This window comes from Marinobacterium profundum (genome assembly GCF_001528745.1).
GTDB lineage: Bacteria > Pseudomonadota > Gammaproteobacteria > Pseudomonadales > Balneatricaceae > Marinobacterium_A > Marinobacterium_A profundum.
The window spans coordinates 1-42,821 of record NZ_BCNS01000101.1 but is presented as its reverse complement, the minus strand read 5'-3'; the positions used below and the strand labels follow the sequence as shown (position 1 = coordinate 42,821).

Annotated in this window: 36 protein-coding genes; 23 read left to right on the top strand and 13 right to left on the bottom strand. The window is 57.6% G+C overall.

Translation table 11 applies throughout. From position 1 onward, the window contains the following. Positions 1–125: 125 nt before the first annotated feature. Positions 126–2,045 carry an ATP-binding cassette domain-containing protein gene (locus MPRO_RS09600; RefSeq protein ID WP_067291020.1) on the bottom strand — a complete coding sequence of 640 codons (1,920 nt, stop codon included), beginning with the start codon at positions 2,043–2,045 and terminating at the stop codon, positions 126–128. 119 nt (positions 2,046–2,164) lie between these two features. On the opposite strand from MPRO_RS09600, the gene MPRO_RS09595 reads away from it, so the two are divergent. Then, positions 2,165–2,689 carry a TIGR02444 family protein gene (locus MPRO_RS09595; protein WP_067291017.1) on the top strand — a complete coding sequence of 175 codons (525 nt, stop codon included), beginning with the start codon at positions 2,165–2,167 and terminating at the stop codon, positions 2,687–2,689. Positions 2,690–2,758: 69 nt separating this feature from the next. Then, on the top strand, positions 2,759–3,484 hold the full coding sequence (locus tag MPRO_RS09590; RefSeq protein ID WP_067291013.1) for an FKBP-type peptidyl-prolyl cis-trans isomerase: 726 nt from the start codon (positions 2,759–2,761) through the stop codon (positions 3,482–3,484). 109 nt (positions 3,485–3,593) lie between these two features. On the opposite strand, the gene MPRO_RS09585 is transcribed toward MPRO_RS09590, so the two are convergent. Continuing rightward, positions 3,594–4,571, bottom strand: coding sequence for a WD40 repeat domain-containing protein (locus MPRO_RS09585; RefSeq protein WP_067291010.1), 978 nt, complete (start codon positions 4,569–4,571; stop codon positions 3,594–3,596). Between the two features lie 3 nt (positions 4,572–4,574). Further along, entirely contained in the window at positions 4,575–5,060 is a 486-nt protein-coding gene (locus tag MPRO_RS09580) for an Rsd/AlgQ family anti-sigma factor (protein ID WP_067291005.1), read from the bottom strand. Positions 5,061–5,242: 182 nt separating this feature from the next. On the opposite strand from MPRO_RS09580, the gene MPRO_RS09575 reads away from it, so the two are divergent. Next, on the top strand, positions 5,243–5,644 hold the full coding sequence (locus MPRO_RS09575) for a flagellar basal body-associated FliL family protein (RefSeq protein WP_067291002.1): 402 nt from the start codon (positions 5,243–5,245) through the stop codon (positions 5,642–5,644). Between the two features lie 77 nt (positions 5,645–5,721). Here MPRO_RS09575 and gshA read toward each other — a convergent pair whose 3' ends face one another. After that, positions 5,722–7,287, bottom strand: coding sequence for a glutamate--cysteine ligase (gene gshA / locus MPRO_RS09570; RefSeq protein ID WP_067290998.1), 1,566 nt, complete (start codon positions 7,285–7,287; stop codon positions 5,722–5,724). 105 nt (positions 7,288–7,392) lie between these two features. Beyond that, positions 7,393–9,699: a Tex family protein gene (locus tag MPRO_RS09565; RefSeq protein ID WP_067290995.1), complete on the bottom strand. Its 2,307-nt coding sequence runs from the start codon at positions 9,697–9,699 to the stop codon at positions 7,393–7,395. Between the two features lie 189 nt (positions 9,700–9,888). On the opposite strand from MPRO_RS09565, the gene MPRO_RS09560 reads away from it, so the two are divergent. The 8 genes from MPRO_RS09560 (at position 9,889) to MPRO_RS09520 (ending at position 19,297) form a co-directional block, all read left to right on the top strand. Beyond that, the gene (locus MPRO_RS09560) at positions 9,889–12,162 is read left to right on the top strand and encodes an ATP-binding protein (protein WP_067290992.1); all 2,274 of its coding nucleotides are present in this window, start codon (positions 9,889–9,891) and stop codon (positions 12,160–12,162) included. Positions 12,163–12,200: 38 nt separating this feature from the next. Then, the gene (locus MPRO_RS09555) at positions 12,201–13,574 is read left to right on the top strand and encodes a sigma-54-dependent transcriptional regulator (protein WP_082708607.1); all 1,374 of its coding nucleotides are present in this window, start codon (positions 12,201–12,203) and stop codon (positions 13,572–13,574) included. 467 nt (positions 13,575–14,041) lie between these two features. Next, a complete protein-coding gene (locus MPRO_RS09550) occupies positions 14,042–15,031 on the top strand; it encodes a TRAP transporter substrate-binding protein (protein ID WP_067290986.1) in 990 nt (329 codons plus the stop codon). A 166-nt stretch (positions 15,032–15,197) separates the two neighbouring features. After that, positions 15,198–15,875 (top strand): TRAP transporter small permease, encoded by a 678-nt coding sequence (locus MPRO_RS09545; RefSeq protein WP_067290983.1) that lies wholly within the window; start codon positions 15,198–15,200, stop codon positions 15,873–15,875. Between the two features lie 16 nt (positions 15,876–15,891). Next, positions 15,892–17,508, top strand: a complete 1,617-nt coding sequence (locus MPRO_RS09540) for a TRAP transporter large permease (RefSeq protein WP_067290980.1) — start codon at positions 15,892–15,894, stop codon at positions 17,506–17,508. Between the two features lie 174 nt (positions 17,509–17,682). Beyond that, on the top strand, positions 17,683–18,183 hold the full coding sequence (locus tag MPRO_RS09535; protein ID WP_067290977.1) for a hypothetical protein: 501 nt from the start codon (positions 17,683–17,685) through the stop codon (positions 18,181–18,183). A gap of 215 nt (positions 18,184–18,398) precedes the next feature. Next, positions 18,399–18,704, top strand: a complete 306-nt coding sequence (locus MPRO_RS09530) for a hypothetical protein (protein WP_067290973.1) — start codon at positions 18,399–18,401, stop codon at positions 18,702–18,704. A gap of 296 nt (positions 18,705–19,000) precedes the next feature. Continuing rightward, complete coding sequence (locus MPRO_RS09520) at positions 19,001–19,297, top strand: hypothetical protein (RefSeq protein WP_067290967.1); 297 nt, start codon at positions 19,001–19,003, stop codon at positions 19,295–19,297. 73 nt (positions 19,298–19,370) lie between these two features. On the opposite strand, the gene ilvA is transcribed toward MPRO_RS09520, so the two are convergent. After that, positions 19,371–20,888: a threonine ammonia-lyase, biosynthetic gene (gene ilvA, locus MPRO_RS09515; protein WP_067290964.1), complete on the bottom strand. Its 1,518-nt coding sequence runs from the start codon at positions 20,886–20,888 to the stop codon at positions 19,371–19,373. Positions 20,889–21,037: 149 nt separating this feature from the next. Between ilvA and rpiA the strand changes: the two genes are divergently transcribed. Next, positions 21,038–21,712, top strand: coding sequence for a ribose-5-phosphate isomerase RpiA (gene rpiA, locus MPRO_RS09510; RefSeq protein ID WP_067290961.1), 675 nt, complete (start codon positions 21,038–21,040; stop codon positions 21,710–21,712). Between the two features lie 111 nt (positions 21,713–21,823). On the opposite strand, the gene MPRO_RS09505 is transcribed toward rpiA, so the two are convergent. The 4 genes from MPRO_RS09505 to MPRO_RS09495 all read right to left on the bottom strand — a co-directional run bounded on the left by MPRO_RS09505 (position 21,824) and on the right by MPRO_RS09495 (position 25,623). After that, positions 21,824–22,216, bottom strand: a complete 393-nt coding sequence (locus MPRO_RS09505) for a heavy metal-responsive transcriptional regulator (RefSeq protein ID WP_067290958.1) — start codon at positions 22,214–22,216, stop codon at positions 21,824–21,826. 27 nt (positions 22,217–22,243) lie between these two features. Continuing rightward, entirely contained in the window at positions 22,244–22,369 is a 126-nt protein-coding gene (locus MPRO_RS26495; RefSeq protein ID WP_257737053.1) for a hypothetical protein, read from the bottom strand. A 102-nt stretch (positions 22,370–22,471) separates the two neighbouring features. Next, entirely contained in the window at positions 22,472–24,931 is a 2,460-nt protein-coding gene (locus MPRO_RS09500) for an ABC transporter permease (protein WP_067290954.1), read from the bottom strand. Then, the gene (locus MPRO_RS09495; protein WP_067290952.1) at positions 24,928–25,623 is read right to left on the bottom strand and encodes an ABC transporter ATP-binding protein; all 696 of its coding nucleotides are present in this window, start codon (positions 25,621–25,623) and stop codon (positions 24,928–24,930) included. Before MPRO_RS09495 ends, MPRO_RS09500 begins: the two co-directional genes overlap by 4 nt. On the opposite strand from MPRO_RS09495, the gene MPRO_RS09490 reads away from it, so the two are divergent. Further along, positions 25,622–26,266 carry an arylesterase gene (locus MPRO_RS09490; RefSeq protein ID WP_067290949.1) on the top strand — a complete coding sequence of 215 codons (645 nt, stop codon included), beginning with the start codon at positions 25,622–25,624 and terminating at the stop codon, positions 26,264–26,266. The two genes, MPRO_RS09495 and MPRO_RS09490, sit on opposite strands and share 2 nt — an antisense overlap. Before the next feature lie 62 nt (positions 26,267–26,328). Here MPRO_RS09490 and MPRO_RS09485 read toward each other — a convergent pair whose 3' ends face one another. Beyond that, the gene (locus MPRO_RS09485) at positions 26,329–26,913 is read right to left on the bottom strand and encodes a superoxide dismutase (protein WP_067290946.1); all 585 of its coding nucleotides are present in this window, start codon (positions 26,911–26,913) and stop codon (positions 26,329–26,331) included. Between the two features lie 217 nt (positions 26,914–27,130). Further along, positions 27,131–27,700 (bottom strand): ADP compounds hydrolase NudE, encoded by a 570-nt coding sequence (gene nudE, locus MPRO_RS09480; protein ID WP_067290944.1) that lies wholly within the window; start codon positions 27,698–27,700, stop codon positions 27,131–27,133. Between the two features lie 50 nt (positions 27,701–27,750). Between nudE and yrfG the strand changes: the two genes are divergently transcribed. The 4 genes from yrfG (at position 27,751) to MPRO_RS09460 (ending at position 31,687) form a co-directional block, all read left to right on the top strand. Beyond that, a complete protein-coding gene (yrfG, locus tag MPRO_RS09475) occupies positions 27,751–28,422 on the top strand; it encodes a GMP/IMP nucleotidase (protein WP_067290942.1) in 672 nt (223 codons plus the stop codon). Beyond that, a complete protein-coding gene (hslR, locus tag MPRO_RS09470; RefSeq protein ID WP_067290940.1) occupies positions 28,415–28,816 on the top strand; it encodes a ribosome-associated heat shock protein Hsp15 in 402 nt (133 codons plus the stop codon). The genes yrfG and hslR overlap by 8 nt, the downstream gene beginning before the upstream one ends. A gap of 270 nt (positions 28,817–29,086) precedes the next feature. Next, complete coding sequence (hslO, locus tag MPRO_RS09465) at positions 29,087–29,959, top strand: Hsp33 family molecular chaperone HslO (protein WP_067290932.1); 873 nt, start codon at positions 29,087–29,089, stop codon at positions 29,957–29,959. Positions 29,960–30,139: 180 nt separating this feature from the next. Beyond that, positions 30,140–31,687, top strand: coding sequence for a phosphoenolpyruvate carboxykinase (locus MPRO_RS09460; RefSeq protein ID WP_067290929.1), 1,548 nt, complete (start codon positions 30,140–30,142; stop codon positions 31,685–31,687). An 86-nt stretch (positions 31,688–31,773) separates the two neighbouring features. Here the strand turns inward: MPRO_RS09460 and MPRO_RS09455 are convergent, their stop codons facing one another. Further along, positions 31,774–33,288 (bottom strand): Ppx/GppA phosphatase family protein, encoded by a 1,515-nt coding sequence (locus MPRO_RS09455; protein WP_067290925.1) that lies wholly within the window; start codon positions 33,286–33,288, stop codon positions 31,774–31,776. Between the two features lie 277 nt (positions 33,289–33,565). Between MPRO_RS09455 and trxA the strand changes: the two genes are divergently transcribed. From trxA to MPRO_RS09425, 6 genes are all read left to right on the top strand, one after another. Continuing rightward, positions 33,566–33,892, top strand: a complete 327-nt coding sequence (gene trxA / locus MPRO_RS09450; RefSeq protein WP_020682427.1) for a thioredoxin TrxA — start codon at positions 33,566–33,568, stop codon at positions 33,890–33,892. 218 nt (positions 33,893–34,110) lie between these two features. Next, positions 34,111–35,370: a transcription termination factor Rho gene (gene rho / locus MPRO_RS09445; RefSeq protein WP_067290922.1), complete on the top strand. Its 1,260-nt coding sequence runs from the start codon at positions 34,111–34,113 to the stop codon at positions 35,368–35,370. Between the two features lie 154 nt (positions 35,371–35,524). Next, positions 35,525–37,006, top strand: coding sequence for a 4-hydroxy-3-polyprenylbenzoate decarboxylase (gene ubiD / locus MPRO_RS09440; protein ID WP_067290919.1), 1,482 nt, complete (start codon positions 35,525–35,527; stop codon positions 37,004–37,006). After that, a complete protein-coding gene (locus MPRO_RS09435) occupies positions 36,999–38,054 on the top strand; it encodes a 2Fe-2S iron-sulfur cluster-binding protein (protein WP_082708609.1) in 1,056 nt (351 codons plus the stop codon). Before ubiD ends, MPRO_RS09435 begins: the two co-directional genes overlap by 8 nt. 368 nt (positions 38,055–38,422) lie before the next feature. Beyond that, positions 38,423–39,280, top strand: a complete 858-nt coding sequence (locus tag MPRO_RS09430) for a phosphate/phosphite/phosphonate ABC transporter substrate-binding protein (protein ID WP_245635060.1) — start codon at positions 38,423–38,425, stop codon at positions 39,278–39,280. 28 nt (positions 39,281–39,308) lie between these two features. After that, positions 39,309–42,734, top strand: coding sequence for a PAS domain S-box protein (locus MPRO_RS09425; protein ID WP_067290915.1), 3,426 nt, complete (start codon positions 39,309–39,311; stop codon positions 42,732–42,734). Positions 42,735–42,821: the final 87 nt, after the last annotated feature.

The following is a 42,821-nucleotide window of genomic DNA, read 5'->3' as shown; positions in this document are numbered from 1 at the left end:
CACCTTAGTTTGGCTGTTTTTTGTGCTGTTTTGTGTTAAATAGAACCACTATTCGCCTTAAAACACCGCAAAAACCCGCTCAAATCAGTCGGCTCTCGCTACGGCTAGCATTCTCGGACAGCCTCCTAGTCGCTCGCCTCCAGGCTCTGCTCCAGTGCTTCTAGGGCTTCCTGCTGCTCCAGCCATTCGGATTCAATCTGCTGTGACTTGCGTGTCAGGTCGGCCTGCTGACCCAGCAGGGTTTTGAGTTTTTCCTTGTTGGCGTCCTGATAGATCTCGCTGTCACCCAGCTGGGCTTCAATGTCGCTCAGTTGCGAACTGCACTTTTCGAGCTGCTGTTCCAGCTTCTCGATGTGCTGGCGCAGGGGTCTCAGCTTGGCCCGGTTCTGTGCCTCCAGGCGCTTTTGCTCCTTGCGATCGGCGGCGCTGTTGCCGCGGCTAAGATCTGTTTTCTCAACCTCGACGGGCGCCTGACGACGGCGATCCCCCAGCCAGCTGTGGTAGTCGTCAAGGTCGCCATCGAACGGCTGAGCCTTACCGTCAGCCACTAGCCAGAATTCATCCACAGTATTGCGCAGCAGGTGCCTGTCATGGGACACCAGAATCAGCGCGCCTTCGAATGTCTGCAGCGCCAGGGTAAGGGCGTGGCGAACCTCCAGATCCAGATGGTTGGTGGGCTCATCCATCAGCAGCAGGTTGGGTCTTTCCCAGGCGATCAGCGCCAGTGCCACACGGGCTTTTTCGCCGCCGGAGAAACGCTTGACCGGCTCCATGGCGTCGTCGCCGAAGAAACCGAAGCTGCCAAGAAAGTCACGTACCTGCTGCTCGCTCGATTTGGGGGAGAGGCGTTTGATATGCAGCAGCGGCGACGCTTCCAGGTCCAGTGCTTCGAGCTGATGCTGGGCAAAGTAGCCGACCTTGAGGTGCTCGCCGCCGCGCTGCTCGCCGCTGAGCAGGGGCAGGTCGCCCACCAGGGTTTTGATCAGGGTCGACTTGCCGGCGCCGTTGGGGCCCAGCAGGCCAATGCGGGCGCCGGGTGCCAGTGACAGGTTAAGCTGCTGCATGATCGGTTTGCCGGCATAACCGCAGTCGGCCTTGTGCAGTGTCAGCAAGGGGTTGGACACCTTGTCTGCCGGGGTAAAGCGGAAGCTGAACGGGCTATCCACATGGGCCGGTGCTATCAGCTCCATGCGCTCGAGTTCTTTCAGGCGGCTCTGGGCCTGTTTGGCCTTGGTGGCCTTGGCACGGAAGCGGCGTACAAAACTCTCGATTTCGGATACGCGTTGTTGCTGCTTCTGGAACTGAGCGTCCTGCTGTGCCAGGCGCTCGGCACGCATGCGTTCAAAGGCGCTGTAGTTACCCTTGTACAGGTCCAGCTGCTCGTTATGCATATGCACTATATGACTGACCACATTGTCGATAAAGTCGCGGTCATGGGATACCAGCAGCAGGGTGCCGGGATACTGGCGCAGCCACTGTTCCAGCCAGAGGGTGGCATCCAGATCCAGGTGGTTTGTAGGCTCATCAAGCAGCAGTATGTCGGAACGGCACATCAGTGCCTGGGCCAGGTTGAGACGGATACGCCAGCCGCCTGACAGATCCCCCACAGGGCGGCTGGCGTCGCCTGGCATAAAGCCCAGGCCATTCAGCAACAGGTGCGCCCGAGCTTCGGCGCTGTAGCCGTCGATACTGTCGAGTCTGGCGTGGAGCTCACCCAGGTGATGGTGTTGCTGGTCGGCTTCAGCCGCCGCTATCTCCCGCTCTACCTGACGCAGCTGCGCATCGCCATCCAGTACATAGTCGAGTACGAGGCGCTCAACCGACGTGACCTCCTGCGCCATGTGTGAGATGGTCAGGTTGCCGGCGATTTGCAGGTCACCGGAATCCGGCTGCAGCTCGCCCAGGATCAGTTTGAACAGGCTTGACTTACCGACGCCATTGGCGCCGATGATGCCGGTTTTCCATCCATGATGGATGGTCAGGTTGGCCTGGTGCAGCAGACGCTGAATGCCGCGCTGGAGGTTAAGCTGGGATATCTGAATCATGGTGGCGAATTTTAACAACCTGTCGAGATTAAGACTAATTCAATGGCGCTGATCACGGGTCCGCAGTTGCGAGGCGGACATATTCGAACTGCGTCTCCCGGTATTAGGGGAGGCGTTCGATGAAGCTGCACAACGACCTTTGGGACTATGCGTTGCAACTCTATGCCAGACCGGGTGTTGAATCGGCGTGTCTGCAGCTGCAACAGGAGTGGTCGCTCAGTGTTAATCGCCTGCTCTTTTGCTGCTGGCTGGCGACCGAAGGCCGGGCCTTGCAGGCGCAACAGCTGCGTACCTGCGAAGCGTCGCAGTGGCAGCACAGTACCACAGAGCCGCTGCGCGTGCTGCGCTACCAGGTGCGGACACAGCGCCAGCATGAGCCCGAACTGGAACGCTGTTATCAGGCGTTGCGTCAGGCAGAGCTGGCCGCGGAGCAGGTGGAGCTGGCCTGGCTGTTTGCGCTCGGTCGCGACTGGCCGGTGATGGCGCCTGTTACCTGCGGGGACCTGCTGCTACAGAACATCGGCCAGTACCTGAGCCTGGAAGCTATGGAGCCTAAACCTGGTCTGTTGGCTGTGTTGCAGGTTCTGGTCCAGGCTGCGGCGGGGCCAGTGCCTGCCCGGCAGGTGCTGCAATTGCAGTGGTAATGGCGTGAACTTTAGAGTTAAATCGGTCACTAAACAACGACATTCAGCATTATCAGTAGGGAATTTGGAATGAAGAAAACGTTTCTGGCAGTAGCCATGGCCTCTCTGGTCGCAGTGACATCGGCCGCTCAGGCTGACGCGCTGGATACCGAAGACAAGAAGCTGAGCTACAGCCTGGGTCTGATCCTTGGCGACAAGCTCAAGCAGGATATTGATACGCTGGACATAGATGCCTTCCGGCATGGCGTTGAAACCATTTACAAGGGCGAGGAGCCGCTGCTGGATCAGGAGCAGGTAGGGCAGGTCATGCAGGCCTTCCAGATGAAGAAAATGGAAGAGCAGCGGCAGGAATTCGCCCAGGTCGCTCAGGACAACCTCGACAAGGGCGCGGCCTATCAGGCCGATAACGGCAAAAACAAGGCAGTCACCACTACTGAGTCCGGTCTGCAATACGAAGAACTGACCGCTGGCAAGGGTGCTAATCCTGCTGCCGCCGATACCGTCAAGGTGCACTACAAGGGTGAGCTGATCGACGGTACCGAATTCGATAGCTCCTACTCCCGTGGCGAGCCGGTTTCCTTTCCGCTCAACGGTGTTATTCCGGGCTGGACCGAAGGTCTGCAGTTGATGAAGCAAGGCGGCAAGGCCCGCCTGGTGATTCCGGCTGAGCTGGCATACGGCCCAGGCGGCATGGGCAATGCAATAGGCCCTAACGAAACACTGGTGTTTGAAGTCGAGCTGCTGGAAATCAATCCACAGGCAGAAGAAGTTCAGGCCGAAGCCGCCGCCAAGTAATTAGCCGATAGCGCATGGATTATCCGCAAACCCGCAGCCTGAGCTGCGGGTTTTTTTTCGATTGCAGGGGAGGTGTTAGTGCCGCGCTGCAAAGGATCGACGCTGGCTTTTAACGCAGCAGGTTGATCAGACCGTTGGAGCCGATGGCGTAGTAGCCGTCGCTGGAAAAGGCGACGGCATAGGTGGCGGTGCTGGTCGGGCCGTAGGCGGCGCGCTTGTGTAGCTCCCAGCGGCGCAGCTCCTGTCCACTGGCGACATCCCAGAGCTGCACGAAGCCTGCGGCGCTACCGGTCAGCAACTGCTCGCCATTGCTGGAAAAGCGCGCACTGAGAAAGCTCATGCGACGCTGAAACAGGCTGCCGAAGTCGGACAGGGTATGCAGCACTTCGCCGCTGGCCGTATCCCAGATGACCGCCCGATCAAGGTTGCCGGCACTAAAGGCCAAACGGCCGTCGGGGGATAACGCTACGGTATCGACCTGATTGCCAAACTCCAGCGTCTGCAACAGCGCGCCGGATTGCAGATCCCAGAGCTTGGCCTTGTAGGCGTCGGAGCCGGTCAGGGCGAGGCGCCCATCCAGGCTCAGGTCTACGGCACGTACCCGAGCATCGTGACGCAGGCTGCGTTTGACGCCGCCATTCTTGATATCGAAATAGACCGCTTCGTGGTTGGCGAGTCCCAACAGGGCATAGTCGGCGCCACGGCTGAGGTCCATGGCCAGAATTTCGGCCGGTGAGCTCCAGTACCACACAGCCTGGCCACTGATCAGGTTCCAAAGCACCAGATCCTGCTGGCCGGCGGTAGCGGCGAAGCTTTCGTCCGGTGACAGCGCGGTGGCGGCAATAATGGAGTATTGGCCTGGCTGGTGATTCCAGCTGAACAGACGGGCGTTGCTGCTGGTATCCCAGAGGCTAGCACCGTGCTGAATGGAACCTATCAGGCCAAAGCGGCCCTGCTCGGACAGGCTGGCGGAGTATGCGCCCTGCAGGGCGTACTCATGCCATGAGACCGGCGTATCGGTGCGGCTGCAGCCTGACAGCAGTATTGCCAGAGTGGCCACCGTACCGGCGGCCAGGGTGGTGCGCATGCCTTATTCCCTGTTTTCGGCCAGCACCAGATCGCGGTGTGAGTTGTGCAGTATTTCGATCATGCGGTCTTCAAGTTCAAAGCGCTCTTCGAGCATCTCGCCGAGGCGGGACAGCTGCTCGGAAAACTCGCGTACCTGGCGCAGCGTCAGATCAGCCAGACGACTGGCGCAGTTGTCGTTGAAGTCCAGCGCGAAATCGGTGCTGCGCTGAATCAGCGGGAACAGTTTCTGGGCCTTTTCGAGGCTGCCGTCTTCAAATTCGCTGCCTTCGCGCAGTAGCTGCTCGTAGACTTCAAAATGACCGGAGGACAGATAATCCATCAGCAGATCACAGAAGGCTTCGGTGTGCCGTTTGAACTCTTCGTTCAGCGCCAGCGTTGGGAGCGCGACGAAACGACTGATGAGCAGTTGTCGTTCCTCCAGCAAGTGATCGATGATCTCGCTGACACCGCCCCAGCGTTCTTTCGCAGTGCGACATTTCTCCAGCATTGCTTGGCTCCTTATCTCAGTCAGACCCAATACTAATCCCAACGCGAAGGCAGGCGCAATAGAACCCGGACAATGGTTGGCGACGGCTTGTAGTTATTGCGGCTATGCCTTAACGCTGCTGCGGCCCCGGGCTATACTGGCCCGTCTGCCAGGGCCATGAAAACGTAAGGGACGGGAACATAATGCTGCGAAGACTGCTGTTTGGACTGATGTTGGGGTTGATGCTGCAGCCGGTATGGGCCGCCGAAGAGGAGTCGGGCGCGTCAGGTTATGTCGGTTATGTCGAGCTCAAGCCGTTTGTGGCCAATTTCGGCGGCACTGGGCCGCTGCGATTCATAAAATGCGAAATCACCCTTCAGGTTGGCAGTGAGGATGGGCATCATGCGGTGAACTATCACCTGCCCAGCATTCGCAATGACATTGTGTTTTTGCTGAGCGTGCAGGACGAGGCGGCATTGTCGAGCGCGGATGCGCAGGCGATACTCGCCAAGGAAGCGCTGGCGCAGGTGCAGGCGATGCTGCAGGAGGAAGAGGGTGAGCCTTTTGTGACCGATCTGTTTTTCACAAGTCTGGTCATTCAGTAGCGCTGCGGCGCATGCATATGCCCTGCTGTCAGCCACAGGTTTTTGTGTGCCTGACAACAGGGCATGTCATTTGGTTTTTACTGCGCCAGGTAGTCGGCCAGGTATTGATCGAAATCGAGGCTGTCTTCGGCTTCGATACGGGCCTGATCATTCAGTGAGCTGCCGGTCAGTTCGCTAAAATAGGCTTGGCGTTTCTCGCTCAGCGGGTTCTGCAGCAGGGCTTCCCGATGCGCCCGGCTTTGGGCCAGGCTGAACTCGCTGTGGCTGATATTCTGTTCCAGCAACTGGGTCAGAATCTGCGCTGAGGGCGTCAGTGCGGGGTTGTCGAGTTTCAGGCGCTGTGCCGCAACGGCATCGCTGAAAGTGTTGCCGTGTTCGTTTTTATCCAGCACGGTGGCGGTTTGGCTAACCATATCCAGAATTTCGTGCCCCCACTGCGCCAGTGAACGCTCGCTATCACTGCATTGCAGCGTCAGGCCTGGCTCTCTGCCGCGTGTGACCACACGCTTGAGGTTTTCGCTGATGCGCTCGCATTCATCATCATCAATCAGCTCGTCGCCGGCCAGCAGACAGGTCACCAGGAAAGCGTCCATAAAGTCGGCTTGTTGCTGATCAATGCCCAGCGGCAGTAGCGGGTTGATGTCGGTGTTGCGGATCTCGACATATTCCACGCCGCGGGTGTGCAGTGCATGCAGCGGTTTCTCGCCGGAGTGGGCGACGCGCTTGGGGCGGATATCGCTGTAATATTCGTTTTCGATCTGCAGAATGCTGGTGTTGAGCTGGCGATATTCGCCGTCAACTTTCACGCCTATGGCATCGTAGCGCTCGTACGGGGTGTGGATGGCCCGGTGCAGCGATGCGGTGTAGGTTTTCAGATGGTTGAAGCAGATTCCAAGGGATGACTGCGCCTTGTTGGAATAGCCCAGATCGCTCATGCGCAAGGAGGTGGCGTAGGGCAGGTAGAGAGTATCCTCGCCCAGTGCCTCTAGCTGATGGCTGCGTCCCTTGAGGAAGGAGCTGCACAGGGCCGGGGAGGCGCCAAACAGATACAGCAGTACCCAGCCGTAGCGGCGGAAGTTGCGTATCAGGCGGAAGTACTGCTCTGAACGGAAGTCCTGCAGGCTGTCCCGATTCTGCTGCTGTTGCTGCAATGCCGGCCACAGGGCTTCTGGCAGAGAAAAGTTGTAGTGAATGCCGGCGATGGTCTGCATCATCTTGCCGTAGCGATGCTTGAGCCCGGTACGGTAGACATGTTTGAGCTGGCCGACATTGGAGCTGCCGAAGTGGGCGATGGGGATGCTTTCTTCATCCGGGATATCGCACGGCATGCTGGTACACCAGATGAGTTCATCACCCAGGGGCCCGTAGCCAAAGCGATGCAGGTCCGCCAGGAAGGACAGTGCGTCTTCCGAGCGCTTGAAAACCGGTGTGATGTACTCCAGCAGGGCTTCGGAATAGTCCGTTGTTATATAGCTGTGGGTGAGCGCTGAACCCAGCGCACGGGGGTGCTCCGCCTGGGACAGTTGGCCCTTTGCGTCAACCCGCAGGCCTTCCTTTTCGATGCCATGCAGGATGCCCTTGAGCAATACTGCCTGACCATTTTGGACCAACTGGTCCAGCTGCTTTTGAAGTGCTGCAGACAAGTTCCTGCCCCTTTAGCGTGAGAAACGGCGGCTATTATAAACCAACCGGTCAATAATTAAGACGGAGAAAGCGTGGGGCTGTTTCCGCCGTGAATTCTGCGTGGCTCAGCCCTTGCTCAGCCCGGCGGCTCTAAGCTTGGCGGCCAGGGATCCTTCGGCTGGGGCCACGGGTTTTTCCGCTGGTCTGGCGGCTGGCCTTGATGCGGACTTAGACGCGGCGCTGGCAGTGTGTGGCGGTTTTTGGGCTTCACCACTCTTGTTCTGCGACTTCATGCTCAGGGCGATGCGCTTGCGCTTGGCATCCACGGAGACCACCCGTACCTGCACAATCTGGCCGGTGCTGACGAGGTCATGGGGGTCTTTCACAAAACGGTCAGCCAGCTCCGATATATGCACCAGCCCGTCCTGGTGTACGCCTATATCCACGAAGGCGCCGAAGTTGGTGATATTGGTGATTACCCCCTCAAGCTGCAGTCCGGTTGTCAGATCGGCCATGCTGGTAATGGCATCGTCGAAGCGCGCGCTGTGAAACTCAGGTCGCGGATCGCGGCCGGGCTTTTCCAGTTCCCGCACTATATCGGTCAGAGTGTAGTCGCCAAACCGATCCGAGCGCAGGGCGCCGAGGTTGAGTTGCGCCAGGCGGCCTGAGTCGCCAATCAGCTGACTCAGGGAACAGCCGAGCTGGGCGGCCATGCGCTCAACCAGCGGATAGGCTTCGGGGTGTACGGCGGAGTTGTCCAGTGCCTGAGCGCCGTTGCGAATGCGCAGAAAACCGGCGCACTGCTCGTAGGCCTTGGGGCCCAGACGCGGCACTTTCAGCAGCTGCTGGCGCCGGCTGAAGGCGCCCTGCTGGTTGCGGTGTTCGACTATGTTGCTGGCGACGCTGCGGCTCAGGCCTGCAATCTGGCTGAGCAGCTCCACCGAGGCGGTATTGAGATCAACACCGACATGGTTGACACAGTCCTCGATCACAGCGTTGAGCATGCGTGCCAGTGCGCTCTGATCGACATCATGCTGATACTGACCCACACCTATGGCCTTGGCTTCGATCTTGACCAGTTCGGCCAGCGGATCCTGCAGGCGTCTGGCGATGGAGACCGCGCCACGGATAGTGACATCGAGATCGGGGAATTCCTTGGCGGCCAGCTCAGACGCCGAATAGACCGAGGCGCCGGCCTCGCTCACCACCACAGGCATCAGCGAGAGCGCGGGTTCTTTTTCCGCCAGTTCGCGGGCCAGCTGTTCGGTTTCGCGCGACGCGGTGCCGTTGCCGATGGCGATCAGCTCGACATTATGGCTGCGACAGAGCTTCGCCAGTGATGCCAGCGCCTGATCCCAGCGTTTGCTGGGAGCATGGGGATAGAGGGTTTCATAGGCCAGCAGCTTGCCGGTGGCATCGACCACGGCGGCCTTGACGCCGCTGCGCAGGCCAGGGTCCAGCCCCAGGGTCGCGCGCTGGCCGGCCGGGGCGGCCAGCAGCAGGTCACGCAGATTGCGGGCAAACACCTGGATGGCTTCGGCCTCGGCTGCGCTGCGCAATTGGCGTACCAGGTCATTCTCGATACCCGGCAGCAGCTTCTGCGTCCAGCATTGCTGCAGGGTTTCATCGAGCCAGAGCTGTGCCTTGCCATTGCCGGCACGCAGCTGCCAGTGTCTGGCGATTCGCTGCGTACCTTCCTTTTCCTGGCCTGCGGGAGGCTGCAGACTGTAACGCAGCACGCCTTCCTGGTGCCCGCGCAGAATAGCCAGCGCCCGGTGTGAAGGAATGCGACCACAGCGCTCTCGGTAGTCGAAATAGTTGCTGAACTTCTGTCCTTCGGTTTCCTTGCCCTTGGCCACAGTGACCAGCAGTTCTCCCTGCTGCCAAAGCCAGCTGCGCACCGAGGCAAGCAGATCGGCATTTTCGGCCAGGCGTTCGATCAGTATATGGCGCGCGCCTTCCAGCGCCTGGGCCGGGGATTCGATACCGGCCGAGGGGTTTACATAGCTCTGCGCCTGCTGCTCAGGCGACCCCTGACCTTTGCCGCCGAGCAGGGCGTCGCTGAGGGGCTCGAGGCCGGCTTCGCGGGCCTTCTGGGCACGGGTTCGGCGTTTTGGGCGAAAGGGCAGATACAGGTCCTCGAGCCGGTTTTTGGTATCGGCGGCAAGAATCTGCTGCTCCAGTTCCGCGCTGAGCTTGCCCTGGCTGCGGATGCTCTCCAGTACGCTGCTGCGCCGCTCTGTCAGTTCGCGCAGATAGCCCAGGCGCTGTTCCAGGGTACGCAGCTGGGTATCATCCAGAGCGCCGGTGACTTCCTTGCGGTAACGGGCAATAAAGGGCACTGAGGCGCCCTCATCAAGCAGCCGTATGGCGGCATTAACCTGTTCGGTGCGGGCATTCAGCTCGCTGGCAATCAGCTTTTCAATCTGCATGGTGAATCTCTTGCCAGGTTGCCCGGCGACTTGGGCGCAGGGTGCTGGAGTTTAACGAGTGGACAGTGCGATACAGCACCCTGGAAGCTGTCGGCAGGCATGAGCCAGTCAATGGAACTCAGGCACACAGTAAGGGCGCGGCGACGCTATTTCAAGTTCATGCCGGCCGGCGCATAATGTGGCCTGACTATGAATGATACTCAACGAGCTTCCCTGACTTCGATATCACCTGTACGGGCCCAGCGTCCGGTGGCGGTAATACTGCTGTTGCTGCTGTTCCTGTTTCTGATGGCACAGGTGTCTGTGCTGGTGCGCCAGCAGGCGATGCAGGACGTTAAACTGCGCAGTGCCGCAGACATGAATCGCTATACCCTGAGCCTGCAACAGAAGCTGGATCGCTACAAGGATCTGCCCCAATTGCTGGCGTCGCATTCGGAGTTGCTGAATGCGCTGCTGCATCAGAGTGACGCCGATGCGCGCATGCGCGCCAACCTCTATCTCGAACAGGTCAACACGACCATAGGCACCACCGATGCCTATCTGATGAATGCGGCGGGGGAAACCATCGCCGCCAGCAACTGGGCGCAGGAGCGTACCTTTATTGGCCAGAACTTTTCCTTCAGGCCTTATTACCAGCAGGGGATGGCGGGTCATGCCGGGCGTTACTTTGCGCTGGGCACTACCTCGAAAAAACGCGGCTATTTCTATTCCTATCCTGTGCGCATTGGGGGCAAAGTCACCGGCGTTATCGCCGTCAAAATTGACCTCAATGATATAGAAGGTGACTGGAACGATCCTCTGCTGGATATCCTGGTGACCGACGAAGACGGCATTATCGTGATCTCCACCCGGCCGGACTGGAAGTTCCGCACCCTCAGGCCGCTAACTCAGCCGGACCTGTATCGCATCGTCGACAGCCTGCGTTACGGTGCCCAGGAGCTGACATCGCTGGATATCCTCTGGCGTGACAAGGGCCCGGATGGCAGTCAGCTGATTACGCTGGTGGAGGGTTCGCGGCAGGATAATCCGAGCCTGGATGGCGTGCGTACGCGACATTATCTGCTGCAGAACAGCCCGGTGCCCAATAGCGGACTCAGTGTGGCGGTGCTGGCGAGCATGAAGCCCGTGGAGCAGAGAGTGTTCCGCGCCCTGTTGCTGACAGCCATTATCTATTGTGCCTTGCTGTTGCTGGTGCTGTTCGTGCTGGCGCGTAACCGTATCACGCAGGAACGGGCACTGTTTCGCCAGCGTGAACTGCATGCGCTGGAAGAAAATGACGCCCGTATTCGCGCCATTATCGACAATACCCAGGCCGGGCTGATTACGCTCGATGGTCAGGGCCGTGTTGAATCCTGCAATCCGACCGCAGAAAAGCTGTTCCACTACCGTGAAGACGACATCCGCGGCGAGTATTTCAGCAAGCTGCTGGCGCATCCCGACAGGGCTGTGTGCTGGCAGCACATTACCACTGAAGCCGATGATGGCACGCGGGAGCTGCATATAGAGGCGGCGGCGTTGCGTGCAGATCAGACGCTGTTTCCTATTGAGCTCACCATCGGGCGCATGGCGGCCAATGGTGAGCGGCACTTTATAGTGACGATTCACGATATTACCGAGCGCAAGCAGCAGGAAACGCAGCTGCAGCGTGCGCAGCTGTTGCTTGAAAGCCGGGTGGAGCAACGGACCCAGGATCTCACCCTGGCCAATGCGCGCTTGCAGCAGGAAATGACCCAGCATCAGCAAACCCAGAACGAGCTGATCCAGACTGCCAAGCTGGCAGTGCTGGGTCAGATGTCAGCCGGTATCAACCATGAACTGAACCAGCCCCTGACCGCCATTCGCAGTTATGCCGACAATGGCCGTGTCTTTCTGGAGCGGGAGCGCCCTGAGCGTGCCCTGGCCAATCTGGAAGAAATATCGCAGCTCACTGAACGCATGGCCAAGATCATTCACCCGCTGAAGGAGTTTGCCCGGGTCAGCAGCGGGGCGCCGGAACCGGTGTGCCTCAAGGCGGTTCGTGATGGTGCCATGTCGATTCTCTATGGTCAGCTGGATCGACAGTCAGTAAGCATTCACTGGCAGGCAGGGCTTGAACATATCTATGTGCTGGGTGATATCCTGCGTCTCGAGCAGGTGCTGGTGAATTTGATCGGCAATGCGATGCAGGCACTGGAAGATCAGCCCGCAGGGCGCATCGACATCGGCCTTGAGTGCAGTGATGATACGGTGCAACTGAGCGTGCGGGACTCAGGTCCCGGTATATCTCCGGAGTATCTGGAGCACCTGTTCGAACCATTCTTTACCACCAAGAAGGCCGGCCAGGGGCTTGGGTTGGGGTTGTCGATATCCCATCGCATTATCGAAAGCCTGGGCGGCTGTCTGCGTGCCAGCAACCATCCCGATGGCGGTGCCTGTTTTACGCTGGAGCTGCGGCTGGTACCTCAACCCACGATCACCGAATAGCCCGCTTGGGCCCTGATATTGAGTGAACCCATTTGCCTATGTCGATGAACAAGAACCTGGCCTGTCGCCCCATTATCCTGGTCGATGACGAGAAGCATATTCGTCTGGCGGCGGGCCAGACGCTGGAATTGGCCGGTTACGATGTAACGACGCTGGAGCGGGGCGAGCGGGTGCTGGAACTGCTCAGTGACGACTGGAACGGGGTACTGATCTCCGATATCAACATGCCCGGCATGGATGGGCTAGAACTGCTGGAGCGGGTACGCGCCATTGATGCCGACCTGCCGATGATCCTTATTACCGGCCACGGTGATATTTCCATGGCGGTCTCCGCCATGCGCGCCGGAGCCTACGACTTTATCGAAAAGCCCTTTGCAGCGGATTTGTTGCTCGATGTGGTGCGCCGGGCCATGGAAAAGCGCGCCCTGACCATTGAAAACCGGCGTCTCAAACTGGAGCTTGAAGCCCAGAGTGCACCTGGGCCGCGCCTGCTCGGCAATGCACCGGCGGTAACCCAGCTGCGGCGCCTGCTGCACAGCATTGCGGATGCGCCGGCGGATATCCTGATTCAGGCGGAAACAGGTGCCGGCAAGGATTTGATGGCACGCTATATCCATGAACACAGCGGACGGCGTGATCATAATTTTGTCGCGATCAACTGCGGCGCCGTGCCGGAAAGTCTGATCGAGTCCGAGCTCTTTGGGCACGAAAAGGGCGCTTTTACCGATGCGCGCACAAGACGTATCGGCAAGTTTGAGCATGCCAATGGCGGCACCCTGTTCCTCGACGAGATTGAGAGCATGCCGCTGGCGCTGCAGATCAAGCTGTTGCGGGTGCTGGAAGAACGCGCCATTGAGCGCCTGGGGTCCAATGAAGTCATAGCGCTGAATCTGCGCGTGATCGCGGCCACCAAGACCGACCTCAAGACGCTGGCGGCCAGAGGCGAGTTTCGTGAAGATTTGTACTACCGGCTCAACGTGGTGCGGCTCGATATACCGCCGCTGCGTGAGCGGCGCGAGGATATAGGCCTGCTGTTCCAGCATTTTGCACTGGTGGCCTCGGCGCAGTACAACCGCGAGATACCGACGCTCTCGGCCGAGCGCCTGCACAGCCTGATGTTGCACGACTGGCCCGGCAATGTGCGCGAATTGCGCAACCTGGCCGAACGTTATGTGCTGCTGGGAGAGTCCGGCAGCTTTGATTTTGATAACCGCCTGATTATCGACAACGATGGCGGCGCTACCCTGTCGTTGCCGGATCAGGTAGAGCGTTTTGAAAAAATGCTGATTCAGGCGGCACTGTCGCGTACCGGTGGTTCTATTCGGGACACCCTCGAGTTTCTGGGCCTGCCGCGCAAAACACTCTATGACAAGATGAAAAAGTACGGCCTGGACAAGAGTGATTTCAAGTAAGTTGGCTGCCTGAGTCAGGCTTGGGCGGAAAACCGCCCAAGCCCGCCATGTCTCCCGTCCGATCCCTTGCTTTCAGTGTCTTAAACACCGGTTTGGCGAGCGACGCAGTGTCGTAATGGCGGCTGCAATGGCCGCAGTGGTATTAGCCAGGCTTCGCCAACGGTGATTTTCGGTTTATTCCCTCCTTTTTCTCGTCTGAGTGGCGCTGGGGCCCAGCCCTATCGAAAATGGGTGGTTATCCGCACATTGTTATTGTTTTTATGGGTGAATTTCCGTCATTTCCCGCTGTTTTTTTATTTCACTGCTACCATAAACAGAGCTTATGAGCGCTGCCGGCCTTGCTTATGCTGGGTTTTTATATTGTTGGCACGTCCTGTGCTTGTCTATATGTGTTGCACGTTCCGGTGGGCGCTTGCCGCGGTTGGCTTGCAGCTCATAAGTACAGACCTCTATGGAGATACAATAATATGAAAAAACTCACTCTGGCCCTTTCTGCTCTTGCGCTGTCCATCTCTGCCACTACGGCGTTCGCCTCCTGCGAGAGCGGTGAGATCGTCGCCAAGCTGAGCCATGTGACCGGCGGAACAACCCACCCCAAGGTGGTTGCAGCCAATAATTTTGCCCAGCGCGTCAACGAAGAAATGAATGGCGTGCTCTGTGTTGAGGTGTTCCCGAACTCCACCCTGTTTGGCGACAGCAAGGAACTTGAAGCTTTGCTACTGGGTGACGTGCAGATTCTGGCGCCTTCCCTGTCCAAGTTTGGTTCCTACAGCTCCAAATATGGCGTCTTTGATCTGCCGTTCATCTTCAAGGACATGGATGCAGCTATTCGTTTCACCAAGTCTGATGCCGGCAAGGGTCTGCTGAACGAAATGCAAGATGTTGGTTTTGTCGGTCTGGGATACTGGATGTCCGGCATGAAATACTTTTCGGCCAACAAGCCCCTGATCGCGCCATCTGATGCAAAGGGCATGAAATTCCGGGTACAGACCTCAGATGTGGCCAAGGCCATGATCGAGGCCATGGGCGCTTCGCCGCAGCCAATGGCGTTTGCAGAAGTCTATGGCGCTTTGCAGACCGGCGTGGTGGATGGTCAGGAAAATACCTGGTCCAACATCTACACTCAGAAATTCTTCGAAGTGCAGGACAGCGTGACCGAAACCAACCATCAGTTGCTGGCTTACCTGTTCATGACATCGACCGAGTTTCTGGACAGTCTCACACCTGAAGCGCGCGAGCAGTTCCTGGCCATTGCTGATGAAGTAACTCAGGCGGCCAACGAAGAAGTGAAGGCGGCGGAAGCTGCCAACCGTGCCAACATCCTGGAGGCCAAAGGCAAGATCAACACCCTGGATGATGCTCAGCGTCAGAAGTGGGTTGATACCATGAAGCCTGTGTGGGATCAGTTCGAAGGCGAAATCGGTGCCGATCTGATCAAAACCGCAGCCGGTTCCTGATGGTTGCGCCCGGCATCAGCGACTGATGCCGGGCATGGGCTCAGGCCGTTCTGGCCTGGGCCCGCTCACCCCGGTTAGCGATAGTCCTGTGCTGTCGTTGCCATCAAGTTATTTCCTTTAATTTGTTCCAGGCTGGCCACGGCCTGATTCCTGAATGGTGTCTCCTATGGACTACTGGCCGCACTTATATCTACTGGTCTTCATCATTATCCTCTGGATTTTGGAGAAGCTGTTTCCCACCGCGATGGCCAAGGCCGAAGAAAACCTGCTGGTGCTGGTGATCAGCTCCATCATGCTGGTGTCTTTTGGGCAGGTGATTGCGCGTTACGGTTTCAACACCGGTTGGTCTGCCGCGCTTGAGTTCAACACCCTGGCGTTTTCCTGGCTGATTCTGCTGGGTATGAGTTATGGCATTAAAACCGGTATTCACCTGGGCGTGGATATCTTGCTCAATGCGGTACCACACAAGTTGTGCAAGGCGCTGTCGCTATTTGGAGCCTTTGCAACCCTGATGTACGGCCTGATCCTGCTCGACTCCACCTGGCTGGCAATGCTCGGTGTTGATGTACGCGGCGGGGCCATTGAGTACTGGGCCAAGATGTACAAGATCGGCATAGGCGTGGAAGAACTGCGGTACCCCGAATTCATGCAGGAAACCTTTGGCTTGCAGCCGCGTGTACACCGCTGGCTGGTGCTGCTCATATTGCCCATCAGCCTGGCGCTGCTGGTTTACCGCTCACTGCAGGCGTTCATTGATATCTGGCAGGACAAGCGCCCCATGCTTATCAGCGGGCATGAAGCTAAGGATCTGGTCGAAGAAAACCTGAACATATTAAAAGACTGAGAGCGGGGAGCCTGCTGTGGATGCAATAATTCTGTTTGTGATGGTGCTGGTCCTGCTATTTCTGGGCCTGCCCGTCGGTATATCCCTGGGGTTGTCTTCAATCCTGTATATCACCTTTATATCCGCCGATTCGCTGTCCTCTGTGGCGATATCGCTGTTCGGTGTCGGCCAGCATTACACTCTGCTGGCGATTCCGTTCTTTATCCTGGCGTCGGCCTTTATGTCGACGGGCGGGGTGGCCAAGCGCCTGATCAATTTTGCGATTGCCGGTGTGGGGCATTTTCGCGGTGGTCTGGCCATGGCGTCGGTACTGGCGTGCATGATGTTTGCTGCGCTGTCCGGCTCCTCGCCGGCCACGGTGGTGGCTATCGGCAGCATTGCCATCGCCGGCATGCGCCAGGTGGGATACTCCAAGGAATTTGCCTCCGGTATCATCGCCAACGCCGGTACCCTGGGCATCCTGATTCCACCGTCCATCGTCATGGTGGTCTATTCCGCCGCTACCGATGTGTCGGTCGGTCGCATGTTCCTGGCGGGCGTGATTCCGGGTTTGCTGGCAGGCTTCATGCTAATGCTGGCCATCTATGTGGTGGCACGCATCAAGAATTTGCCGGCTGAGCCCTGGAAGGGTTTTGGCAATATAGTGAGCGGCGGCAAGGAAGCGGGTTGGGGCCTGTTCCTGATCGTAATCATCATGGGCGGCATTTATGGCGGCGTCTTTACACCGACGGAAGCGGCGGTGGTGGCAGCGGTTTACTCCATGCTGATTGCACTCTTTGTGTACCGTGACATGGGGCCGCTTAAGGGCATACCCTGGGTGGCAGAAACGGATTCTGCCATAGCCCGGGTGGGCTTTAACGGCAGTGTCTATGGCGTCTCATTCTTTCTGGTCTGGATGATCATGTCGTTCTTTGCCACCGCGCAGAGCGAAACAACCAGCGTTGGTGAACGAGCGGCCTGGGGTCTGGGCATGAGTCTGGTGATTGCCCTGTTCTACATATACAAGCGAGGCAAAGATCTGGATGCCTCCATGCTGCGCTGTCTGGGGTCAGGTCTGCCGGTCTGGAGTCGCAACCTGGTGGCAGTCGGGCGCTGCTTTTTCCCGGCCATGCTGGGAGGCGAAAGTCGCAAGGTAATCCTCGACGGCACCAAGACTACCGTGATGCTGATGTTTATCATCGCCAACGCCTTGCTGTTTGCCCATACGCTGTCGTCTGAGCGGATTCCGCAGATGGTGACCGAGTGGATGCTGGGCGCCGGGTTCAACTGGTTTACCTTCCTGATAGCGGTTAACGTGCTGCTGTTGATTGGTGGCCAGTTCATGGAGCCTTCAGGCCTGCTGGTTATTGTGGCCCCCGTGGTATTCCCGATCGCTATGGCGCTGGGTGTGGACCCGATTCACCTGGGCATCATCATGGTAGTAAACATGGAGATCGGCATGATCACGCCGCCCATAGGGCTCAACCTGTTCGTGACCTCGGGCATTACCGGCATGAGTCTGGCGCAGGTCGTCAAAGCAGCCATGCCGTTCGTGGCGGTGCTGTTCGTGTTCCTGATTCTGGTGACTTACATCCCCTGGCTGTCCACCTTCCTGCCGTACAGCATCATGGGGCCGGAGCTTATTACCAAGTAAAACCTGAGCGCCATGGGGTTGGCCCCTGCGGCGCCTGTTCGTTCAAAAAGCCACCTGCTCGCACAGGTGGCTTTTTTCGTTAAGGTGCAGGGAACAGGAGGCTGCGCACAAGGATGTCCAATGCCTGTCAGAAGGCTATAATAGCCGCCTCTTGGAATCAGTCAGGGCAAGACAGTGCTAGGTTCTCTTGCGGCAATTTGGGGTTTCAGTGGCATTGCGCTGCTGTTTGGCAGTGCCATTTATCGTTTGAGCCAGATCAGCTGGCAGATGTTTGGCCAGCCGTTGAGTGCATACCATTGGGCCGCGCTGGTTTTTAGCCTCGTGTTCATGGGCTTTTCCGAAGGCTATCGCGGATTTCAGTGTGGTTTTTCTCCGCGTGTGGCAGCGCGTATTCATTATCTGTCGCAGCATGTCACGCCGCTACGGCTGCTGTTGGCGCCGCTTTTTTGCATGGGCTTTTTCCATGTGCAGCGCAAGCGTCAGATCATCACCATCTGCCTGACACTGGGGATCATTGTGCTGGTGCAACTGGTGCATTTACTGGCTCAGCCCTGGCGGGGAATTGTTGATGCCGGCGTGGTGCTGGGGCTCGCCTGGGGCATAATATCGCTGGCTGTCTTTACGCTGCAGGCTTTTTTTAGCAGCGATTTTCGCCACTCGCCGGAAACGCCCTAAGCCGCGATGCACCCATGCGGCCCTGCATTTATATGTTTTTTCCACAGGTTTTTTCATAAAACAGCAAAGAGCCTGTGGCAGGCTTGAGCTGGTGGCGAAAACGGGCTGATAAAGCTTTTGTGCACTGCACAAAAAAGTGCTTGATCCTGTCGGCATTCGCTCTATAATCAGCTTAATTGTGCGGTGCACAACAACTTGAACTTGGGAGAGAAGTGATGACTAATTCCGTAGATTTCCAGAAGCCTTTTGAAGCTATGCAGACTCTGATGAACATCCAGGTTGCTGCTATCACCAAATCTGTTGAACAGCAGAAGAAAACCGGCGAAGAGCTGGCAGCCTTCTTCAAGGTTGAAGTTGAAAAAGCCAAAGAGCTGAAATCACCTGAAGACCTGATCAAGTTCAATGTCGATACCAACGCTGCTCTGTTCGAGCTGCTGAAAGGCCAGGGCGAAGCTTTCACCGCTATCGCTAATGAAGCTCGTGACGCTGCTGCTTCCGAGTTCAGCAAGCTGTCCAAGTAAGTCGACTGGTTGTGGTCTGATCCTGTCTCGCAGCATTGCTGCCGGGCCGAGTCCGACAAGCCGCACACAGAAAGGCCCCTAAGATGAAAATCTGCGGGGCCTTTTTGCGTCTGAGGTCCGGATTTGGGGCGCTGGCCGGCGCCTATACCTGGCCGTCTAAGGGTGACCGCAGGCAGCGCGAAACAGGCCTGATTATTATTTATTGTGCAGTGCACAAATTAGTTGTCAGGCGTATCCGGATGGGTATAATCAGCATTATTGTGCAGTGCACAATTTAACTGAAGAGGAATGACATCATGAGCACCAACGCGACTATCAAGACCGCTTTTGAAACCGTGCAGTCTCTGGTTGAACTCCAGACCAGCACCATCAGCCAGTCGATTGAACTGCAGAAAAAAAGCGGCGAAGAACTGGCCGCTTTCTTCAAAGCCAATGCCGACAAGGCCAAGACGCTGAAGACTCCGCAGGATCTGGTGACTTTCAATATGGATTCGAGCAAGGCGCTGTTTGAACTGCTCAAGGCCCAGGGCGAAGCCTTCTCCGGCCTGGCCACCAAAGCAAGCGAAGCGGCCACCGCTAAACTGGTTAAATAAGGGCTGCCATTAGCCTGTAAAAAAGCCCCGACGGTTTGCACCTTCGGGGCTTTTTTGTGGCCGGCAAATATTGCTAGCCGAGGAACAGACGGTAGGCGGTGTTGTCGGTTTCATCCCAGAAGTTGTAGCCGATCTCTGTCAGGAAAGCTTTGACCTGCTCATGTTCCTCGGCGGGAACCTGCATGCCCACCAGTACGCGCCCGTAGGCTGCGCCGTGGTTGCGGTAATGGAACATGGATATGTTCCAGCGTCCGCCTAGCTTGCTGAGGAACTTCATCAGCGCCCCTGGGCGTTCCGGAAACTCGAAACGAAATACCACTTCATTGTTTACGGCTGCAGGTGCGTGGCCGCCGACCATATAGCGGATATGCAGCTTGGCCATCTCGTTGTCGGTCAGATCTATGACTTCGTCGAGGTGTTCCCGCAGTTCACTCAGCAGGGCGGCGCGCCCCGGGCCCTGGGGGCTGGTCTGGATGCCGGCAAAGACGATGGCTTCCTTGTCGTCGCTGTAGCGGTAGTTGAACTCGGTGATGTTGCGCTTGCCCAGTGCCGCGCAGAACTTGCGAAAGCTGCCGGGACGTTCCGGTATGCGGGCGGCAATGATGGCTTCGCGTTTTTCGCCGACTTCAGAGCGTTCGGCGATATGACGCAGGCGGTCGAAGTTGACGTTGGCGCCGGAGTCGATGGCAATCAGGGTGCGCTCGCTGCACTGTTCGCGCGCCACATATTTCTTCAGACCCGCCACGCCCAGGGCGCCGGACGGCTCGCAGATCGAGCGGGTGTCATCGAAGATATCCTTGATGGCCGCGCAGATCTCGTCGGTGGTGACGGTGATGACTTCATCGACATACTGTCGCGCCAGATCAAAGGTGTGCTGGCCTATCTGGGCCACGGCCACGCCTTCGGCGAAGATGCCAACCTGTGACAGCTTGACCCGCTCATCCGCAGCCAGGGCTGCGTGCAGGCAGGCGGAATCCTCGGACTCGACGCCTATTACCTTGACGTCGGGGCGCAGGTATTTGATGTAGACCGCGATACCGGCGATCAGTCCGCCTCCACCCACGGGGACGAAAACGGCATCAATGGGGCCGCTTTCCTGGTGCAGCAGCTCCATGCCAATGGTGCCCTGGCCGGCAATGACATCGGGATCATCGTAGGGCGGTACATAGACCAGACCCTTTTCTTCGACCAGTCGCTCGGCGTAGGTCTTGGCTTCCTCAAATGTATCGCCGTGCAGTATGACCTTGCCGCCCAGTGCCTTGACGTTGCTGACTTTGATGTCCGGTGTGGTCTTGGGCATGACGATGGTCGCCTTGACGCTCATGTGGCGGGCCGAATAGGCCAGCCCCTGAGCGTGGTTGCCGGCCGATGCGGTAACCACGCCCTTGGCCTTTTCCGCGGCGCTGAGCTGAGCCATCTTGTTATAGGCGCCACGCAGCTTGAACGAGAACACCGGTTGCAGGTCTTCACGTTTGAGGAGCACCCGGTTGTCCAGCCGTTCAGACAGGCTGCGGGCATAATCCAGTGGGGTCTCGATGGCTACGTCATAGACACGCGCCTCCAAAATCTTCTTGATATATCGATGAGCCATGGGGATGCAGTGCCATAAGTTAGGTCTGGCGGCGCAGGTCGCGGCCGCAAAGAGCAGGAAATGGTATAAGCTGGCACCGCTTTCGTCTACAAGCGCGCCGGCACAGGGCGTATAATTTATCGCCTTACTAGCATATGGGTTCAAGTGTGATGACGCAGGATGAAATGAAGCAGGCTGTTGCGCGGGCGGCTCTGGACTATATCAAGGGTGGCCTGAAGCCTGAGTCCATAGTGGGAGTGGGCACGGGTTCAACGGCGAACTTCTTTATTGACGAGCTGGCGGGCATCAAGCATCTGTTTGAGGCCGCAGTGGCCAGTTCAGAGGCAACCGCCGAGCGGCTGCGTGGCCATGGTATCCCGGTATACGACCTCAATGCGGTGACGGGGCTGGATACCTATGTTGATGGCGCCGACGAGTTTGATGCCGAGCTGAACCTGATCAAGGGCGGTGGCGGTGCGCTGACGCGGGAAAAAATTGTCGCGGCGGCGGCCAAAGAGTTCGTCTGTATCGTCGATGCTTCCAAGCAGGTGTCCTGCCTGGGTGCCTTCCCGCTGCCGGTGGAAGTGATTCCGATGGCGCGCTCGCTGGTGGCCCGGGAGCTGGTACGCATGGGCGGACAGCCGGAGCTGCGCGAAGGTTTTGTCACCGACAATGGCAACCTGATTCTGGATGTCTACAATCTGAAAATTCGCGATCCCAAGGCGTTTGAAACCGAGCTTAACAACCTGGTCGGCGTCGTCACCAACGGGCTCTTTGCCCGCCGAGCGGCGAACGTCGTGTTGATGGGGACGACCACCGGCGTGGAGACCATCAAGGCGCCGTAGTCGTTATCCATCGCGGGTCGCTTTCAGGGCGCTGCTGATTCAGGGCGCTACTGTTTTAGGGCGCTGGGGTTTGAGCACAGTGGGTCTGGTCTTGTGGGCAGCGGTGGAGAGTTAGTGTTTCAGAGTGTCGATGATCGGGCAGTCTGAAACGGGCCCTTTGCCGGAGCACAGATCGGACAGCTGATGCAGTGAATGTTGCAGTTCACGCAACTGTGTAATCTTTTCTTCGATCTGCTGAATGCGCAGATCCACCTTCGTCTTGACCTGCGCCGACTCGGCGTTGGGATCGAGCAGCAGCAGTTCCTGAATTTCATCCAGGGTAAAACCGAGCGACTTGCAGCGCACGATAAAGTGCAGACGTTCAAGGGTGTGTGCGTCGTAACAGCGGTAGCCCGATGGCAGGCGACCGAGAGGACTGATCAGGCCGCGGCGTTCGTAATACCGAATGGTTTCGACGCTAAGGCCTGATCCTTTGGCGATATCGCCAATGCGCAGCTGACTCATGTCAGTTGCCCGACTGCAGGCGCAGTCTTACCACTGTACGATCTTGATCAGCGCGATGCTGACCGGCATCGTGATCCAGAGCAGTGCCAGCAGATTAATGAAAACCCAGCCGTAGCCCGCAGGATCACGGAAGTTCTCGTCGTGATGTGCCATCTTGTATCCCTGTCTGTTTAAGTTTTAAAAGCAGTAATTGCCGCGATTCTACCAATAAAATAGTAGCCTTTATAGCTGTATGCGCCGCCACCCTTGCGAGCATCAGTTGGCCTTGAGCAGGCTGTAACAGCGCGCCTGATCCAGCGGCTTGCGGATCAGCGCACCTATGCCGGTAAAGAGCAGCGCCGACAATGGTGGCAGCAAGAGCCAGCTCAGCGGATGCAGTGTCAGAGGTATCTGCAACACGCGGGCACTGATCAGCCAGAGGATAGCCTCGCTCGCCACGGCGGCCAGGCCACCGCAGATCAGACCTAGCCAGAGCAGTTCCAGCAGATCCAGCTGGCGGCTTTGCCCCGGCGTTGCGCCCAGGGTCTGCAGTAACGCACTTTCATAGCGGCGTCGTTCCAGCTCCTGCATCAGTGTCACCACCAGCAATAACAGCCCCGCCAGCAGTGTCAGCGCCAGAATCATGCTCGAGCTGTCCACCAGCTTTTCGATCAGCGCCTGGGCCTGATTAAGCAGTTGGTCGATATCGATCAGGGTCAGGGTCGGAAACTGCTGCAGCAGCGTGCGGGCAAGCGTGCGTTGCTCGCCGTCCAGGCGCAGCGCCGTGATATAGGTGGCTGGCAGATTATCCAGCGCACCGGGCGAGAAAATCACGTAAAAGTTGGGGGTAAATGACTCCCACTGCACCGCGCGTATATTGCTGACCTCTGCTTGAATCAGCTGGCTGCCGATCTGGAAGCTCACCCTGTCGCCGATATCGACTCCCATGGCTGCGGCCAGATCCTGCTCCACTGATATCAGCGGTTCGGATGGCGTCCCCTGCCACCAGCTGCCACTGAGCAGGCTGTTATTGTCTGGCATCTGCTCAGTCCAGGTCAGATTGAGTTCACGCCGCAGCGCGTTGTGTCGCCGTTGCTCCGTCGATAGCGTGACCTCGGCCAGCGGAGTGTCGTTGAGGCTGCTGATGCGCCCGCGAATCATGGGGTAGAGCGCAGGGCTCAGGTCGTTGCTGGCAAATAACTGATCCAGAGGTTCTTTTTCCCAGGGCTGAATATTGATAAGAAAATAGTTCGGCGTATCGGGCGGAAACTGGGTACGCCACTGCTGCAGCATGTCGCCGCGGGCAATAATCAGGGTGGCGAGCATGGTCAGCAGCAGGGTCATGGTGGCGGCCTGCAGGCGGTGCCATTTGCGTTGCTGGCGAATGCGCAGCAGCAGCAGGCTGCCAAGGCGCATGCGGTGGCGGAACCCCTCGGCCAGGCGCTGCAGTAAGGCTTGGGCCAGCCAGCCGACCACCAGGCCGCTGAGGGTCAGGGCGCCGAGTAACAGCAGGGCCAGTGTCAGGGATTCAATATAAACACTCATCAGCCCCGCCAGCAGCCCAAAGCCCAGCAGCTGAATTAGACGTGAGCGGATGTTTGATGGCAGGCTGGTTTCGCGAAACAGTGCCACCACGGACACCTGGCTCAGGCGATAGAAGGCCGGCAGGCCCAGTGTTGTTAGCAGTAACAGGCCGATCAGGGCTCCGCTGCTCATGGCGGCGATGCCTGCCTGAGGTACGGGCTGCGGCAAAAGGTCACCAATGAGCTGTACCAGCAGTTGCTGCAGCCCAAAGCCCAGCGCCGTGCCGAGCAGGGCGCAGATGATCCAGCCGAACAGCAACTGGTAACCGTAGAGCAGCAGGAGCTGGCGATTCTCCAGCCCCAGGCTCAGCAGCAAGGCGGCACGGGAATGCTGCGCCGCATTATAGCGTCTCAGGCTCAGGGTGATGGTCAGGGCGCCCAGCAGCAGGGCAAAGAGGGCGCTCAGGCGCAGGTAGAGTTCGGCGTTGCGCAGTGCGCGACCGGTCATGGGCTGGTCGGCGCTCAGGGAGTAGAGGCGTTCGTCTGGCCCGAGATTTTCCCGCAGCTGTTCTTCCAGGGTCGCAACGGCACCGGCGGGCCCGGCAAACAGCTGACGGTACTCAACCCGGCTGCCAGGAGCTATAACGCCTGTGGCCTCCAGCGCATCGGAACGCATAATCAGTCCCGGGCTGAAACTGCGAAAGCCGCTGCCGCGATCCGGTGAACTCATCAGGCGGTGGCTGAGGCGAAACTTGCTGTATCCCAGCTGTACCGTATCGCCAGGCTCAAGCTGCAGCATTTCGAAGATGCGGGGCTCCGCCCAGGCAGTACCCGGTTCCGGGATGTCCGGGTGCTGCGCGGGTTCCGTGACTATGGCGCCGCGCAGGGGGTAGGGATCGGTGACGGCCCGCACCGAGACCAGCATCATTTCATCGCCGGCTTCGATCATGGTGGGGAACTGCGCCACCCGGCTGCTGCGAATGGCGCCTTGGGTTGCCAGTACTGCGGGTTCTTCGGCGCGCAGTACCAGATCGGCGCCGAGCAGTTCGGCGGTGCGCCTATTGAGGCTTTGCTCCAGCCGGTCGCCCAGCTGGGTCAGCAGTGAAATCAGGGTGATGGCTACCAGCAGGGCTGCCAGCAGGGCGCGCCATTCGGGGCTGCGCAGGCTGCTGAAGGCCTGTTGGCGGGCAAGTCGCAGTACCGCCTGGCTCATGCTGTGGTCTCCAGCAGTTGACCCTGGCGCAGTTGCAGGCGACGGGAGCAGCGACTCGCCAGCTGGCTGTCGTGGGTAATCAGAATCAGCGTTGTCTGTTGCTGGGCATTCAGGCCGAACAGCTGATCGACAATGCTGGCGCCGGTTTCGCTGTCCAGATTGCCGGTGGGTTCATCGGCAAAGAGGATGTCAGGGCGGGTGGCGAAGGCCCGCGCAATAGCGACGCGCTGCTGCTCGCCGCCGGACAGCTGGCCCGGCAGATGTTCGGCCCGGCTTGCCAGGCCTACCTGGGACAGCCAGTGCTGAGCCTGCTGTTCGCTGTCGGCTTCGCCGCGAATTTCCAGTGGCAGGCGCACATTGTCCAGCGCGCTAAGCTCCGGCAGGAGATGGAAGGACTGGAACACAAAACTGACCGAACGGGCCCGCAGCCGGGCGCGGGCTGTCTCGTCCAGTTCGGCCAGGTTGCTGCCGGCGAGTCGGATCATGCCCGTGCTGGGCTGATCGAGCCCGGCCAGCATGCTCAGCAGGGTTGACTTGCCAGCGCCGGAGGGACCAATAATGGCAAGGCTTTCGCCACGGCGAACTTCAAGGTTGAGGTTCTCGAACAGCTGTAACTCTCCGCCCTGGGTGTGGAACTTTTTGCTGACCGCGTGGGCCGAAACGACAACTTGATCTGGTTTTGGAGAGTCCATGTTCCGCCTGCTGCTATTTGTCTGTGTGTTATTAGTGCCCGGTATAGGGGCTGCACAATCCATTCTGGTTCTGGGGGATAGCCTGTCCGCAGCCTATGGCATGCCGGTTGAACAGGGCTGGGTTGCCCTGATGCGCCAGCGTATCGAACAGCAATCCGCCAATGTCGAGGTCGTTAACGCCAGCATCAGCGGCGAAACGACCCAGGGGGGTATTACCCGGCTGCCGGCTCTGCTGGCACAGCATAAGCCCGATATTCTGATTCTGGAGCTGGGTGCCAACGATGGCCTGCGTGGCACACCTTTGCCTGTTATACGCCAGAACCTGAGCCATCTGATCACTCTGGGACAGGAGGCTGGTGCTCAGGTGCTGCTGCTGGGCATCCGCCTGCCGCCGAATTACGGTCCGCGCTATAGCGATGGTTTCTATTCTATCTTCGCAGAGTTGTCTGAGTCACAACAGGTCGCGCGAGTTCCCTTTTTGATGGACGGTGTTGCGCTGGAGCGAGCCTTAATGCAAAACGACGGCCTGCATCCCAATAGCGAAGCCCAGCCGCGGTTGCTGGAAAATGTCTGGAGGCAGTTGGATATTCTGCTGCAGGAACTGCGGGCGCCTGCCGCACAGGCGCTAACAGAAGCGGGTTAAACGGAGGTTTTTTGCGCACAAAAAAAGGCACCGAGGGTGCCTTTTTTCGTAACCGGAATCGATTAGCCAGCCAGGTTGGCGTTGGCGAAGTCCCAGTTTGCCAGAGCCCAGAAACCTTTCAGGTAATCCGGACGCACGTTGCGGTAGTCGATGTAGTAGGCGTGTTCCCACAGATCGACGGTCAGCAGAGCGGTCTGGCCAGAGGTCATAGGCGTGCCGGCGTTGCTGGTGTTGACGATGTCCAGGGAACCGTCGGCATTTTTCACCAGCCAGGTCCAGGAAGAACCGAAGTTGTTAACGGCCTTGTCGTTAAACGCGGCCTGGAAGGCTTCGAAAGAACCCCATTTGGCGTTGATGGCATCAGCAATCGCACCTGTAGGAGCGCCGCCGCCGTTGGGGGACAGGCTGTTCCAGTAGAAAGTGTGGTTCCAGATTTGGGCGGCGTTGTTGAAAACAGGGCCAGCCGGCGCGGCCATGATGACCTCTTCCAGTGACTTGCCTTCGTATTCGGTACCCGGTACCAGACCGTTCAGCTTGACCACATAAGTGTTGTGGTGTTTGCCGTGGTGGAAGTCCAGAGTTTCTGCAGAGATATGCGGCAGCAGAGCGTCTTTGGCGTAAGGCAGTGGCGGTAATTCAAAGCTCATGAGATTTCCCTTTTATCTTAGGTCGACAGGTTCAGCATAAAACTCGGTTTGTCGAGTCCGTGGGTTCGACAGACGAGAGACTATAGCACCGTTAAAGCACCTTTTCATGGCACAAGATGCAGCGTTTTTTTTGTCTGTTTTCGATGGCTAATGTGTAGTTTTAGCCACCCTGATCTGAAGGCGACATCCGGCGTTTTGCGCCAGGATGGCTCCTGAGTTAGCCTGCTGTTTTGCTGCCGCTGGCTTCAAGCGCAAGGCGGGATCGGGCCATGTAGAGTGCCGCGATCGCCCGCCCTTCGTTGAATTCTTCGCGTTGTACCAGTGTTTCCAGCTCCGACAGGGGCCAGTGCACCGGCTCCAGCGGCTCGGGTTCGTCACCTTCAAGGCGACTTGGATAGAGATCCCGGGCCAGCAATACCGTTATACGGTGTCCCATATAGTTGGGGGCACTGGTCATCTCTTTCAAGCGCTCTAGCTTTCTACAGCCAAAGCCGGCTTCTTCCTGAAGTTCGCGCAGGGCTGCTTCTTCGGCGTTTTCACCTGGATCGATCAGCCCCTTGGGCAGTGTGAGGGTGTATTCGTCGAGCCCGGCGGCGTACTCGCGAATCAGCACAACATCACCGTTGGGCAGTATGGGTACGATCATGACGGCGCCGTGACCGCGTGTGGCCAGGCGTTCATAGTTGCGTTCAACGCCATTGGAGAAGCGCAGTTCCAGTGCTTCAACGTGAAACAGGCGGCTGCGTGCAACGCAGGTTACCTTCAATATTTGTGGCTTTACGGGCATACTGATTGCGACTCTGAGACTGAATTCTGACCTGACCCCGGACGATAACAATGCTGGATTGGCGTGCCGTCGATACCGTTTTGCTCGACATGGATGGAACCCTGCTGGACCTCCATTTCGACTCTTACTTCTGGCTGGAGCACCTGCCCCTACGCTATGCACAGCTGCGCAGGCTTAAGCCCGAAGACGCCCGGGAATGGCTGCATCAGCGTATCACACAGGAGCAGGGGACGCTCAACTGGTATTGCCTGGACTACTGGTCCGAGCAGCTGGGCGTCGATATTCCAGCGCTCAAGCGAGAAGTGGCTGATCGCATTGGCTTCAGACCCCAGGTGCAGGACTTTCTGCAGCGTTTGCGACAGCGCGGAATGCGTTCAGTGATCGTGACCAATGCACACCGTGACAGCCTGAATCTCAAGCTGCAGATCACGGGCCTCGATACCCTGGTGGATGCCATCATCTGCTCCCATGACTTCCGCCTGCCCAAGGAAGATGTGCAGTTCTGGTCTCAACTGCAGGCAGTCGAACCATTCAATCCGGCTCGAACCCTGCTGGTGGACGACAGTCTGCCGGTGCTGCGTTCCGCCGAGCGTTTTGGCATCGCGCACCTGCTGTCCATTGTTCAGCCCGATAGTCAGGCACCGGCGCGCAGCATTGACGAATTCCGGGCGGTCGATCAGTTTGATGAATTGTTTAAAGATGGTGATCAGCGCGATGAATGATGGTCATGAAGGCAAGATACGGCTCGACAAGTGGCTCTGGGCTGCGCGTTTTTATCGCACGCGGGCGACGGCCAAGGACATGATCGAAGGTGGCAAGGTGCATTACAACGGCCAGCGCAGCAAGTGCAGCAAGCTGGTGGAGGTGGGGGCCATGTTGCAAATTCGTCAGGGTATGGATATCAAGGAAATCGAGATTCTGCAGTTGTCCGATCAACGCCGCGGCGCCCCAGAGGCGCAGCAGCTCTATCGTGAAACCCCCGAGAGCATTGAAAAGCGCGAAAAGCTGGCGGCGGAGCGCAAACTCAATGGCGGCAGCGGGCTGAATCCGCGTCACCAGCTCAACAAGAAGGACCGGCGGCAGATTCGTGGTTTCAAGGAACGTCAGGTTGAGTGACGAGCTTTAGAAGGTCCGTATCAGGGCACTAAAGCAAGGGGCTGAGGGCATGGCAGGCGGATCTCGCGGCGCATGCCGGGTTCTAATTCGGTTGTGATAAAATGCGCCGAAATGGTAACGCCGAGGGCCTTGGTCACTCTAGCCGGTGGCTTGAAAGTGGCCGGCTGTCCGTCCCTCGCTGTTGCAACACCTGACTCACCGCGCTCCGCTATAGCCTGCACGATTCCCTGTAGGGTCGGGCGCGCGGCGCCTGTTGCGAGATAGATATTGATGAGCAATACCGATCAGATACAGCCTGTGCTGTTCGATAAACTTGATATTCGTGGTGTCCTGGTAGGACTCGAAGACAGCTATCAGCAGGTGCTGGGGCTGCATGAGTATCCGCCGCTGTTGCAGCGGGTGTTGGGTGAAATGCTGGCGGCGGTGAGCCTGCTGAGCTCAACGCTGAAATTCGAGGGCCGTCTGGTGCTGCAGGCATCAGGTGAGGGGGCGGTGCAAATGCTGATGGCGGAATGTAACCATCAGCAGGATCTGCGCGCCATTGCCCGCTATGAGGGTGAAATCCCGCAGGAGCTGGCCTTCAATGAGCTGCTGGTCAACGGACGTCTGGCGATCACCATTGAGCCTGCCGAAGGGCGCCGCTATCAGGGCGTGGTATCACTGGAGGGTGAAACCCTGGCGCGCTGCATTGAAAATTACTTTAGCCAGTCTGAACAGTTGCCCACTCAGGTGCATCTGGCGGCGGATGGTCAGCGTGCGGCGGGCTTGCTGCTACAGGTAATGCCCGCGGCGGGTACGGCCGCAGAGGACTGGTCGCATATTAGTCAGCTGGGCGCCACGCTGAAGCCTGAAGAGTTACTGACACTTGATGGCGAAACCCTGCTGTACCGGCTGTTTCACGAAGAGAGCTGTCGTCTGTTCGATTCGCGCCCGCTGCGCTTTCATTGTGACTGCAGTCGCGAGCGCTGTGGCAATGCGCTGCAGTTTCTTACCCGCGACGAATTGCTGGAAATTGTGGCAAAAGAGGGTTCAGTCGGCGTGGGCTGTCAATTCTGCAATGAGCACCACAGCTTTGATGAAACGGATATTCTGAGCATGTTCTCCGACAGTGCAAATATTCCCAAATCTGACCTGCTGCATTGACGCTCAGGCAGCACGCCGCTGCCGCTCATAGAATAGTCAATGCGTTATTTTTTGTGCGATAATGCGCCTCCCCAAATAAATACTATAACCGCGAAAGGGGCGCGATTGGGTCTTTCATCTGCACGACAGCATCTGCGAGACAGGTAGCGTTATTGGCGCCTATGCCAAGGGAATCCAGTAATGACCATAGAAACTGAGAATACTGTACACACCAACCTGAGCCGTGCTCAGCTGGTTGAAAAAGCGATCGAACGCGGAGAAGGCCAGCTGGCTGACTCAGGCGCGCTGGTCGTGACTACCGGCAAGCGCACCGGGCGCTCGCCGCTGGATCGTTTCATCGTTAATGAGCCAAGCACCAGCGATGAAATTGACTGGGGCAACATCAACCGTCCGTTCGATTCGGACAAGTTTGATGCCCTCTGGGAGCGGGTTGAAGCCTATCTGGCCGATCGGGAACAGTTTGTCTCGATGGTTCACGTTGGCGCCGATCAGGGTCACTACCTGCCGGTAAAAATGATGACACAGACTGCCTGGCAGAATCTGTTTGGTCAGAACCTGTTTATCCGTCCTGCGGACTACAACCCCAAGGGCAAGGAAGAGTGGCAGATCCTCAACGTTGCAGGCTTTCGCTGTGACCCTGAGCGTGATGGCACCAACACCGATGGCTGCGTGATCCTGAACTTTGCCAAGCGCAAAGTACTGATCGCCGGCATGGAATACGCCGGTGAAATGAAGAAGGCGATGTTCTCGGTGCAGAACTTCCTGCTGCCGGAAAAAGACGTTCTGCCGATGCATTGCTCGGCCAACGTGGGCGACGACGGCAGCACGACGCTGTTCTTCGGTCTGTCCGGTACGGGCAAGACCACATTGTCCGCTGATCCTGAGCGTTACCTGATCGGTGACGACGAGCACGGCTGGGGCAAGGGTGTTGTCTTCAACCTGGAAGGTGGCTGCTATGCCAAGACCATCAACCTGAGCCAGAAGAACGAACCTATCATCTGGGATGCGATTCGCTTTGGCGCCATCGTTGAGAACGTGGTTCTGAATGAAGCCCGCACGGCGGATTACGTCGATACCAGCCTGACCGAGAACGGTCGCTGCGCCTACCCGCTGGAGCACGTTGAAAAGCGTACCGAGCACAATTTGGGTGGCGAGCCACAGGCCATTATCTTCCTCACCTGCGACCTGACCGGCGTGCTGCCGCCAGTGTCTATCCTGAGCAAGGAAGCGGCGGCGTACCACTTCCTGTCGGGTTACACCGCACTGGTAGGCTCTACCGAAATGGGTTCAGGCGGCGGCATCAAGTCGACCTTCTCCACCTGCTTCGGCGCGCCTTTCTTCCCGCGTCCTGCGCGTGAGTACGCCGATCTGCTGATCAAGCGCATTGAAGAGTTCGGCTCCAGGGTCTATCTGGTGAACACCGGCTGGACGGGCGGATCTTACGGCACCGGAGATCGCTTCAGCATCCCGACGACCCGCGGCATTATCGCAGCGATTCAGAGCGGTGCCCTGATTGACGTTGAAACCGAGCAGTTGGATGGTCTGAACCTGAGGGTACCAAAGTCCGTACCTGGCGTTGAAACCAATCTGCTGAACCCGCGTAATACCTGGGCAAACAAAGGTGCGTTTGACGCCACTGCCAAGGATCTTGCCGGACAGTTCGTCGAGAACTTCCGCAAGTTCAGCGGTGTTGACGAGAAAATTGTGGCGGCAGGGCCGAGTCTGTAAGCAGACTCTGCACAGCTTAAAAAAACCGCCCGGGGTTACCCCGCGGCGGTTTTTTTTGTTCTGGATTTATCAAATGGCTGTTGCTGTTAGCTGAACTGCAGTTTTATCCCCACTGATTTCAGGTATTCGGCTTCCTGCTCCAGATCGGCCTGCGTTAGCGGCTGCTGCTCTAGCCAGCCTGCGGGAAAGTACAGTGACAGTTGTTTGTCTTCGACAGCCAGTTGCACGGGTGGAAGCTTGTTGGGGCTGCGGTTGCGGTGCAGCAGGCTTGCCAGACGCAGCAGAATCGCCAGGCGGCGGCAGGCCTGCTGGCGGCTGTTGGGCAGCTGTTTGAAGTCGTCCTTGGGGAATTTGCGACGGTGGCTGCGCGCAAGTAGTGCCAATTGCTGGCGGTCCAGGTTGGTAAAGCCCGCGATATCAGAGTTCTGCAGCAGGTAGGCGCTGTGTTTGTGGTACTGGGCATGGGAGATGGCGCGGCCAATTTCATGGGTGTGCGCGGCCCAGCGCAGCATCTGGGCGTGCTGGGGCTCGTTCAGACCCCAGCTGTCGCGCAGCTGCTCCAGGGCTTGGAGTGCGCTGCGTTCGACGCGTTCGGCCTGGTGACGGTCTACTTGGTAACGACGTACCAGCATGCTGATGCTGCGCTCTCTGATGTCTTCGTGTTGCAGGCGTCCGGCCATTTCGAATAGTAACCCCTCTCGCAGTGCGCCCTCGGAGCAGGCCATCTCGCGTATGCCCAGTGAATCAAAGGCGGCACAGAGGATGGCCAGCCCTGCGGGCAATAGAGCCCGGCGCTCGGCTTTAACTTCGGTGATCTCATCGACGTGGCGATAGCCGAGTATTCTCTGGCGCAGCTGGTCCAGCGCCCGAGCCGTAATGTGTTCTTCGCTGAGTTCCAGGTTTATGCAGGCATTGCGAATCGCTTTGATGGTGCCGGAGGAGCCGACACAGTTGCTCCAGCCGAGGCGCCTGTAGCGTTTCTGAATCGACATCAGCTCACGCAGGGCTGCGTAGGTGGCTTTCTGGAAGGCCGCCTTGCTGATTTGTCCGTCGTGGAAATATCGCTGGGTAAAGCTGACGCAGCCCATTTCGAGGCTTTCGAGCGCGCGGGGCTGAAATTTCTCACCCAGTATCAGCTCAGTACTGCCGCCACCTATGTCAATCACCATGCGCATGCCATCTTGCGGCGGGCGGGTCTGACACACACCGAGATAAATCAGTCGTGCTTCTTCGCGACCTGGAATGATTTCCAGGGATGTTTGCATGATGACTTCGGCCCGCTCGAGAAACTCGCGGCTATTAACAGCCTCACGCAGGGCGTTGGTTGCCACTATGCGGATTGCTCTGCGTGGCAGGTCAGCTACGCGCTGTGCAAAGCGTGCCAGGCACTCAAGGCCACGCTGCTGGGCCTCTTCGCTCAGCACCTTGTCGGCATCAAGGCCTGCGGCAAGCTGGACCTTTTCCGACATCACGTCCTGCAGTTTTATTTCACCGTCTATTAGCTGAGCGACGACCATGTGGAAACTGTTGGAGCCAAGGTCGATCGCCGCCAGCAGGGAAGGGGGTTTTAGTGCGGCGGATAAGGGAGTCGTATCATTCATCTTTCTGGTGCATACCATGCCACAGGAACAGAGCGGCTAAGAATATCAGAATAATATGACCATCGATGTTTTTCTGGCCGGGGTGAGGTCGCCTTTACGTAGCCTGAAAACGTCATGATCCGCGCTTAGTGTTCACATTTTTTTTTGTGCAATGGTATCATCGGCAGCAGTTGAGGTTATCCCGGCATTATTGTCCCATCCTATAGTAGGAATTTGGGGTCGGAATTTCCGCAGAAGCACTAATATGAACACCTCGCGTGTTTGGAGAATGGATCCTATGAGCGAAAACATCGTTAACGTGACCGATGCATCTTTCGAAGAGGAAGTGCTCAAAGCAGAGCGCGCGGTGCTGGTTGATTACTGGGCTGAATGGTGTGGCCCCTGCAAGATGATTGCACCGGTACTGGAAGAAATTGCCAAAGATTACGAAGGCAAGCTGAAAGTTTGCAAGCTCAATATCGATGAAAACAACGAAACACCGCCGAAGTTCGGTATTCGTGGTATCCCGACCCTGATGCTGTTCAAGGGTGGCAATGTTGAAGCGACCAAGGTGGGCGCTCTTTCCAAGTCCCAGCTGGCTGCCTTTATCGACGCCAACCTCTGATTTGTGATCCGGAGGGCGGAAATGGATCGGCGCCGCCGATTTATATTTCTTGCCCTCCAGTCTAGACAGCCGCCACCCAAGCCTTTATATTGACTGCGACTGCTGGGTACTTGTCACCCCCTTTGACAAGCTTCAGACTCCCAGTCATTAGTATCGACCTCTGATTTTCTCCTGTTTTCCACTCTAACTTGGTCATTCGTGGCCCTTCTCCAAAGCATATGAATCTAACCGAGCTCAAAACAAAAAGCGTTCCGGAGCTTCTGGAAATCGCGCAAGAAATGGGAATGGACAACCTTGCCCGTTCTCGTAAACAGGATGTGATCTTCGCAATTCTGAAGAGACACTCCAAAGGCGGCGAAGATATCTCTGGCGACGGCGTTCTCGAGATACTGCAGGATGGCTTCGGCTTCCTCCGCTCCGCTGATTCATCCTACCTGGCTGGCCCTGACGATATTTACGTTTCACCGAGTCAGATCCGCCGTTTTAACCTTCGCACTGGCGATACCATTACCGGCAAGATCCGTCCGCCGAAAGATGGTGAGCGTTATTTCGCGCTGCTTAAAGTCGACGAAATTAACTACGACAGGCCGGAAAACGCCAAGAACAAAATTCTGTTCGAAAACCTGACGCCGCTGTTCCCGCAGGAACGCCTGCGCATGGAAATCGGCAACGGCAGTACTGAAGACATCACGGCCCGCGTTATCGATTTGGTATGCCCTATGGGCAAAGGCCAGCGCGCCTTGATCGTGTCTCCGCCAAAAGCGGGTAAAACACTGATGCTGCAGAATATCGCCAGCAGCATTACCCGTAACAGCCCGGATTGCCACCTGATCGTGTTGCTGATCGATGAGCGCCCAGAGGAAGTAACCGAAATGCAGCGCACGGTGCGCGGCGAAGTGGTTGCCTCTACCTTTGATGAGCCGCCGTCGCGTCACGTGCAGGTCGCTGAAATGGTGCTGGAAAAGGCCAAACGTCTGACTGAACACAAGAAAGACGTGGTGATACTGCTGGACTCGGTAACGCGTTTGGCGCGTGCCTACAACACGGTGATTCCGTCGTCCGGCAAGGTACTGACCGGTGGTGTCGATGCGCATGCACTGGAACGTCCCAAGCGTTTCTTTGGTGCGGCTCGTAACATCGAGGAAGGCGGCAGCCTGACCATTATCGCCACCGCGCTGGTTGATACCGGCTCGAAAATGGACGAAGTGATCTACGAAGAGTTCAAGGGTACCGGTAACTCCGAAGTACACCTGGACCGTAAGGCTGCAGAGCGTCGTATGTTCCCGGCGATTAATATACGTCGCTCAGGCACACGCCGTGAAGACCTTCTGACGACCGAAGACGAAATGCAGCGCATGTGGATTCTGCGTCGTCTGCTGGATCCGATGGAAGATACCTCCGCGACCGAGTTTGTCATCGACAAGCTGAAGGACTTCAAGACCAACAACGAGTTCTTCCTGTCGATGAAACGCCAGTAAGCGTTGTTCCGGAATTGGAAAAGGGTAAGCCTGTGCTTACCCTTTTTTATGTTTGGAATGTCCGGTCACTCATTTGTGTTTCTGCCTGCCCGGTTTTTTTGCCCTGGTAATGGTTCTGCCGCAGAGACACTGTAACGACTGAAGTTTATCGATTATGTCCTCACCCAAATATAAAGACCTGCGTGACTTCATGGCGATGCTGGAAGCGCGCGGTGAGCTCAAGCGAATTTCCCAGCCGATCGACCCCAAACTCGAAATGACCGAAATATGCGACCGCACCCTGCGTGCGGGTGGCCCGGCATTGTTGTTCGAGAACCCCAAGGGCTATGACTATCCGGTACTGGCCAACCTGTTTGGTACGCCGCAGCGAGTGGCGCTGGGTATGGGGGAGGAGACGGTCGAGGCGCTGCGCGAGGTGGGCAAGGTACTGGCGCAGCTCAAAGAGCCTGAGCCACCCAAAGGCATGCGAGATGCCTGGGAAAAACTGCCGATCTTCAAGCAGGTGCTGAACATGGGTCCCAAGGTAGTGAAGTCAGCCCCCTGCCAGACCCATGTGATCGAAGGCGACGACGTGGACCTGTACAAGCTGCCGATCCAGACCTGCTGGCCCGGCGACGCCGGCCCTCTGGTTACTTGGCCGCTGGTTATTACCCGGGGTCCTAACAAGGCGCGTCAGAACCTGGGCATTTACCGTCAGCAACTGATCGGCCGCAACAAGCTGATTATGCGCTGGCTGGCACACCGGGGCGGGGCGCTGGATTTCCGGGAATGGAAAGAGCAGCATCCCGGCAAACCATTCCCTGTGGCCGTGGCGCTGGGCGCGGATCCTGCGACCATTCTGGGGGCGGTAACGCCGGTGCCGGATACGCTGTCCGAGTACGCCTTTGCCGGCCTGTTGCGCGGTGGCAAAACCGAGGTGATAAGCTGTCTGGGTAACGATCTGCAGGTTCCTGCCAGTGCGGAGTTTATTCTGGAAGGGCATATTCATCCCGACGAGATGGCGGATGAGGGGCCCTTCGGCGATCACACCGGCTACTATAATGAGGTGGATCGTTTTCCGGTATTCACCGTCGATCGCATTACGCATCGCAATCGGCCGATTTATCACAGCACTTATACGGGACGTCCGCCGGATGAGCCGGCGATTCTGGGTGTGGCCTTGAATGAAGTGTTCGTCCCTATCCTGCAGAAGCAGTTTCCGGAGATCATTGATTTCTATCTGCCACCGGAAGGCTGCTCGTACCGCATGGCGGTGGTGACAATGAAGAAGCAGTATCCGGGTCATGCCAAGCGCGTGATGCTGGGTGTCTGGTCCTTCCTGCGCCAGTTCATGTATACCAAGTTTGTGATCGTTTGTGACGATGATATCAATGCGCGGGACTGGAACGACGTTATCTGGGCTATTACCACTCGCATGGACCCGTCGCGAGATACGGTACTGATCGATAATACGCCGATAGACTATCTGGATTTTGCGTCGCCGGTGTCGGGTCTGGGGTCGAAGATGGGACTGGATGCCACCAACAAGTGGGAAGGCGAGACCCAGCGCGAGTGGGGTGTACCCATCCGCATGGATGATGAGGTCAAGGCTCGAATCGACTCCATCTGGGATGAACTGGGTATTTTGGGTGACTGAAGAGCCTCGCCGGGTGTTGCTGGCAGGCGTGAACCGGGTGATTGAAACCTACCCCGGTGAAACCCTGCTGCAGGCGCTGGAACGGCTGGGGTTTGGCATGCGCCGCAGCTGTCGTAACGGTGTCTGTGAAATTTGTGAGGTCAGCCTGTTGCAGGGGGAACTGCAGCAGCGTTATCCAAGGCGCCATCTGTGTGCGCCACCGCCGGGTGTCGCGGCGGGCGATATGTTCGCCTTGGCCTGCACCAGCGTGCCGTTGACCGACGTTAGCGTAAAGATAAAGGGACTCAAACTCCCTGGAGAAGTAGTAGTGAAGAAACTGAACTGTGACATTACCTCGGTCGAGGTGCTTAACCGGGATGTGTATCTGGTTCGGCTGCGCCTGCCGGCTACAGCGTCACTGGCGCTGGAGTTCCAGGCTGGGCAGTATCTGGATATATGCCTGCCCAATGGCAAAAAGGCTTCGTTTTCGATCGCCTCTGCCCCTGAGCTGGAGCGCATGCTGGAGCTGCATATTCGCCTGCTGCCGGACAGCGAGATGTCCTGTGCCGTAATGGCGCACCTGCAGCAGGAAAAAACGGTAGATATAGAAGCCCCCAAAGGCGTCTGCTGTCTGAATGCAGCAACGCTGGCTGCCGATGACCGGCTTGTGTTTGCGGCGGCCAGTACGGGCTTTTCCCAGATCAAGAGCATGGTTGAGCACTTGCTGGCTCGCCAGGTCAAAAACCAGATTCGCATTTACTGGGGCGCACGGGATGCCACGGATCTCTACCAGCTGGCACTGCCTGAGCAGTGGGCCCGGGAATATCCCAATGTGCATTTTGTTCCGGTGGTCAGTGAGCCTGAGCTGAACCCTGAGTGGGTCGGTCGTACTGGTCTGCTGCCCCAGGCCATGCTGGAAGACATGGATCATTTTGCTGATACCCAGGTCTACGCCAGCGGATCACCGGCCATGGTGTATGCGCTGCTGGAAGCTTGCGAGCAGCATGGCATGGGTGCCAATCAGCTGCATTCAGATGTGTTCGCCTACGCACCCAGACCCGCCAGTTAACCCTGCCCGCCTTGCCGTGGCCATGCAATATGGCCGCGGCAGCTGTGTGGACCCGTTTTATCTCCCTTGCATCGAATCCCGTAATACACCGACCCCTGCGCCACTGTTATCTCAAGCCCTGCTTTTTTTGCTCCAGCCGTAATGCCCTTGTGTTACTCCCATCTGCGCTCATTTTGAATTTTCTTCGGATCGACGATTTTGCAATACGCAAAATGCATCCCGTTTTACGCTGCAGAATGTGAGTCGACGCCAGAGACCACTAGGAATCGGCTGTCGATACAAGTCAGGTCTCGGTTTCCTAAGGAATTGTTTATCTTGGCTCGATATTTGCTCTATTTACTGTATCAACAATAAATCGGGAGTTTGAGATGAAAAGAAGAGCCGCTTTGATGGCCATAGGTCTCTGCCCCCTGTTAGGCGCTGCTTCATGGGCGTCGACGGTTTCGCAGTCTGAACTGAGTGTTGATTCCGGGCTGTTACCCCAGCGTCTGATGTTTGGTGTGGTGCCGCAGCAGTCCGCCTACAAGCTGGCACGCATCTGGCTGCCGTTGCTTGCCGAGGTGTCGAAGCGTTCAGGCGTTGAAATCATCTTTGCCACGGCACCGGATATACCGACCTTCGAGCAGCGTGTACGCGAGGGTGTTTATGACCTGGCCTATATGAACCCCTACCATTACACCGTGTATCACCAGAGTAATGGTTATGAGGCTCTGGTGCGCGCCAGAGATCAAAGTATTCGCGGCATTTTCGTTGTACGCAAAGACTCGCCGCTGCAGTCGCTGGAGGATTTGAATCTGGCGGATCTGGCGTATCCGGCGCCGGCGGCCTTCGCCGCTACCATCCTGCCCCAGGCGACACTCGCGGGTCTGGGCGTGGAAAGTCGGCCTTTTTATGTCCTGTCCCACGATGCGGTATATCGCGGCGTGGCGGCGGGCCGATTTGTAGCCGGTGGGGGCATTCAGCGCACCTTTAATTCTCTGGAGCCCGAGGTGCGGGACCAGTTGAGGGTGCTCTGGACCTCCCCGGGCTACACCCCGCACCCGATAGCAGCGCACCCCCGGGTGACGGACGAGGTACGGCAGCGGTTGCTGGCGGTATTCAGTGGGCTTGCTCAGGACGAAAAAGGCGCAACGCTCTTGACCGCGCTGAAATACAGCGGCTTTCAGGTCGCGTCCGATAACGAATGGGATGATGTGCGGGCTCTGCGCATTAATCGACTTGAATAGTCATGGCGCATAGCCTGGGAGGAATGCAATGTCGTTCCGACTGAAAACAATACTGGGTATAGCACTCATGCAGGCCGTGGTAATGGCCCTGCTGGTCTGGCTGGCGACCTATTACATGGATAGCTGGATGCTGGAGGCGGTCGATCGCCGTGCCAACGATACCAGTCGTCTGTTTGCCACTATGTCCAAAGACGCTTTGATCTCGACGGATCTGGCAACGCTGGAAGAAATGGTGGCCGAAGTGGCTGCGCTGCAGGAAGTTGCCTATGTCGAGGTTTCCGACAGCAACGGTGTTCTGGCGTCCAGGGGCGAGGTTACTGCCGCCGACCAGGGGGCTGTTCTGGCAGTGGCAGCAGGTGTGGAAGAGGCTGGGTACAGTTTTGGCAAGATCCGGCTGGGTTTTGATACGACTTTTCTGCTGCAGCGGCTGGATGAGGCCCGCTGGCAACTGAGCTTGATAGCGCTGGTCGGTATGGGATTGTTATTGCTGGCGTCCTGGTTTCTGGGAGCTCATCTGACACAACAACTGGTACGGCTGCAGAGCCATGCCAAAGCGGTAGCCAGTGGTGAAACACGCGAAGAGCTGGAGGTACACGGCAACGATGAGCTGGCGGTCACAGCGCGTGCCTTTAACAGCATGCTGAATTCGCTCAAGACGGAACAGAAAAAGCTGAGTGCCAAGGCACATGAGGCGCAGGTGTTGGGCGAGCTTAATGCGCGCGGTGAAATTTATTTGCGTACGGTGCTGGAGTCCGTTGTCGACAGCATTATCACCATTGAAAATGACGGTGTGATCAGCCGGGTGAACCCTGCCACTGAGGAGTTGTTCGGCTACGACGCCGACGAGTTACTCGGCCGCAATGTGGCCATCCTGATGGCTGATACTGACAAGAATCACTTTTCCGGCTACAGCGTGCGGGATATAGCCGCGCTATCGTCGGACTATCTGGGCAAGGGACGGGAGATCAAGGCGGTGCGCAAGGATGGCTCCGCCTTCCCTATTGATATATCGGTGTCGATCATGCGTCTGGAGGGCAGAGATGTCTGCGTCAGCATGATTCGCGACCTGACACTGAAGCAGAAAATGGAAGCCGAAGTACGTCGCTCCGGGCGAATCAAGTCCATGGTGGCAGATGCCAGTCTGGATGCGCTGGTTACCATTAATCTTCAAGGCCTGGTGGTGGAATACAACGCCGCTGCTGAGGCACTGTTTGGCTGGAGCCGCGAAGAGATGATGGGGCAGTTAATGGAGGACTACCTTATTCCACCGGAAATGCGCCAGATGCACAGCAAGGGGATGGCGCACTTTATTGAAACCGGTGAAGGGCCACTGGTTGGCAAGAGGATCGAAGTTGAGGCCATGAGTGCTGATGGTCAGCGCATACCTATTGAGTTTTCACTGGTTGCGGCTGCAATTGACGGCGACTGGCACGCCACCGCGTTTATGCGCGACATCAGAGGACGTCTGGAGGCCGAGCAACAGCTCGTGCAGGCCAAGGAGGATGCCGAGCAGGCATCACACGCCAAATCGAGGTTTTTATCCCATATGAGCCATGAAATTCGCTCGCCTCTTAATGCTGTACTGGCGGCGGTGCACCTGGTCGCGGAGCGGGTAGAGGACACAGAGCAGCGACACCTGCTGCATACGGCCCAGAGCAGTGGTGCGGCCTTGCTGGCGGTGATCAATGAGGTTCTGGATTTCTCCAAGATTGAGTCTGGCCACCTGGATTTGGTTCACGGTGAGCACAACCTTACTGAGTTGGTGGAAGAAGTGCTGGGTGCTGCCCAGACGCGTATGCGGACTTCAGGGGTGGAATTGCTGGCCAGTATTGGTGCTAGCGCTCAGGGGCGGCTGGTGACAGACCCGGTGCGGTTGCGCCAGATCATAAATATTCTGGTCGATAATGCACGCAAGTTCACAACCCAGGGCATTATCGAGGTCAGAGCCGAGCGTAGTAAAAGCGCGGACGATAAGGACCTGCTGTGCATACGGGTAAGTGATACCGGTGTCGGCATTCCGCTGGAGCATCAGGCCTCGATCTTTGATGAATTCGAGCAGGCTGAATCTGGCCGCGAAGCCGACCACGGCGGCACAGGGCTGGGTCTGACTATCGCCAGTCGTCTGGTGGGGCTGCTTGAGGGAAGTATCGGTGTCACCAGTGCGCCGGGTAGGGGTAGTTGCTTCCAGGTGGCTATTCCAGTTGTGTTCAAGGACGCCGAGCCAGTCGTGCGCAAGCTAGACCCGCAGCTGAACCTTGTTCTGGTCTCGTCCAATACGGTATTTCAGGACGTATTTGCTACCCGCCTGGGTAGCTGGGTCAAGTCGCTGGTGGGCGTTGCCAGCCTGAAAGAGCTGCACAGGAAGCTGGACAGCTTTGACGACGAAGAACGTGCTCAGACTCGCATCATGATCGATGAGTCTCTGCTGCAGCAGCTGGGGGCGTTGAATTTGCCCGGGTGGCTGGTGAGCTGGCCTACACCTGTAGCGATTCTGACACGGCCGGAAGTGCGCTGGCCTGCGACTCTGTCCAGCGATGCCTATCGGCTGGTAAAGCCGATTAGCTGCTCCAGGGTCTATGCGTATCTGAATGGTGATGGCATGCCAGAAATGGTTTCACCTGTTGTCGAAGGTAAACTCAGCGGGCGGGTACTTCTGGTCGAGGATATAGAGGCCAACCGCCTGGTAGCGACTGAATTGATGAGCCGGCGCGGGCTTGAAGTTGAAATTGCCTGCGATGGACTTGAAGCGCTGGAAAAGGCCCAGGACAGCCTGTTCGACGTTATTCTGATGGATGTTCGCATGCCATACATGAACGGGATCGAAGCGGTTGAGCGTTTGCGCAGTGGCGATGGCGTTAACGCGGATACGCCGATTATCGCGCTGACTGCGAATGCGGAGAAATCGGAGATTGATCGCTGCTTCGCCGCAGGCATGAATGATTTTATCAGCAAGCCATTTGACGTTGAGCGTTTGCTTGGGCTTCTGGCGGAGTTCTGCAGTCGGGACGAGGCCGCGGATACGCAAGCACCGAATGACGTGGCAGAGCCGGATGGCGCTGAGCTCGACCTGCTGGATCGAGAGGTGATTACGCGTTTGGAGCGGGATACTTCGGCGGAGATTGTGCTGGTGATGCTGGATGCCTTCATCGTAGAGCTGGGGCAGCGTCGCAGTGACGTGGCCCAGGCGACGCTGGATCAGGACCAGGTGTTGCTGGCAGAATCGGCCCATGCGCTCAAGGGATGCTCCGCGACCTTTGGTGCCAGGGAACTACAGCAGTCCGCTGGCAAACTGGAGGCTCTGTGCATACAGCCGGATGCGTTTGATGAGGTGATGCAGCTTGCCCCCAGGGTGTTGAACCTGCTGGATCATACGTTCAAGGAGTACCGCAGTTTGCGCGAGCACTACCGGACCGGCACTAGCGACACCGCCATAGGGCAGGAAAAAATCCTCTGATAACCGCTTCTTAGTATGAAAAACCGCGACCTGGAGTTGCGGTTTTTTTGTGCTGTGTTTCGTTACATAGAACCACTATTCACAAGC

What these genes read in the sequence shown, in the direction of transcription:
- MPRO_RS26495 (WP_257737053.1), bottom strand. Translation starts at nt 22,369, where the DNA reads ATGGCACATCACGACGAGAACTTCCGTGATCCTGCGGGCTACGGCTGG.
- yrfG (WP_067290942.1), top strand. Translation starts at nt 27,751, where the DNA reads ATGCTGGATTGGCGTGCCGTCGATACCGTTTTGCTCGACATGGATGGA.
- trxA (WP_020682427.1), top strand. Translation starts at nt 33,566, where the DNA reads ATGAGCGAAAACATCGTTAACGTGACCGATGCATCTTTCGAAGAGGAA.
- MPRO_RS09430 (WP_245635060.1), top strand. Translation starts at nt 38,423, where the DNA reads ATGAAAAGAAGAGCCGCTTTGATGGCCATAGGTCTCTGCCCCCTGTTA.
- MPRO_RS09555 (WP_082708607.1), top strand. Translation starts at nt 12,201, where the DNA reads ATGTCGATGAACAAGAACCTGGCCTGTCGCCCCATTATCCTGGTCGAT.
- nudE (WP_067290944.1), bottom strand. Translation starts at nt 27,700, where the DNA reads ATGCCCGTAAAGCCACAAATATTGAAGGTAACCTGCGTTGCACGCAGC.
- MPRO_RS09530 (WP_067290973.1), top strand. Translation starts at nt 18,399, where the DNA reads ATGACTAATTCCGTAGATTTCCAGAAGCCTTTTGAAGCTATGCAGACT.
- MPRO_RS09575 (WP_067291002.1), top strand. Translation starts at nt 5,243, where the DNA reads ATGCTGCGAAGACTGCTGTTTGGACTGATGTTGGGGTTGATGCTGCAG.
- MPRO_RS09520 (WP_067290967.1), top strand. Translation starts at nt 19,001, where the DNA reads ATGAGCACCAACGCGACTATCAAGACCGCTTTTGAAACCGTGCAGTCT.
- ilvA (WP_067290964.1), bottom strand. Translation starts at nt 20,888, where the DNA reads ATGGCTCATCGATATATCAAGAAGATTTTGGAGGCGCGTGTCTATGAC.
- MPRO_RS09545 (WP_067290983.1), top strand. Translation starts at nt 15,198, where the DNA reads ATGGACTACTGGCCGCACTTATATCTACTGGTCTTCATCATTATCCTC.
- MPRO_RS09565 (WP_067290995.1), bottom strand. Translation starts at nt 9,699, where the DNA reads ATGCAGATTGAAAAGCTGATTGCCAGCGAGCTGAATGCCCGCACCGAA.
- MPRO_RS09580 (WP_067291005.1), bottom strand. Translation starts at nt 5,060, where the DNA reads ATGCTGGAGAAATGTCGCACTGCGAAAGAACGCTGGGGCGGTGTCAGC.
- MPRO_RS09425 (WP_067290915.1), top strand. Translation starts at nt 39,309, where the DNA reads ATGTCGTTCCGACTGAAAACAATACTGGGTATAGCACTCATGCAGGCC.
- MPRO_RS09455 (WP_067290925.1), bottom strand. Translation starts at nt 33,288, where the DNA reads ATGAATGATACGACTCCCTTATCCGCCGCACTAAAACCCCCTTCCCTG.
- MPRO_RS09560 (WP_067290992.1), top strand. Translation starts at nt 9,889, where the DNA reads ATGAATGATACTCAACGAGCTTCCCTGACTTCGATATCACCTGTACGG.
- MPRO_RS09490 (WP_067290949.1), top strand. Translation starts at nt 25,622, where the DNA reads ATGTTCCGCCTGCTGCTATTTGTCTGTGTGTTATTAGTGCCCGGTATA.
- MPRO_RS09600 (WP_067291020.1), bottom strand. Translation starts at nt 2,045, where the DNA reads ATGATTCAGATATCCCAGCTTAACCTCCAGCGCGGCATTCAGCGTCTG.
- MPRO_RS09505 (WP_067290958.1), bottom strand. Translation starts at nt 22,216, where the DNA reads ATGAGTCAGCTGCGCATTGGCGATATCGCCAAAGGATCAGGCCTTAGC.
- MPRO_RS09590 (WP_067291013.1), top strand. Translation starts at nt 2,759, where the DNA reads ATGAAGAAAACGTTTCTGGCAGTAGCCATGGCCTCTCTGGTCGCAGTG.
- hslR (WP_067290940.1), top strand. Translation starts at nt 28,415, where the DNA reads ATGAATGATGGTCATGAAGGCAAGATACGGCTCGACAAGTGGCTCTGG.
- MPRO_RS09485 (WP_067290946.1), bottom strand. Translation starts at nt 26,913, where the DNA reads ATGAGCTTTGAATTACCGCCACTGCCTTACGCCAAAGACGCTCTGCTG.
- MPRO_RS09550 (WP_067290986.1), top strand. Translation starts at nt 14,042, where the DNA reads ATGAAAAAACTCACTCTGGCCCTTTCTGCTCTTGCGCTGTCCATCTCT.
- MPRO_RS09500 (WP_067290954.1), bottom strand. Translation starts at nt 24,931, where the DNA reads ATGAGCCAGGCGGTACTGCGACTTGCCCGCCAACAGGCCTTCAGCAGC.
- rpiA (WP_067290961.1), top strand. Translation starts at nt 21,038, where the DNA reads ATGACGCAGGATGAAATGAAGCAGGCTGTTGCGCGGGCGGCTCTGGAC.
- hslO (WP_067290932.1), top strand. Translation starts at nt 29,087, where the DNA reads ATGAGCAATACCGATCAGATACAGCCTGTGCTGTTCGATAAACTTGAT.
- MPRO_RS09595 (WP_067291017.1), top strand. Translation starts at nt 2,165, where the DNA reads ATGAAGCTGCACAACGACCTTTGGGACTATGCGTTGCAACTCTATGCC.
- rho (WP_067290922.1), top strand. Translation starts at nt 34,111, where the DNA reads ATGAATCTAACCGAGCTCAAAACAAAAAGCGTTCCGGAGCTTCTGGAA.
- ubiD (WP_067290919.1), top strand. Translation starts at nt 35,525, where the DNA reads ATGTCCTCACCCAAATATAAAGACCTGCGTGACTTCATGGCGATGCTG.
- MPRO_RS09495 (WP_067290952.1), bottom strand. Translation starts at nt 25,623, where the DNA reads ATGGACTCTCCAAAACCAGATCAAGTTGTCGTTTCGGCCCACGCGGTC.
- MPRO_RS09585 (WP_067291010.1), bottom strand. Translation starts at nt 4,571, where the DNA reads ATGCGCACCACCCTGGCCGCCGGTACGGTGGCCACTCTGGCAATACTG.
- MPRO_RS09460 (WP_067290929.1), top strand. Translation starts at nt 30,140, where the DNA reads ATGACCATAGAAACTGAGAATACTGTACACACCAACCTGAGCCGTGCT.